The organism is Gilliamella sp. Pas-s27 (assembly GCF_009795865.1).
Lineage (GTDB): Bacteria > Pseudomonadota > Gammaproteobacteria > Enterobacterales > Orbaceae > Gilliamella.
Window position 1 is genome coordinate 57672 of the sequence record NZ_WTEW01000004.1, and the last position, 57671, is coordinate 115342.

The window sequence follows — 57671 nt, forward strand, 5'->3', positions numbered from 1 at the left end:
ATCGTTTTTAAAAGCGTTTGAACGAATTAAACAGATCCATATTTTACCTTTTCATAAATTTGGTGAACCTAAATATGCTCTTATTCATCAAAATTACAAAATGAAACATATCCCTATCCCAACTATGGAACAAGTTGAAGATATTAAACAACTCATTGAAAGTTATGGTTATATAGTTATAAAGGGAGGATGAAAATTTAGATTATCAACTACAGATGTAGTTTAGTTATTAATTATTATCAATAGGAGTTAACTATGGAATTATATTTAGACACTGCCGATATTGCGGCAATTAAACGATTAGCCCCGATATTGCCGATTAAAGGAGTAACAACAAATCCGAGTATTGTGGCAAAATCAGGGCGTTCCATTTTTACATTATTGGCAGAACTACAATATATTTTAGGGCCTGATAAGTTATTATTTGCACAGGTACTTTCAAGTTGTGCAAAAGAAATGATTAAAGAATCAGAGCAATTAAGAAAATCGGTACCAAATCTTATTACTAAAATCCCCGTTACAGCAGAAGGCTTAGTTGCGATTAAAGAACTAGCTCAGCAAGGAATTCCAACATTAGGCACGGCTGTTTATGGTGCAGGGCAAGGTTTTTTAGCTGCGCTTGCTGGGGCTAAATATATTGCACCTTATGTTAATCGTATTGATGCGCAAGGGGGTAATAGTAAAGATACCGTGCTCGAACTGCAAAAATTGTTAGATTTGCATTGCCCGCAGTCAATGGTGTTAGCCGCTAGCTTTAGAACACCACGACAGGCGTTAGACTGTATGCTTGCTGGGTGTAAGGCAATTACGTTACCTGTTGATGTTGCAGAACTTTTTATTTCAGATCCTGCAGTTGATGCAGCAATTGCTAAGTTTGATCAAGATTGGTGTGGCGTTTTTGGGGCGTTAGCGTTTTAAGTTTATTTATTGATGTTTGTTGAATCTTGTTCCATACTTTTGATGGTGGAACAAGTTATCTATTTTTTCGATTGTAAAAATAGCATTGTCCTAACATTTTTTGTTGTATGATGATTTTAACTATTAAAAATGTAAGGATTGACTGCTATGGATGAAAAAAAACAAAAAAATAAAATAAAGAAAAAAACCATTGTTAATTCATTATTAACAGTATTAAAGGTTGAAAAAATATCACCTAGTTTTATTCGTGTGCAGTTTAGTAGCGATAAATCATTTGATGTTAATCCATTATGGATTTGTCCACATTTAAAGCTACTCTTTCCTGATCCTTTAACTGGCAAAATTGCGTTCCCTAAGCTTGATGATAATAATAAAATTGCCGTTGATGATAAGTTACGTCAGCTAGTGCGTAGCTATAGTGTGCGTGAATTTGATAGTGTCACTAGTCAATTTTTTGTTGATTTTGCTATTCATGATACAGGATTGGCTTCGGTGTGGTCTCAAAAAGCTAAAGTTGGCGATCAGATTGGTTTGATTAGTATTGGTAGTAAGTTGCAGTTTACTAATGACTATTTGGTATTAATGGGGGATGTTTCGGCTGTGCCAGCGATTTGTTATACACTTGAACATCTTCCTAAAAGGCAAAAAGCATTTGCTTTTATTGAGGTTAATCATAAGAATGATATGGTGTCATTGTCCGATAATAAAAATATTGAGGTTCGTTGGTTTGTGAAAAATGCAGGTAATCCTTACCAATTAGTTGATGCGGTAATGAATGCCGATTTATTAGGGCACGATAAGCTGTTGTTTTGGGGGGGAATGGAGCGTTCGCTGGCACAATCTGTTCGTCAAGCGGTTAAGGATAAATATATTCATTTGTCGTTAGATGCTTTCCAGATTACTAGCTATTGGCGAGAAGGTTTTGCTGAAGGTGAATTTAAACATCGTGAATAATTGATTGTTATTATTTTATGAATATTCTGGCTCATTTGCATTTGGCTACATTAGCTGATAGTTCGTTAATTGGTAATACCGTAGCGGATTTTATTAAAGGCGATCCTTATGTCGTTTATAATTCTGATATTGCTGATGGCATTATGCTACATCGTAAAATCGATAGTTTGACCGATAATCTATTTGAAGTTAAGCAAGCCAAACTGCTATTTCGAAAATCACATCAACGTGTTGCTTCCATTACATTAGATATTGTGTGGGATCATTTTTTGTCAAAACATTGGGTAAGTTATGGACTACAGGGTAGTGTCGCTGAATTTAATCAAACAACAAAAGCACTTATCCAACCTTATGTTACAGCTTATTCTGTCGAGTATCAGCATTTTATGAATGCAATGTGGCAAGGGCAATGGCTTGAAAATTATGCTTCTATTGATTTTGTTGGTGATGTGTTAAGAGGCATGGCAAATAGGCGACCAAAATTATATTTGTTAAAAGAAACGATCGTTGATATTAAGCAACATTATGCACAATTAGAGTCGTTGTTTTTTTTGTTATATCCTAAAATCTGTTTGGCAGTAAAAGAGGGTATTTTTTAAATGAAGTTGGGCGCTATCGATTTAAATTATTTTTTATTCTAACTGTTCTTCAGTCTAAATGTTCTTAAGTTTAAATGCACTTAAGTCTAAATTCGATAGCGATTTAATTATATAGCCTATTAATTTGGTAGTATTAAGTTACCCTTGTCATTTTGAATAATTTCTTTGCTATTTGGTAATTGTTTTATCGGCTGTAGAGTTTTACTAGTTAGTGGGGGTGCATAACCACTTTTTCCTCCTCGGGCCTTGGCATGTACGACTTGGCTTACTGGTAATGTAGCTTCGTTGGTTAAGTTAGCCCATAACCATTCAATAGCATCTTCGCCATAATAGTCAATAGGTAATAATGTATTGTCAAATGGTGCTCTACCATCTAAGTAGCTTGCGTTTTCGACTTCAATGTATCTTAGTTGAGATTGTTTACCTTCAACCAAGCTATTTAATGCTACATAAGGGCGTGATGTGTAGTTTGGTAGCTGTTTAACATTGTTACGGCCATGTATAATAAAGGTTTTTATACCATGTAAGTTGCCTGATGCCATAACTTGCTTTATGCCTTGTTCAACCCGAGGTTCTTGTGACTTTTTATAGACACAAATTGATCCAGTAGTACCATAATCAACAGTGGTTTTTGATTGTGAACTTGAGTAAAATTCACGTCTTGGTGCATTGAGATCACCATTTTCAACCAAATCCAAAATTGTTGCATTATGTCCATTCCAAAGCGGTAAATGACCGTTTGTCATTCCCCATATCTGTTCAAACGATATTTCTTCTAATGGTGCTACTTTACCACTGTAGTAAATAGGCGTTTGTTGGGTACTTGCTACCGAAAAATCACACATGTTTTCAGTGACATCATATTTGCCATAAGCGCTAATGTATTGATATGGTAGGTCGATGGATTCGGTGTAGTAGAAATATGGTAGTTGAATATCCATATTTGGAGTCCAACCGTTTTTGTGTAATTTTTCTAAGGCTTCTTGTGGCGTTCCTTTGGTGAGTAATTTTGCTTTTTTTAGCGCATTACACCGTTCTTGTGAATAAAGAAAATAATTTGCATAAGGTATATAAGTATCATCTTTATTAGGTTTTATTGCTGGGATCGCACATGGTATATATAAGGCGCCGTAAGCACTGTAATTTGCAATGGATTTGGCTTCTAGTTTTTGTGAAGCATTATTGCCAATTTTGAGTGTGACCTGCGTTTTATCGATATTGGGTTGAATTTGTGGATTGACTGCCACAATACCATCAATTAGGTTTTGGTCATCTAATTCGCCTGCTTTTAGTGCCGCTCCACCACCGTCGCCGGCACCGTATACTAAAACAAGGGTATTATCTTTGTTGTAGATAATTTGTTGATTGGTTGAAAACATACTATTGAGTTCATAAAAGGCAAACTCAATAGATCTTAATACATGTTCCCCCCAGCGTGCTTCAGCATTTAGTTTTGAGTGCAATTGTTTTACTGCGTAGCGATGAGGGTATTTTTTGATGTATTGTTCTCTGTTTTTTATTGAAGGACCAAATAAAATATTACCATCTTTTACTTCGCCCCATACGGTAAAACCAAGCTTGTGTTTAATATCATAAATACCACTTACTCCTTTGTCGTTATATACCACTGCGCAATTATGGCGAAGTCCCCATAATCCTCGGATTTGTATATCTTTGGCATTGTATATTCCGTCTGAGTCAATAGCAGGAATAGCAACAATGCAAGGTTTGTTTTTATTAAAATCAAGTGGAATTTGTAATAACATGCCTACGCCGTCTTCCCTTTGTACGGCGGATATTTCAGTGCCTGCAATTTTGCCATCAAATAGAGGAGTTAATTCTTGTTTTTTAAAACCAAATAATGTTCCTTCACCAATTTTAGTGTCAATATAGCGGTTTAGCTTGGCTTGACGGCGTTCTTCAAAGTTTGGTTTGGTTGGGATTTCCACTTCTGGTGTAATAATGCTGGTAGATAATGGTGTAAAGCCAAGACCTGCAGTAGCAAGATCGTTTTCATCACCATCATAGTAAGCCAAAGTGCTACGAACTAACCACTTAGGTTTTGTGATAGCACTACCAATTTGAAAGTTATTATTGGTGTTTACATTAGCATTGGTTGTCAATGCTTGAGGTGAAGTTGTGATTGTGTCGTCATTTTTATTGGCGTCTGAATTAGTATTTGCTTTATTGTTAGTGTTTTTATTTTTGTTTGCATTGGTATTTTTTTTCGATGTAGTTGTCTTTGTGCTTTTGTCCGTTTTGGTTGATTTTGTTGGATTGCTTTGTGCGGTTAATGGCATGGAAAAAGCGACAAGAAGTATTAATGAGGTTAATGTTTTTATTGTTATCTGTTTCATTTTTAATTCCATTATAATGACGTCTAGCTATGTTATATTTTGCTAAAAACACGTTGATGACGGGTTAGTTTGTCACACCTATTATTCTGGTTTTAGTCTTTAATTTATGATTATATATTATATTTTAGTTATTCGTTATTGGGCAAATTTAGATTGCTAATTTCCCAGAAAGCAGCGATAACTTTTTCAGATAGTCGCCTTTTTTGCACACAAATACCAACATCAAAGGGTTCCATCAAGTTAGTAGACCATTCGGTTATGCGATCTTTTATCCGTTCTGGGCTGTTGTCCATCACGACTTTTGGTAATAAGGCGACGCCACAACCTAAAGCAACCATTGATACAATGGCTTCGTGTCCTGCAACTGTTGCATAGATTTTGGGATTGGTAATTTTTCTTTGTTTAAACCATAAATCGATGCGGTGGCGGCTTGGTCCATGTTCTGGCAATATAAAGGGAATATTATGCCAATCGGGTTGTTTTTGATGCAATTTATCGCTAAACGAGCTATTAAGTTTCGGGATTAGCAAGACCATTTCAATTTCACCAAATTTTAAAAACTCAATACCAGTTGGAAGTTGTTTAGGTTTGCCTGCAATAGCCAAATCGGCCATATTGGTTTGTATTTTTTTTACTGCGTCGGCAGCATCACCAGTTGATAGTTTAATTTCAACGAGTGGATAGAGACTTCTAAAACGATCCAATATTTCGGGTAAATGGCTATATGCGGCAGTGACTGAACAAAAAAGTGTTAGTTCGCCAACAATTTGTTGATTAGGTTGATCTAAATCGTGTTTTAGCTGTTGGTGCATATTTATTACTTGTTTAGCAAAACGTTTTACCTTTTCGCCTACTTGGGTGATTTGCACTTGTCTGTTGTCGCGAATAAATAGTGGATGTCCAAAGTGCTCTTCAAGTCGTTGGATCTGCCTAGATAAGGTTGATGGGCTAACATGCATTGCATTTGCGGTTACACCGAAGTGGCAGGTTTCGCATAAATGTAAGTACAGTTTTAAATCACGAATGTTCATAATAAATTCCGGTTTTATACTTAAATGCATGCTTTCCAGAAACTTTTTATAAGAAGCTAGTAAGCAGTAAATTTTGCATTACTGATTAGGCAGATATTATGCATAGATAAATAAATAAGGCAAATTACGTTGCGTATAACGTTAATGGCAAAACAGGCAGATACCTGCTAAAATGGGTGATTATTTTTGTGTGGGTTAAAATAGTTTTATGACAGAACAAGCTTATTTAGACGAGGTTAATGCACGTCGCACTTTTGCAATTATTTCTCACCCCGATGCGGGTAAAACAACTATTACCGAAAAGGTATTGTTATTTGGTCATGCAATCCAAACCGCAGGTACAGTTAAAGGGCGTGGTGCTAATGCTCAGCATGCTAAATCTGATTGGATGGAGATGGAAAAGCAACGTGGTATTTCAATTACTACCTCTGTGATGCAGTTTCCTTATAATGACTGCTTAGTTAATTTATTAGATACACCAGGGCATGAGGACTTTTCTGAAGATACTTATCGTACGTTAACAGCAGTTGATAGTTGTTTGATGGTGATCGATGCGGCTAAAGGGGTTGAAGATCGTACACGTAAATTAATGGAAGTGACACGATTACGTAATACGCCAATTTTGACGTTTATGAATAAGTTAGACCGTGATATTCGTGATCCAATGGAATTGCTTGATGAAGTCGAAAATGAACTCAATATAATGTGCGCACCAATTACTTGGCCAATTGGTTGTGGCAAATTATTTAAAGGTGTTTATCATTTAGCTAAAGACGAAACTTATCTTTATCAATCAGGTCAAGGTCATACTATTCAGGAAGTTCGTATTATTAAGGGGTTAACAAATCCCGATTTAGATTTAGCGGTCGGCGATGATCTAGCACAGCAACTACGTGAAGAACTTGAATTAGTACAAGGGGCATCTAATGAGTTTGATTTAGATGCCTTTTTATCGGGCGATTTAACCCCCGTCTTTTTTGGTACGGCATTGGGTAATTTTGGTGTTGATCATATGCTTGATGGTTTAACTGCTTGGGCTCCAACACCACAGCCTCGTCAAAGCGATAAGCGTGAAGTTGAATCATCAGAAGAAAAATTCAGTGGCTTTGTGTTTAAAATTCAAGCCAATATGGATCCAAAACATCGTGATCGTGTGGCATTTATGCGTATTGTGTCGGGGAAATATCAAAAAGGTATGAAGTTACGCCATGTGCGTGTTGCTAAAGATATTAATATCTCTGATGCTTTGACGTTTATGGCCGGTGATCGTGAACATGTTGAAGAGGCTTATGCTGGTGATATTATTGGTTTACATAACCATGGAACAATTCAAATTGGTGATACCTTTACTCAAGGTGAAGATCTTAAGTTTACGGGTATTCCTAACTTTGCTCCAGAATTGTTCCGTCGCATTCGTCTGAAAGATCCGCTTAAACAAAAGCAACTTTTGAAAGGACTTGTTCAGCTTTCAGAAGAGGGGGCTGTACAAGTGTTCCGTCCATTAGCAAATAATGACTTAATTGTGGGAGCTGTTGGGGTTTTACAATTTGATGTTGTGGTTGCTAGATTAAAATCTGAGTATAACGTTGAAGCCATCTATGAGCCGGTTAATGTGACAACAGCGCGTTGGGTTGAGTGCTCAGATGTGAAAAAACTGGAAGAGTTTAAACGTAAATGTGAACAGAATTTGGCATTGGATGGGGGTGATAACCTTTCTTATATTGCGCCAAGTATGGTTAATTTGAATTTGACCGAAGAGCGATATCCCGATGTTGAATTTAGGAAAACTCGTGAACATTAAATGTTCATTTTCTAATGATGAATTTATTAAGATACATTCGTGTTTTGGTAAAATCATTTTTGTATTTTTTTAAAACTGAGGTGAGCTAGCTGATATTATGGTTTATAAAAACAAAAAATTAGTTAATTTTATTTTTAGTGGAATTATTGGGTTACTGCTTATCACTTCTTCGTCTTTTGCCATCGAAAATAAGCTCACAAAGCCAGTTTTGATAGAAAAGGTGCAACAAAGCGAACGTGATAAGCGTCAATATGAAGTTATTGAGCTAGCAAATAAAATGCGAGTGTTACTTGTATCTGATCCTAAAGCCGTAAAATCACTGGCATCATTAGCATTACCTGTTGGTTCGTTGCAAGACCCAAAAGATCAGCAAGGGTTGGCTCATTATACTGAACATATGGTGTTAATGGGGTCAAAGAATTATCCCGAACCTGCTAGCTTTTCTCAGTTTTTAAGTCGTCATGCTGGTAGTTATAACGCAAGTACTGCCTCGCATCGAACTGCGTTTTATTTTGAGGTCGAAAATAGCGCTTTTGATAAAGCGCTTGATCATTTAGCCGATGCTATTAGCGAGCCAAATTTGGATCCTAAATTTGCCGATAAAGAACGTAATGCTGTTAATGCTGAAATGACAATGGCTAGATCGAATGATGGATTTCGTATTGGGCAAGTTGATTCGGAAACAATTAATCAAAGTCACCCTGCATCTCAATTTTCAGGCGGTAATTTAGAAACATTAAGTGATAAAGAAAATAGTAAATTGCAAGATGCTTTAGTGAATTTTCATAAAGATTACTATTCAGCCAATATTATGGTTGGCGTGATGTATAGCAATCAATCGATCAATAAATTGGCAAAACTAGCCGAAAATAGTTTTGGTAAAATCCCTAATAAAAATATTAATGCCCCAATAGTTGATAAGCCTGCTATAACGCCAAATGTGCTAAATAAACAGATTTCTATGGTACCAGCACAACCCAAAAAACTATTGTTTTTACAGTTTCCGATTGAAAATAATCTGGCTAAATTTGCCGATAAAACCGATGAGTATATCACTTATTTAATCAGTAACAGTAGCCATAATACGCTATCTGATCAGTTACAAAAGCAAGGTTTGATTGAAGGAATTAGTTCGTCTATCAATCCTATCCGTTATGGTAATAGTGGTATATTTAGTATTAATGTAAGTTTAACCGACGATGGACTTGCTCAAAAAGATAAAGTCATTGGCGCTATTTTTAATTATTTACAGTTAATTCAAAAGCAAGGAATTTCTGATGCTTATTATGAAGAGCTAAAAAAAGTTTTAGCGTTAGAATTTAAGTATCAAGATGTTGAGCGTGATATGTCTTATGTGGAATGGCTATCTGATCAGATGCTGTTATATCCAGTTCAAAATATACTAAATTCTGATTTTATTGCCACTAATTTTGATAAAACTGCGATCGCTTCACGTTTAAAAAGTTTGACTGCCAATAATGCTAGAATTTGGGTGATTTCGCCAAATCAAACGACTAATAAGATGGCTTATTTTGTTGATGCGCCTTATAAAATTGATAATATCTCTAGCGAGCAAAAGGCAAGTTGGTTAGCGCTAGGCAAAAATTTTACATTTAGTTTGCCAGAACTTAATCCTTATATACCTGATAATTTCACGATTTTGAAACAAAACGGTAATCAAACACAATCAACTAAATTTAGCAAACGAGGTAATCATTTCCATTTTGCTAGCCAATATTTCCATAATGAACCTAAAGCCGCTATTGTGGTTTCGTTACGCAATAACGAAGCTGTTAGTGACGCAAAAGCGGTGGTTGCTTTTAATCTACTTGATTATATTGTTAGTCGTAATTTAGAACAATTACGATTTCAGGCAGGCGTTGCGGGTATTTCGTTATCAACTGATAATGATAATGGTTTAATGATTTCAGCTAGCGGCTTTAGTCAGCATTTACCAAAAATGGTTACGGCTATACTTGATAACTATCGTAATGCTACCATTGATGAGCAAAGTTTAGCATTAGCTAAATCTTGGTATTTACAAGAATTGGATAAAGCTGAGCATGCTAAAAGTTATAGATTGGCGGTTAATCCTGTTAATGCATTGTCGGTATTACCACACTATTTTGAACGAGATGAAAAACGACAAATTACGGCAAACATGACTATTAATGATGTGTTAACTTACCGTGATAATTTATTAACTCACTCAGTACCTTATATGCTTAGTTTAGGTAATTTATCTAATGAGGATTCTTTAGATCTTTATCATTCTATTCAAACAACATTTGTGCATGATGTTGAGTTTATACCTGCTGATAATATTAAGATTAAAAAATCGTTAGATGCTAAAATTACGCAACATGCAAAAAGCACTGATAATGCTTTGATGATGAGCTATATTCCAACGGGGTATGATCGAATTAGCAGTCGTATGCTAAGTTATACACTATCCAAAATTATTTCGCCTTGGTTTTATGATCAGTTACGCACCAATGAGCAACTTGGCTATGCGGTATTTGCTAGTCCTGTTTCTGTGGGGGATTCAGTAGGAATGAGTTTTATCATTCAAAGTAATCAATACGATCCTGCTTATTTATTTAAGCGTTATCAAGAATTTTATCCAGTTATGTTAAGTAAGCTGAAAGCTTTGTCTAAAAAAGATATAGATCAATACAAAAATGCTGTGCTTGATGAATTGAAAATGCCGCCGCAAACATTGGATGAAGAGTTTGGTCGCTATATGGCAGATTACCGTAATTCGCGTTTTGCGTTTGATTCACAGCACAAAAAAATTGAACAATTGAAAAAAATCACTCAACAAGATTTAGTTGATTTTTATAACCGTTCAGTTATGGATAAAAAAGGTTTTGTATTTGCATCGCAAGTTCTTGGTAAGCGTGAAGATAATGCTAAACAACCAGAGGCAATTTCTGAGTTTACTGAATTTGAAAATGTATCGGCATTGCAAAATGAGTTATTAAAATAGGTGTTATTTAAGTTGTTGATGAAAATATAGGCTATACCTGAAACATTTTGCCAAAAATTGGCATTGCTATCACCTTGTGATACACTGCCAAAATCTTAATAATTTGAGTGTATTATGATTACAGGATCGATTGATTATTGTGCTATAGGCCAGCGTTTACGTGCATATCGAATTGCCGCTTCGTTGAAAGCTGAGGATGTTGCAGAAAGTCTTAAAATCTCAAGAGCTGCAGTATATCGGTTAGAAAAAGGTGAAATTGTTAAAATCGAAACTTTAGAACGACTGGCATCTTTACTTGGCACTTCTTTTGCGAGTTTGCTCGGTATTGATACTGAATATTATTCGAGTGGTGAAGGTTTTTTTGAACGTATGCGCCAGTTAGAAGAACAATCAACCCATATCTATTCTCACTTCGATCCCTTTTCATTTTTATTAACTTCCCCTGATTACTTAACTCATTTATCTATGATGTTAAATGAGTCAAACCAGTCAATTGAATCTCAGAAATACTCAGTGATTTTGTCGATTTTAAAAGAACGTAAAAAGCAGTTTTATCAATCTATTCCTAAAGTAATTAATTTGATTAGCTTGCGTAATATTGAACGGTTTTTGCATATTGGCTTAGTGGGTAATTTGACTATTTCACCCGGTAAGAAGTCCGAAAGAATGCTACTTGCTCGTAACGAAATTTATCATTTAATTGAGCTAATAGAACAACAGACTTTTGCTTCAACTATTGCAATTACACAAGAAGCTATTCCATCGATTACATTTCAAATTTTTTACCAAAACGATGACCCTATTTCGTTGGCGATGAGTCCATTTCGTTTAGGTGAATTGCCGAATGTGACAACAGGTATTGCTTCTATTACCTCATCGCAAGATGCTATTAAACGTTATCGTCATCTTTTTGATAAGTTATGGCAAAATAGCGCTAAAGATCATCACGCTATTGATTTGCTAAAAGCAACATTAGATAAATTTTAAATATTTATGAAATCTTAACGAGAGACATTATGTTATCCTTGACGTTACAACCAATAAAATCATTTAGTGGCACTATTAATTTGCCAGGTTCTAAAAGCGTGTCTAATCGTGCTTTATTGTTATCAGCTCTAAGTAAAGGCAATACACGTTTAACTAATTTACTGGATAGCGATGATGTGCGTTATATGCTTGATGCTCTAGCTGCATTAGGTGTGAAGTACCAGCTATCACATGATCGCACTATTTGTGATATTCAGGGTGTAGGGGGGATGTTGCAATCTGACCATGCATTAGAGCTATTTTTAGGTAATGCCGGTACAGCAATGCGTCCACTGACGGCAGCTTTATGTCTTGGTCATAATAATATTGTGCTAACTGGCGAGCCACGCATGAAAGAGCGCCCAATTGGTCATTTAGTCGATGCGTTGCGTCAAGGTGGAGCTAAAATTGATTATCTTGAAAATGAAGGCTACCCACCGTTACATCTTTATGGTGGCTTTGCAGGTGGTAAAATCCAAGTTGATGGTTCGGTATCAAGCCAATTTTTAACCGCACTATTAATGGCTGCACCGTTAGCAAAACAAGACACTGAAATTACTATTATTGGTGATCTTGTTTCTAAGCCTTATATCGATATTACAATCAAAATGATGGCAATGTTTGGTGTGACTATAGTTAATAATAATTATCAATCATTTGTTATCAAGGCAAATCAATATTATCAATCTCCTGGTGATTATTTGGTTGAGGGTGATGCGTCATCTGCGTCTTATTTTTTAGCTGCTGCTGCTATTAAAGGTGGTACAGTCCGTGTTACGGGAATTGGTAAAAAAAGTTTGCAAGGCGATACGCAGTTTGCTCATGTGCTTGAAAAAATGGGCGCTAAAATTACTTGGGCAGATGATTATATTGAATGTTCACGTGGTGAATTGCATGGTATTGATATGGATATGAACCATATCCCCGATGCTGCAATGACTATTGCTACGACAGCGTTGTTTGCTAAAGGTCCTACTACGATTCGTAATATTTATAATTGGCGAGTAAAAGAAACTGATCGCTTATATGCGATGGCAACTGAATTAAGAAAAGTTGGTGCAACAGTTGATGAAGGTCACGATTATATTACCATTGTGCCACCCAATAAATTAATTCATGCTGAAATTGAAACTTATAATGATCATCGTATTGCTATGTGTTTTTCATTAGTAGCGCTTTCAGATACGCCTGTGACAATATTAGATCCTAAATGCACAATGAAAACTTTCCCTGATTATTTTGAACAATTTAAACAATTAAGTGAACAATAAAATGAATAAAATAGTCCCCGTTGTTGCTGTTGATGGGCCAAGTGGTGTTGGTAAGGGTACGTTATGTCAGGCATTAGCCAATCATTTTAAATGGCATCTTTTAGATTCAGGTGCTATTTATCGCGTACTGGCATTATCCGCTCTTGAAAAAAATATTTCATTGGATGATGAAAACCAGTTAGCGAATTTAGCATTAAATTTACCTTTGACTTTTAACTGTGATGATATTGAAGTTAAAGTTTTATTAAGCGGTATTGATGTAACTAAACGTATCCGCACCGAAGAAACTGGTGGCGCTGCTTCAAAAGTAGCAGCACTCAATAAAGTTAGAGTTGCATTACTACAGCGTCAACGTGATTTTAGGCAAGCACCGGGACTTATTGCAGATGGTCGAGATATGGGCAGTGTGGTGTTTAGCGATGCGCCTGTTAAAATTTTTCTTGATGCAAGTGTACAATCTCGTGCCGAAAGACGAATGAAACAGTTGCAACATAAGCAAAATCATGTTAAATTCGCCGAAATTTTGCAGGAGATAACAGAGCGTGATAAGCGTGATCGTAATCGGGCTGTTGCGCCACTTAAACCTGCTGTTGATGCGTTAATAATTGATACTACATCGCTTTCTATTCAAGATGTCTTTGAACAATCTATTGCGTATATAAACAAAAAAATTGCGTTGTAAGTCAGTTTACAGCGTGAGTAAACCAAGCTCCATCACAAGGATGAGTGGAGTATCGTAAATAACCCCCACAAGACATGATGTAATGTGGACGTTAAATTAATTTTAAGTATATAAATATGACTGAATCTTTTGCTCAACTCTTTGAAGAGTCTTTAAATCAACTAGACACTCGTTCTGGTAATATGATCCGTGGTACTGTCGTTGCAATCGACAAAGATGTTGTTTTAGTTGATGCTGGTTTAAAATCTGAATCCGCAATTCCAGTAGAGCAGTTTAAAAATGCCCAAGGTGAACTAGAAGTTCAAGTTGGCGATATTGTTGATGTTGTGCTTGACTCAATTGAAGATGGCTTTGGCGAAACAATTTTATCTCGCGAAAAAGCTAAACGTCATGAAGCATGGATAATACTAGAAAAAGCAGTTGAAGATGCTGCAACAGTTTTAGGTGTTATCAATGGTAAAGTTAAAGGTGGCTTTACGGTTGATCTTAATGGCGTTCGTGCGTTCCTTCCTGGTTCGCTTGTTGATGTTCGTCCATTACGCGATACTTCTCATATCGAAAACAGAGAAATCGAATTAAAAGTAATTAAATTAGACCAAAAACGTAACAACGTTGTTGTATCACGTCGTGCGGTTATTGAATCTGAAAATAGTGCAGAAAGAGAACAACTTCTTGAAAATCTACAAGAAGGTTCAGAAGTTAAAGGTATTATTAAAAATCTTACTGATTACGGTGCGTTCGTTGATCTTGGTGGGGTTGATGGTTTACTTCACATCACAGATATGGCTTGGAAACGTGTTAAACATCCAAGCGAAGTGGTTGAAGTGGGTCAAGAATTACTTGTTAAAGTACTTAAGTTTGATAAAGACCGTTCACGTGTATCTCTTGGCTTAAAACAATTAGGCGAAGATCCATGGGTTTCAATTGCGAAACGTTACCCTGAAGGTACTAAAGTAACTGGTAAAGTAACTAACTTAACTGACTACGGTTGTTTTGTTGAAATCGAAACTGGTGTTGAAGGTTTAGTTCACGTTTCTGAAATGGATTGGACAAATAAAAACATTCACCCATCTAAAGTAGTTGGCTTAGGTGACGAAGTTGAAGTTATTGTTCTTGAAATTGATGAAGAACGTCGTCGTATTTCTCTTGGTCTTAAACAATGTAAACCAAACCCATGGTTACAATTTGCTGAATCACACAATAAAGGTGATAAAGTTAGCGGTAAGATCAAATCAATCACAGATTTCGGTATCTTTATTGGTTTAGATGGCGGTATTGATGGTTTAGTTCATCTTTCAGATATTTCTTGGAATATGCCTGGTGAAGAAGCGGTTAAAGCTTATAAGAAAGGTGACGATATTGAAGCAGTTGTGTTACAAGTTGATGCAGAACGTGAACGTATCTCTTTAGGTGTTAAACAACTAGAAGATGATCCATTTAGTAGCTTTGCGTCTAACTACAAAAAAGGCACTATCGTTAAAGGTACTGTAACAGCTGTTGACGCTAAAGGTGCAACTATCGAAATCGCTGAAGGTATTGAAGGCTACTTAAAAGCTCAAGATATTGCTCGTGAACGTATTGAAGATGCAACAACAGCATTAAAAGTTGGTGATGAAGTTGAAGCTAAGATTGTGAATATCGATCGTAAAACTCGCGCAATTTCATTATCAGTACGAGCAAAAGATGAAGCTGACGAAAAAGAAGCTCTTGCTGCTGTAAATAATACTGCAACTCAAGAAGATGCGTCATTTACTAATGCAATGGCTGAAGCATTCAAAGCCGCATCAAAAACTGAGTAAAGAATATTTATGTAAAGAGTAAAGAGGGCTTGCCCTCTTTTTCTTTTGTGGTATAAAATGAACAAATTACATACCGCATAAATAAATTAGGAGTGATCATGAATAGATCAGATTTAGTAGAACGAATTGTTAACTGGCGAACACATCTTCCTGTTCAACTGGTTGATGATTCAGTTAGAGATATCATCGAACAGATCGCTTTAGCTATGGAAAGTAACGATCGTGTAGAAATTCGAGGCTTTGGTAGTTTTAGTTTAAACTACCGTGCTCCACGTAAAGCTAGAAACCCAAGAACTGGTGGTAATGTTGAAGTTAAACATAAATATATCCCTCATTTCAAACCTGGTAAAGAGTTACGTGAAAGAGTAAATAAGGCAGTAAATGCATAGTCTTTAAATTCTATATTTAGCAAAAGGCCATTGAGTAAAATCAATGGCTTTTTATTTAGAATAACTTAGTGGGACAAAAACTTTAATACATATAAATGGTTGGGCGACTGAGCAAAAATGTTTAGCCAACTATAACAATTATTTTTCTTCATGATATAGGTGCTATATTTATAATAACGTGTTAACTTTTATATATTTGTTATAGCTGTTTGTTAAATTACACGTAAACAACATGGATAGTTTTTACAATTGATATTTATTCTAATCCTCTGCGTGCAATATATTCAAACCTATATTGGAATCCCCTTAAGTATTGAATACTATATTCAAATATTTCACCATTAACTAATTCACTAGTTGAACGTAGGCATAATATAGGATAATTTGTTTCGATATTTAAATGTTTAGCGACAATGCTAGTTGCTAAAACAGGCTTTAAGTCTTGTCTACTCAGAGATATTTGATAACCTTTTTGTTTTTCAATATAGTGATACTTTGATGTTTGCATTACTTTAATACTGAGATCATGAAATAGTGAAAGAGGCATATAACTTTGCTCTAAAATTTCAGGCTCATCGTCTATTGTTCTAATACGTATTATTGAGTATATCAATGTTCCAACTTCAATTTTTAGGTGCTTTGCAATAACGGGTTGTGCTTGTTCTAACTGAAAATGTATTACTTTTGTACTAGCAACTCTTCCTTGTGAGGTAATATTTTCTTCAAATCCTTTTAATTGGAAGGCATCGTGCTTAGCTGAATTACATTTAACATAGGTACCACTTCCTTTTATACGCACTAATAACCCTTGTTTTTCAAGTAGTTCAAGTGCTTTACGAACGGTGACGCGACTAACATTATATATTTCTTGTAAAGATTGTTCTGTAGGTAATACATCTTCAACATCTAATTCGCCAGAACGAATTTTTTTCTCAATAGTTTCAGCTATTTGTCGATAAAGTGGTTTACTCATAATCATATCCTACATATGAAATTTGTATTATATTAACATCCAATAATCAAAATATCATCAAATGAGCAATATTATTCTACGAATATAACTATTATTGTTAAATATCATTTAAATGACTATTTTCTGATACACATAAAAAATTTTTGTGATCTTTTTCACATTTGTATTTAATAAGTATTATTTAATTTAATACTTATTGATAACATATTGGTGTGTTTTTTATTCACAAATATAGTTGAGGAAATTGGTTATGAAAAAGATTAATTTAACAGTTGTTGGTGCAGGTAGTACTTATACATTAGGTATTATGAGAAGTCTTGTTACAGAAAAACAAAATTTTCCGTTAAAACGAGTTGTTTTTTATGATATTGATGCAGCCCGTCAGGAGCTAAATGCCAAAGCAACTGAAATTATGTTTAAAGAACTTTATCCTGAAATTGAAGAGTTCATCTATACAACAGATAGAAAAGTTGCTTTTGAAAACTCTGATTTCTTTTTTATGCAAATTCGTACGGGTGGTTTAAAAATGCGTGAGCGTGATGAACAAATTCCCTTATCTCACCAATGTGTAGGTCAAGAAACATGTGGTGCAGGTGGAATGGCTTACGGTTTACGTTCCATAGGCGATATGATCGATCTTGTTCATGAAATTCGTTCATATAAAAAAGATGCTTGGATCTTAAACTATACTAACCCAGCTGCGATTGTTGCAGATGCCTTAAACCGAGAATTTCCTAATGATAATCGAATTTTAAATATTTGTGATATGCCTGCAGCAATCATGGTGAGCTACGCCAAATTGCTTGGTTGTGAAATTTGGGATTTTGTACCGGAATACTTTGGTTTAAATCATTATGGTTGGTTTACTAAAATTAAAAATAAACAAGGCGAGGATTTAACTCAACGTATTAAAGATATTATTTTAAAAGAGGGTATTAAAGCGGTTGACTCAATTATTGCTAATGATCCTTCTTGGCAAGCAACGTTTAAAAATATGGAAACGATGTTAAGAGATAACCCTGAATTTTTGCCAAATACTTATTTACAATACTATTTATATCCAGAAAAAATGGTGAGTAAAGAAGATATTAATAATACGCGTGCGCGACAAGTTATCAATGGGCGTGAAAAACAAGTATTTGAAATGTGTAAACGTATTATTGAAAAAAATTCTATTGTTGGTGAACAGCTTCATGATGATATTCATGGTCGTTATATGATTCGTGTTGCTGCATCACTAGCTTATAACAAAGGCGATATCTATCTTGTGATTGTTCCAAACAAAGGCATTATTAGTAACATACAAGATGATGCAATGGTTGAAGTGCCTTGTATGTTAACTTCTGATGGCCCTAAAGCATTTGCTATTGGTAAGATTCCGACATTCCAAAAAGCGATGATAGAAATCCAATTAGGTTATGAAAAATTAGTCGTTGATGCCTGGTATGAAGGTTCTAAACAAAAATTAATCAATGCCTTAACGTTAAATAGAACTGTTGTTAACGTTCCAAAAGCAAAAGTAATTGTTGAAGAAATCTTAAACGAAAATAAAGACTATTTACCTCAGTTTTTTAAATAATTATTTTGTTTAAAACGAATAATGCTAGCGTTTGAGTAAATGCAAACGTTTAGTGTTATTCACAAACATGTACAGAAATATTTAAGAATAACAAAATCATTATATTAATAAAAGGTTAATGTTATGAGAAATACAATTCAACGCTTTGGAGCAGCAATGTTTGTTCCTGTATTACTCTTTCCCGTTGCTGGTATCTTATTGGGATTGACTGTCGTTTTACTTAATCCTAATTTGTTTCCGTTTGCTGTAGAAGGATCCACTTATGTTAAAATTGTCAGTGTATTTCAAAAAGCATCCCTAGTTTTGTTTCAAAATATGCCAATGTTGTTTGCTTTAGGTTTGCCAATTGCATTAGCAAAAAAGGCATCAGGCCGAGCTGTATTAGCCGCTTTTATCTCTTATTTAACATTTAACTATTTTATAGCAGGAATACTTGATATCTGGAGTGAACAGTTAGGTATAAACTATCAAGTAGGGCAAACAGGATTAATTGAAATTAGTGGGGTATTAACATTAGATACTTCTATTGTTGGTTCAATTATGACAGCAGCTTTTACTGTTTGGATTCATAACCGTTATTTTGATTTACGTTTACCTGAATGGGCAAATGTATTTACAGGCACTCCATTAATCGTTATTATCTGTTTTCCTTTAATGTTGGTACTAGCTGTATTGACGGTATTGGTTTGGCCTCCTATTCAAAATGGTATTCAAAGTCTGCAAATTTTCATTTTAAATTCTGGTGCATTCGGTGTATGGCTATTTACTTTTTTAGAGCGCATTTTAATTCCTACAGGATTACATCATTTTGTTTATGGTCCAATCTATTTTGGTCCAATTGTTACCGATGGCGGTACAGTCAATTATTGGATTTCTCATATTTCTGAATTTGCTAACAGCACAAAATCATTAACTGAATTATTTCCTCAGGGTGGTTTTATGTTAATTGGTATGGGGAAGGTATTTGGTTGCTCAGGTATTTCAATGGCTATTTATGCAACAGCAAAACCGGAAAATAAAAAAATGGTATTGGGACTATTAATTGGTGCAACAGTTACCGCAGTTCTGACTGGGATAACAGAGCCCATTGAATTTACATTCCTTTTTATTGCACCTATGTTATTTGTTGTTCATGCTTTTTTAGCAGCGTCAATGGCTGCAATTATGTATATGCTTGGTGTATCAGGAAATTTTTACTCAGGTATTATAGATTTTATTTTCCAAAACTGGTTACCTCTTGGGGAAAATCATTGGATGGCGTATGTTATTCAAGTTACTGTTGGTTTAACTTTTACAGCAATTTACTTTTTTGTGTTTAAATTCTTAATCCTTAAATTCAATCTTATGACTCCTGGCCGTTCAGATACTAATATTAAACTATTTACTAAATCAGATTACAAAAATAGTAAAAAGAATAAATCGCCAAATCAATCTGATACTGAATTTGAAACTAACGATTTGATAATTCAACAAGCAATTGCCTTTATTGAAGGATTAGGTGGTAAAGAAAATATTAGACAATTAACTAACTGTGCAACTCGTTTACGTATTGAAGTAAGTAATCCAGAATTAGTTCAGGAAGTGGCTTATTTTCAAAGTTATGGAGCAATAAATGTTGTATACAAGGGACAATCATTACAAATTATTGTTGGCTTAACTGTGCCTCAAGTTAGAGAAGAAATGAGTATACTATTGAAATAAATAATGCTGATAACTTTTATTAATAAGTAAACCATAAACCATTAATTGACGTGTTTAATCGATTATAAAATATAGATTATTGGTTATTTTTGATTAAACACGCAAATTGTAGGAATTTCCCGCTTTATTTACAGTAATTTGAGAAACTACTGTAATGAATATACATAAAAAATAGAATTAACGCCTCATCACAGACAAGAAATATGGTGTTTGTATCATATAGCCGACTTCTATACGTTTTTTTGTGAGGTTCAGATCTCCGTACTTTCTTATTTATCCAAAATTTAAAATGCTATGAATAGTTTTAATAAATTTTTTCTAGATTAATAATAAAATTGGAAGCTAGATCTAAAATTTCAAACACAATTCTTTTTTTACGATATCAAGTGATAAGCTGATTATTTATATAAAATAAATATGACAACTTTTAATGCGACAATCTTATTCTCTTGATTTATTAGCTACCATGTTTTCATTGGGTTGCTTAACACTACTGTTTTTACCACATTTATTGTCTGATCTTCAGTGGTATTTTATTGCTATTATTCTGCTTGTTTTGGTATTGTTTGTTCTGGTTAAATTTTGCTGGTATTTATCTATTATTATCGTATTTGGCTTAGGTTTTTTATGGTCTGTTGCTTATTCTAAGCAATATTTAACCAATATTTCACCTTATATTGATAAAACGTTAGTTGTTAAAGCAAAAGTTGTAGACATTAATACCCGTCAAAAAACAACTGCAATATCTCCTTATTATTTGTCATTTTCTATTTTTTCTATTTCAGGTTTTACACTTTCTAATAATATTCCCATTTCGGTTTATTGGGATAATACTATAGCACCAAAATCAGGGCAAACTTGGCAATTAACATTAAAGACAAAAGTTATGCATAGCTATCTTAATGAGGGGGGATTTGATAGCCAGCGCTTTTCAATAGCAAACCGAAGTTTATTATCAGCAAAATTAGTTGATGCAAAATTGTTAGACGACAAATCTAATTTAAAACAATTAATTGTTGATTTGGCACTTCCTTACATCGATTTATTTGACTATCGAGACATCTTGCTTGCTCTTACTTTTGGTGATCGTTCTCAGCTAGATGAATCTCATCGTATGGTAATGATGCAAACCGGGATTGCTCATTTAATGGCAATATCGGGTATGCATATTTTAGTCGTTTTTGGTCTTAGTCGTCTTTTGGTTAAGATTGTTCTGTTTTTTATTCCAAAGCGTTTCATCCATTTTTTTGTGCCTATTGTAATAGGTTGGTTATCTGCATTTTTTTACGCTTGGTTGACAGGATTTAATCCCCCCACTTTGCGAGCTATATTGGCCTTATCTATCTGGATTTATTTGTGTTATAAAAAAAATCAAATTAGTGCATGGCAAAAGGTTAACCGAATTATTGCATTACTATTGTTATTTGATCCATTGATGATTTTGTCTGAAAGTTTTTGGTTATCTTGTTATGCCGTAATTAGCTTAATTTTTTTATTTGAATGGTTACCAATACCTCAAGAAATAAAATATAAAAAGCGTTGGTATATGGTTAGATTATTACATTTGCAATTGGGTTTAACTATGTTATTGCTTCCTATTCAATGTTTTGTTTTTCAGGGAGTTAGTGGCGTTTCTATTTTAACGAATTTAATTGCGATTCCTATTATTTCGTTATGTACTTTTCCTGCTGTTTTATTTGCGTTGATATTTAGCCTTATGGACTGTTTTTATATCGCATTATGGTGTTGGTCAATTGCTGATAAATCATTAGAGTGGTTATTTTTTAGTTTAAATTGGTTCAATTTTCTATGGCTTAAAATTCCTGCAAATTTTTATTTGTTAAGTTTTGTTGGTTGGCTTACTGTCATTATCATACGCACAGGATCTTGGCGCCGTTTTAGCGTTACTTTAGCTGTTATTTTTATGTTATTAATTACGCCTATTTTTAAACAGCCACATTATCGCTGGCGGTTAGATATGCTAGATGTTGGCCATGGATTGGCGATTGTTATTCATGATGGAAAGTCAGCAATTTTGTATGATACTGGCGCAAAATGGGAAAAAAGTTCAGCGGTAGAAAGAATCATCATTCCTTTTTTACAATGGCATAATTTGAATGTACAAGGCATTATTATTAGCCATCAACACAATGATCATGTTGGTGGTTTGGATATGTTACAATATGTTTATCCTAAAGCATGGTTAATGAGCTCTTCTTCTAGTTTTAATAATGACTATCAATGCTTAGCTGGCAATCATTTTATTTGGAACGAACTAACGTTTAGTGTGTTATGGCCTAATAAATTAGTTGATTATGCTCAAAATGAAGACTCTTGTGTAGTGCAAATTAGTGATGGGCGGTTTTCTGTATTATTAACGGGTGATTTAGAGCGTAATCAAGAGTATCAATTAGTGACTAAATACCAAAACCAGCTAACTTCGACTATTTTACAAGCGCCACATCATGGTAGTAATACTTCATCAAGTTATCCATTTTTAAATCATGTTAAACCAGTAAAGTTATTAGTTTCTACTTCTCGGTATAATCCTTGGAAACTACCTTCCTCTAAAGTAATAAGGAAGTATCAAGATTTACAACTAGATAGCTATGTTACGGCTAAAACAGGGCAAATAAGTCTATTTTTTGATAAACAAACTTGGCAGCTAAAAACTATGCGAGGTGAAATTAAACCTAGATGGTATCATGATTGGTTTGGTAGTTTTCCAATTTATGAGTAAAATAAGCTAACTTTGGTTATAAGTTGCTATTTTTATAATTGTGATATCAACATTAAGATATACGCAATTTTACTAAATTTAATCGAGTGATGTTAAAGTTATGATTGAAAAACTATGGTATGGTAAAAATCGTTTATTTTGGTTACTCATACCATTTTCTTTATTATATGGTTTGATTGCTTTTGTTCGTCGCTCTTTATATCAAGTTGGAATTTTAAAAGCTTGGCGTTCACCCGTGCCTATCATTATTATTGGCAATTTATCTGTTGGTGGTAATGGTAAAACGCCATTAGTTGTTGGTTTAATTGAATCACTAAAACAAAAAGGGTTACAAGTTGGCGTTGTTTCTCGTGGCTATGGCGGTAATGCTGACAGTTATCCTCTTATTTTAGATAAAACAACAACAACCGAACAAGCCGGTGATGAGCCTGTGCTGATTTATCAACGTACTAATGTGCCTGTTGCGGTATCTCCGCATCGTTCTGAAGCTGTTCAAGCGCTATTAAAGCGATATCAATTAGATGTTATTTTGACTGATGATGGTTTGCAACATTATGCATTATCGCGTGATATTGAGGTGGTAGTTGTTGATGGAAAACGTTTATTTGGTAATGGATGGTGGATGCCAGCGGGGCCAATGCGAGAGCGAGAAAGTCGATTAAAATCGGTTGATTTGATTATTATAAATGGTGATAGTGTAAATGACCTAGCTCAACAGTACCCGAATAAAGCCTATACCATGCAATTAGCACCGCGATATGCAGTAAATTTGCTTACTCAAGAAAGAAAACCATTATCTTCATTACAAAGTATTTGCGCTATTGCAGGCATTAGTAATCCCAACCGTTTTTTTGATATGTTGATTAAAATGCAAACGAATGTGATTAAAACCGTTCCTTTTGCTGATCATCAAAAATTTACGTTGTCATTGTTAAACGATATTGCAAATTGTGACCAAACTCTTTTAATGACTGAAAAAGATGCGGTTAAGTGCAGACAATTTGCTCAACCAAATTGGTGGTATCTTCCTGTTGATGCGGTAATACCCGTGCAAGCAATTGAGCAGATCTGTTCTTTATTAGATAAAATAAATTCCCAAAGAGAGTAAAATATGAAAGAAATCCTTTTGAGTGCACTTGCTTGTCCAAAATGCCATGGGCAACTACAGTACGATGCTAGCAATCAGCAACTAATTTGTTCAGCTGATAACTTAGTTTATACAGTAAAAGATAATATTCCTGTTTTGCTTGAATGTGAAGCAAAGCCACTTAATAAACCAGTATCTATTCCAGAATAAAAAGATAGGATATTAGTTATGAATTTTTCGGTTATTATTCCTGCTAGATATGGTTCAAGCCGTTTACCAGCTAAGCCACTAGCGGACATTCATGGAAAACCTATGATTGTGCGTGTAATGGAGCAAGCTCAAAAATCCTTAGCCAATCGAGTGATCATTGCAACCGATCATCAGCAAGTTTTTGATGTGGTCAAAACGCATGGCGGAGAAGTCATTCTTACAAGTGATAAGCATAATTCAGGCACTGAAAGGTTGGCAGAAGTTATTAATGCTTATCAATTTGCAGATGATGAAATTATTGTCAATGTACAGGGCGATGAACCCTTAATTCCGCCTGTTATTATTAACCAAGTGGCTGAAAATTTAGTGCAATATAAAACAGGAATGGCAACGTTGGCCGTACCAATTGACTCTGTTGAAGAGGCATTTAATACTGGTACGGTTAAGGTTGTGACTGATAAAGATGGTTATGCGCTTTATTTTTCTCGTGCTACGATTCCTTGGGAACGAGATCGATTTGCAAAATCGACCAATCTATTAAAACAGTCCTGCATTGGTGATTTTTATCTTCGTCATATTGGTATTTATGCCTATCGTGCTGGTTTTATTCGTCAGTATATTAATTGGGCACCATCTTTACTTGAGCAAATTGAAATGCTTGAACAACTTAGAGTGCTTTGGTATGGCGAAAAGATCCATGTTGCCGTGGCAAAACAATTTCCAGCGATTGGTGTTGATACTTTGGAAGATTTAGAAAAAGTCAGAGCGTTATTTAAGGAGTAAGCAATGGCAAACTTTACTGGATTTACGCAAGAGGGACTTAATTTTTTACAAGATGCTTGGATAAATAACAGCAAACCATGGTTTGAAGAACATCGTGCTATTTATGATAACGATTTAGTTAAACCATTTAGGCTTTTAGTTGAACAATTAGCACCAGAAATGCTTAAAATTGACGAGTGGTTTGAAACTCGCCCCGCTATTGGTAAAACGATTTCACGTATACATCGAGATACCCGTTTTTCAAATGATAAATCACTTTATCGTAGCCGATTATGGTTGACATTTAAAAGACCTAATAGAGATTGGAAAGAAGCACCTGCTTATTTTTTTGAAATTAGCCCAAGCAGCTATCAATATGGACTTGGCTATTATTGTTCATCAAAACAAACGATGGATATTTTTCGAGATGAAATTCTTAACGATACTAAGAAGTTTTTATCCATGACACGTTGTGTCAAAAAACCATTTGAACTTGTTGGAGAAAGTTATAAACGTCCTTTAATCAAAGAGCAGGATGAAAAAATTGCAACATGGTATAACAGAAAAAATCTTGCAGTTATGGTCACAAGTAATCATATTGAAGATGTGTTAAATAGTGACTTACCCCAAAAATTAGTTAAAGGGTTTAAACAGTTAGTTCCGCTTTATGATTATTTAATGCGAGTAGAAATGATAAAAAACATACCAACTCTTTAGCTTTTTTAAATTAGTTTTAATATTAAATATTAGGAAAATTCAATATAAGCTCTTTAATACCATTAATTATAAACTGTGTTCCAACGCAAACTAATAAAAATCCCATAATTCTTGAAGTGGCTTCAATGCCACTTTTTCCCATAAAACGCATTATACTGCCTGCACTGCGCATACAAAACCAAAGAATAATACATAATAATAAAGGCACTAAAATGGAAGCGGTATATACAACCCAATTTGAAACATCGTAACCGCCACTTTTTACTGTTGATGACATACTAATTATCATTGCTATGGTTCCTGGTCCTGCAGTACTTGGCATAGCGAGTGGTACAAAAGCAATATTATTTGAAATTTCTTTCTTTTTGGCATCGGCTTCAAGGGTTTTATGTGATGGCTGTTGTGGAAACAACATTCTAAAACCAATAATCCCCACAATCATACCACCAGCGATGCGTAATCCGGGGATTGATATGCCAAATGTACTCATTACTAATTGTCCGCAATAAAATGACACAACCATAATCATGAAAACGTAAATGCAGGTTAACTTTGACTGGTAATTACGCTCTTCATTGGTCATATCACCAGATAGACCCAATAAAAGTACTACAGTGGTTAAAGGATTCGTTAGGGGGATAAACAAAATTAAACCAAAGCCGACAGTTTGTATAAGTTCCAACATAAATTTATTTAATTCTATTAAAAATTACAGATAAGTATAATTGAAATAAATAGAAAATGACATATGGGCATAAATTAACTCCTAATATTGTGTAATAAATAAGTGGTAATTTTAGAATTATAATTGTAAATATCCTCTAAAATAGCACAGCAAAAAAGTAGAAAATTTTCCATAATAAAAATAAAAGAGGATTAAAACATGAAAAAGAGGACAGAGCATACAAATTGTATCGACAAATTTATAAAAAATTAACCAATTACACAAGTATAGATAGTTTTCAACACTTAACAAATCAGTAACGTTGTAGATGTAATAATTTAATAACCGCAAGTTTAATCACTCAAAAATCGTTCAGGAAAGTTATTGATTTTATTGAAGTTTTTATTTTTCTGTTTTTTCAGGAAAACATATCTTACTCGTTTGCTTCTGATGCCTAATTAGACAAAGCTTATCATTACGGTCTATAAAGCAAGCTGCCGTCACCTTCCTAGATTGATAAAAATTGATACTCTTATCTTTTTTCTGGCAAATGTGTTTTTCCTGCTATCTAATTAATCAATATAAATTAGTTATATTAATCAAAGGTATTTTAGTTAACCAAAACAAAGACGAGCGCGGAGAGGGATTTGAGCTACGCACTGATGATTGGGGAGCGATTGCCGCCAATAGAGGCTTATACATCACCACCCAAACTGAGCCTAAAGCGCAAGGTAAACAGCTTGATATGCAAGCGGCCATCACCCAACTTGAAAATGCCTTATCGATTGCCAAAGCGCTCCAAAATGCCGCTACCCAGTCTGAAGCACACCGCGCCGATACTGACAGCCAAGAGCAGCTTAAAGCCAACTTAACGCAGCTAACCCAAAGTGGCCTACTGGCCTATGCCCAAGAAGGGATGGCCTTAACCAGTCCTGAAAACATCCAACTGTCTACCGCTAACAGCCTCAGCTTAACCAGTGAACACCAAACCGATATCAACGCCTTAAAAAACGTCACCCTCTCATCGGGCGAGGCGCTGGGGTTATTCGCCCAAAAATCGGGGATGAAACTGTTTGCCAACCAAGGCGATATCGACCTGCAAGCCCAAAACGCCAATCTTAATATGGCGGCCAAACAAGATATCAAAGTGGATAGTGTGGATGGCAAAGTCACCCTTACTGCAACAGACAACATCACGCTTATCTGCGGTGGCTCTTATATCAAAATCAGCAGCGAAGGTATCGAACTGGGTACACAGGATAATATCTATCTTAAGTGTAATGTATTGCAGAAGATGGGGACGGCAAATATGGACATCAAATCAAAATTACCCCCTATTTGTTCTGGAGTTCAAGAAAACTCAACCAATGAACATGCTATTTTTGTGGAAAGAAAATAATGCAAAATTTAATACCTGATAACCAAATTATTCAAACAATTATTCAGCATCTAATGCAGTTTGGTAGATTACATTTACTTGTTGATCCCAAAATCAATGATGAATTCTTTTTAAAAAATTGTTTTGATTTTGAGTCAATTGTCCCAGTTCGCGATAGGCAAGATACCGTATCGACAGATTATGAATGCTTACAGCTTTGCACAATATCCAAACAATCAATAATAGCCGAAAGTACGCAATCGAAGCCAACATCGATTTTAGAAGATATTATTCAAAACTTAAATGATAAAAAATCTGCAGAAATTGCGATCTTATTTTCACTATATCCAATTAATTATATTCAAAAACAAATTAGTAATGCCATGTTTATGCGCTATGATGGAAGCTATTATTTTTTTCGTTTTTATGATCCCAAAGTTTTAAATCATTTAGTTAGAATTTTTGAACAGCAGCAATTAGATGGCTTATTCGGTGTAATTGAGTATTGGTATTATTGGCATGATAACTATATTGAACTACATCATAAACCAGAAATAATCTTATCTGATATTAACTATCAAATAAGCTCTCGCCAATGGCAACAACTAAATATTGCACAGACATATAATTATTACGAATACATTACGACAAATCAGCAAAATAACACATTAACCACAGAGCAGAAAAAAATATTAAATCAGCTGTTAGAATGGGTGTATATGGCAAGTTACACGCAACCTGATAAACACATGCTTGATTATATGGTTAGCTATATCATGGCTCAACCACCATTATTTTTTCAATCAATAGATAAAGATCTATGTGCTAACCTTATTAATAATAAGGATATCAACAAAATTAAAAAATATTTTAATGAATGGCAAGAAGGAATAAAACATGGCATCGCTTGATAATTTGCTAGGGCTATTGAAGACAAATGAACAAAACCTCGGTAAACGCTGTCCTAGTTGTCAAGACAAAGAGGGTAATTTATTTGTGCTACCAACTCGTTTGTCTACAGCTGGTTATCTATCGCGCAACGATATACCACCATTACCAAATTTTGTGCAAAAAAAAGTTAAAGATATACCATTAACACATTCTAAGTATTGTTTACAAACGCTTAGGCAAGGTTATTTATACGTTTTAGAACATCGTAACACGGGCAAAAAATGGCGTGTATTTACTTCTAGCCCTGAGGGGTGTTTGATTGAACATAAAGATATTGAAAATGTAAGCAATACTCCCCCTACCTATACCTGTAATATTGCAATTGATGGGGCCGATGCATCGTATATTAGTTTTAAAGAGAGTGAAAATATCATCAAGCTTTATTTTATATTTGCACCCAATAAAATCAGTGCAAAGCTATTAGCGCAGTATGAAGATCAAGATCTCTATTTACTTGACGGCATAACGCCCGATGAAATTCGCAACGGAGTTAAATCAATATTACCAGATGAATTTTCACCCAATATTTTAGAGTTTTCGACAGCAGAAAAGCTAGCAACCCAAGAGAAATTTTTAAATAACACGCCTTTTTGGGGTAATCAATCAGGTGAGCGATATCAAGCATATCAAAAAAAACAGAATGTAGAATTTGTTTACTCCAAGCGTACAAATTTTAATGATGCATCCATAGGTAAGAATTTTTATCGTTATTTATCGATATACAAAAAGCTGAAGAAATGCCAAGGTGCAGCCATTGTCGTCAACGATGCTATCGGCATCACTCAAAGCTTAAATAACCGCCGTAATCAAGCATTACAACAAAATATGAAACCTTGGATGGAAACTAAAGATAATGAAGGTATTCCTAACGAACACCGCTTACTCATTTATAGACAGCTCTATGGACTTAAAGATTCATTCCGCCAAATGCGCATACAACAAATGATAAAAAAGCAAAATGAATATTATGATTACTTAAGAATATATGGCTCAGATCCAGAACTATCTGATGAAATGAAAGAAATTCTAAATAGAAATATTGATAAAGATCAAGAACGGTATGAAAAAAACATTGATAATATCTATACCCAAGAAGCCTCGGAAGATGAATTTGAAAAAAAATATTGGAACCGATTATCGCAAGAAAAGCTCGATACCTTTAAAAAAAATTTTGATGAAAAAAGTCAATTAGCCGAACAAAAGGCAGAAAATCATAGTCAAGATTATATAAAGTGGTTAAAGTCTGAACATTTGCTACTAGCGCTAGATTTTTATGACTCTAACGAAAAACTCGATGGCATTCAGTTTACTCTGCAAGTCAGTGCATGTCTCTGTGGTGCAAGCGGTTCGCCTTCTGTAAGAAAACTATTTGATAAATGGTGGAGTGCCTCCAAAATTACCCGTGAAAATTTATGTTGGCGTGCCTATAGTTTTAATATCACTAGCATAATTGATACGATTAATGAGTATCTGGATTTACAAGAAAAAATCATCATTACTGATGGTCCTATTACAAATACTGAGCACCTATCAACGGTTGATACTGCTGTTGATTTACTTAATAAAATTACAAACCATATTAATCAAACGGGTCCCATAATTGATGACTTGGCGAAACGTGGCTTGCCTATTGCATTATTATCAATTTCATTTGCCGATTTAGTACGACATTTTTTAAAGGTTACTTCAACACAGGCTGAACAACGAGTTCTTAACTTTTTTGGTAATATGATTTTGTCTAGAATTAATAAAGAGGCGCGAAAGCTGTATGGTTTACGCATTAATATTTGTGGAAAAAGCTTTACCGCTGACCCAGCAAAAGGTGCTGGACAAATAACCCGTAGAGCGGGAGAGCATTTTCAAAATGCCGATCTGGTTAATACCCGAATTGCAATGATCGTTTTCGGATTTAGTGCCTATGACACAATCCGAAAAATTACACAAGGCAAATGGACAAATTGGCGAGAGCGTGCCGAACTTATCGCATCAGGGATGACAACCATGGCTGCAATATTCCAAATAGGGACTAGTGTTGTTGAATGTTGTATCGGTAGAGATCCAAAATCGATGACGACAATTGTAACGCGTAATGCCTTTGGTCGGATATTTTTATGGGGTGCAACCTTATCGGCAATGGCAGGAGGAATGTCCGTATACTTTGATTTTATAGATGGTAAAAAAGCAAGTGAAAAAAATAACGATATAATAACAATAGCTTATTATGCTAGAGCAATGGCAACCTTTGCGCTTAGTATATCACAATTTTTAGCGGCATTAGGTTCTTTAGTTCCATGGCTAGAAAGAATTGTAAATCAAAGTATTAAGCGAACTATTTGGGTAGCTATGGCTGAATGGGGATTATTTTTAGGACGGATAGCATTGCAACGAGGGGTAGCTATAGTAATTGGCGTGGTAAGTTTTTTTGCAACCTTATTTACTATCGTAGTGTGTGTCGTTATGATAATTTTTGACGATAATGCATTACAAAAATGGTTAGATCGTTGCTGCTTTAGTAAAGATCCCAAACGTGATCAATTTGATGACTTAACTGAAGAGTTAAACGAGTTTTACCAAGCAGTTCAGGGGACATTTTAATGTATATTGGTGAATTTATATTGTGGTTAGGTAGTGCAATTAAACCTGAAATCCGTAAAAAATTGAAAAAAGATTATTCTGATAACTCAATGAAATTAAGCGAAGTCGCCAAAGATTATACTAAAGAGTCGGTCAGTCATAATCCACGCCCGATAGGGCCTTATTATGCCTACAACGATCGCTATTTAGAGATACGAGGAGGTATGCTTGAAAATTTTCGGGGAATTATTACTTGGATTAGTTTTGCTATATTTTTTATTCCTTATTCTAGTGGAGATTTGGGATTAAATATTTTACTCAAATTATATCATCATGAGCGTGGTAATATTGCCTCGGGTATATTTGCAATAATATTTTTTTTAATTATATTTTTAGTTTCCACTTACTTATGCATCCGCTACTTCCGTTATGTCTGTCGCTTAGAGTTATTTACCCTCCGTCATATTCGGGTACGGTTTAATCGAGTAACACGGCAAGTGTATGTACAACGCCCTAGATATTGTGGTGGTACTGCAGTATTTAAATGGGAACATATTATGCCCGCTAATTTTGGCGAGACTGGCTCGGATATGGGCGGTACTAATGTGGTTAACTTGTTTACTTTTCACCCTTATAAAACTGGCTTTCCAGTTGCACAGTCCGTGGGCGTAGGCAAAAACACTTATGATCCTCAAGATTATAAAGACGAGTGGGAATTTATCCGCCGTTATATGGAAGACGGTCCTAAAAACCTACCTAAACCACGCCTAAGCACCCACTTACCCATGCCTTTTCACGGTGTTGAGGGGCATATTCGCCCCATGATCCATCTGGCAAAAAATAACCCCAGTGTGATCATGATTTTAATGTTAATCCCCGTCTTTTTAATCTTATTGCCATTTTATACGGTGGGTTACTTTATTTCGGAATGCCTATGCTGGCAACCTCGTTGGCCAAAAGTGATCAGGCAAGCGGGTAAACCGGGTAAACCTCTACCAAAAGAAACCACCCTATCAGATTACCCACCCGATGTACAAAAGGCGATTTTAGATAACAGCCAAGAGTGGGGCGTGATTGATGACGAAACGGGTGAACTTATTGACTATGGTCAATTTAAAAGACCCAAGAAAAAAGCCAGCCGAAAAAGAAAAACAAAAATAGCAAAACAAGCTGAAAAGCCTATAAAAGAGAACTCAGGGGATTAATTAGTAAGGTTAGATCAAAGCTGCTTGAGTAAAGATCCCAAACGTGATCAATTTGATGACTTAACCGAGGAGCTAAGTGAGTTTAATCAAGCAGTACAGGGGACATTTTAATGTATATTGGTGAATATTTATTTTGGTTCAGTAGTGCAATTAAAACCGCAACGCGTAAAAAATTGAAAATGGGCTATTTTAGTGGTGATATGAAGTTAAGCGAAGTCGCCAAAGATTATTCCAAAGAGTCAGTCAGTCATAATCCACGCCCGATTGGACCTTATTATGCTTATAACGATCGCTATTTAGAGATAAGAGGGGGGATGTTTGAAAATTTTCGGGGGATTATTACTTGGATTAGTTTGGCTATATTTTTTGTTTCTTTTTCATGTTGTAATGCTGGTTTTCAAATTGCTTTACAATTATATAAAGATGGAGGAGTAAATATTGTTTCTGGAATATTTGCAATAATATTTTTGTCAATTATTTTTTTACTCTTTTCTTACTTATTTATCCGATACTTCCGTTATGTCTGTCGCTTAGAGTTATTTACCCTCCGTCATATTCGGGTACGGTTTAATCGGGTAACACGGCAAGTGTATGTACAACGTCCTAGATATTGTGGTGGTACTGCGGTATTTAAATGGGAACATATTATGCCCGCTAATTTTGGCGAGACAGGCTTGGATATGGGCGGTACCAACTTAGTTAATGTGTTCTCCTTTCACCCTTATAAAACTGGCTTTCCAGTTGCACAGTCCGTAGGCGTAGGCAAAAACACTTATGATCCTCAAGATTATAAAGACGAGTGGGAATTTATCCGCCGTTATATGGAAGACGGTCCCCAAAATCTGCCCAAACCACGCCTAAGCACCCATTTACCCATACCTTTTCACGGTGTTGAGGGGCATATTCGCCCTATGATTCATCTGGCAAAAAATAATCCTAGTGTGATCATCATTTTAATGTTAATTCCTGTCTTTTTAATCTTATTGCCATTTTATACGGTGGGTTACTTTATTTCGGAATGCCTATGCTGGCAACCACGTTGGTCCAAAGTGATTAGGCAAGCAGGGCAACCCGGTAAACCGTTACCAAAAGAAACCACCCTATCAGATTACCCACCCGATGTACAAAAGGCGATTTTAGATAGTAGCCAAGAGTGGGGCGTGATTGATGACGAAACGGGTGAACTTATTGACTATGGTCAATTTAAAAGACCCAAGAAAAAAGCCAGCCGAAAAAGAAAAACAAAAATAGCAAAACAAGCTGAAAAGCCAATAAAAGAGAGTTCAGATGATTAATTGGTAAGATTAGCTCAAGGCTGCTTGAGTAAAGATTCTAAACGTGATCAATTTGATGACTTAACCGAGGAGCTAAGTGAGTTTAATCAAGCAGTACAGGGGACATTTTAATGTATATTGGTGAATATTTATTTTGGTTCAGTAGTGCAATTAAAACCGCAACGCGTAAAAAATTGAAAATGGGCTATTTTAGTGGTGATATGAAGTTAAGCGAAGTCGCCAAAGATTATACCAAAGAGTCAGTCAGTAATAACCCACGCCCGATTGGGCCTTATTATGCCTATAACGATCGCTATTTAGAGATAAGAGGGGGAATGTTTGAAAATTTTCGGGGGATTATTACTTGGATTAGTTTTGCTATATTTTTTATTATAGCATCAGGAGGTTATTTCGCACTTAAAGTGGCTTTAAAATTATACAATAATGAATGGGATAATTATAAAATTGGTTCTGGAATATTTGCAATGGTATTTTTTGCAATCATTTTTTTAGTCTCTACTTATTTATGCATCCGCTACTTCCGTTATATCTGTCGCTTGGAGTTATTCACGCTTCGCCATATTCGGGTACGGTTTAATCGGGTAACACGGCAAGTGTATGTACAACGCCCTAAATATTGTGGCGGTACTGCAGTGTTTAAATGGGAACATATTATGCCCGCTAATTTTGGCGAGACAGGCTCGGATATGGGCGGTACCAACTTAGTTAATGTGTTCTCCTTTCACCCTTATAAAACTGGCTTTCCAGTTGCACAGTCCGTAGGCGTAGGCAAAAACACTTATGATCCTCAAGATTATAAAGACGAGTGGGAATTTATCCGCCGTTATATGGAAGACGGTCCCCAAAATCTGCCCAAACCACGCCTAAGCACCCATTTACCGATGCCCTTTCATGGTATTGAAGGGCATATGAGCCCTATGATTCATCTGGTAAAAAATAACCCTAGTGTGATCATCATTTTAATGTTAATTCCTGTCTTTTTAATCTTATTGCCATTTTATACGGTGGGTTACTTTATTTCGGAATGCCTATGCTGGCAACCTCGTTGGCCAAAAGTGATCAGGCAAGCTGGTAAACTGGGTAAACCGCTACCAAAAGAAACGACCCTATCAGATTACCCACCCGATGTACAAAAGGCGATTTTAGATAGTAGCCAAGAGTGGGGCGTGATTGATGATGAAACAGGCGAACTTATTGACTATGGTCAATTTAAAAGACCCAAGAAAAAAGCCAGCCGAAAAAGAAAAACAAAAATAGCAAAACAAGCTGAAAAGCCAATAAAAGAGAGTTCAGAAGATTAATTGGTAAGATTAGATCAAGACTGCTTGAGTAAAGATTCTAAACGTGATCATTTTGATGACTTAACTAAAGAGTTAAACGAGTTTTACCAAGCAATTCAGGGGACATTTTAATGTATATTGGTGAATTTATATTGTGGTTAGGTAGTGCAATTAAACCTGAAATCCGTAAAAAATTGAAAAAGATTATTCTGATAACTCAATGAAATTAAGCGAAGTCGCCAAAGATTATACTAAAGAGTCGGTCAGTAATAATCCACGCCCTATTGGGCCTTATTATGCCTATAACGATCGCTATTTAGAGATACGAGGGGGGATGTTTGAAAATTTTCGGGGGATTATTACTTGGATTAGTTTGGCTATATTTTGGATCGGCTACACTAATTCATACAACTTGTTTAAGGGATAAGGTAAACTTTTGGTGTCGACATGCAACATTTCACTAGGATAGGTTTTGTTATAACGTTTAGCTTGAGGTCCTAATTTATCTTCAATTGGCTTTTCGACTTTAATTAAGCTTTCTTTAGCTCGTTATAAATGGTCGGGTGATTGACTATAAAGCGTTTTGACACATCAATGACAGTTATTTTTTCTTTATGGTATAAGCTCCATATCTCTTGTTTGTGATAAGTCGTTAGTTTTATTTTTTATGCATATTCATTACAGTAGATTCTCAAATTCTGTAAACAACGCGAGGAATTCATATAGATAAATAGGTATCTATAAAAGCTAATAAAATTATTTAACTTAATGATATAAAATAACTTAACAATTGTTATATTAAATTATATTTTTTTCTAAAACTTTTTGTTTTCATTACAAATTAATGAAAAAGGATATAATAAAATTAATTTTTTTAACAAATTTGTTATCTAATTTGCTAGAATAGCAAGCAAATAGACTTATTTTAATTTTTACAAATTGGAGTGGATATGGTTGTTGCTGTTAATAAACGTTCTGTAATGACATTATTTTGTGATACAACAGATATTTACGGGCATCAGATCCGTTTTGTTCTAGCAGAAAAAGGGGTAACTGCCGAAATCGAGTTTGTAACGGCAGATAATTTACCACAGGAATTATTGGATCTTAATCCTTATGCTTCAATTCCAACATTAATTGACCGCGATCTTACGTTATACGAACCTCACATTGCTTTAGAGTATCTTGATGAACGTTTCCCTCATCCACCATTAATGCCTGTTTATCCAATTGTTCGCGCTAATTCACGATTAACAATGTATCGTATTAAAAAAGAATGGTATAGCGCTTACGAAACAATTATTGCCGATCCTAATAGCGATGCTGCTAAAATAGCACGGAAGAATCTTATTGATGATCTTGTTTCAATTTCGGTTATGTTTAAAGAAAAAAACTATTTTATGAGTGATGATTTCACATTATGTGATTGTTATTTTGCTCCATTGCTTTGGCGCTTACCATTACTTGGTATTGAATTACCCAAAGTAGCTGAAAAGAATTACCTAGCTTATATGGCACGAATTTTTGAACGTCCAGCTTTTGTTAATTCATTAACTGAAGAAGAAAAAAGAATAAGATCATAATCAATTAAATTTATTTTTTTATAATAACCTTAAACAAGGTAACCTTAATGGAATTTGAACAAATGTCTCCACGTCGCCCTTATATATTTAGGGCTTTTTATGATTGGATTTTAGATAATGAATTGACACCTTATATTGTGGTTAATACATCAGTACATGGTGTATTAGTGCCACAAGAATTTATCCAAAACAATCAGATAGTATTAAATATTGCGCCACAGTCAGTTGGACAATATTTAGCAACTAATGAGCAAATTGAGTTTAATGCTCGCTTTTCAGGTGTCCCTCAACACATTGTAGTTCCAATGGCGGCCATCGAAGCAATTTATGCTCGTGAAAATGGTGTAGGAATGGGATTTGAAGATGAACCTCAATATAAATCAAATCAAAAAACACCATTACAACAAGAAACAGTTACTAAAAAAGCAAATCCATTCCGTGTTGTTAAATAGCTATTTTTTATTATTTAATAAGATGCTTTTTAATTAACTAATCTAAACTATAAATATTACTATTGCCCGCAAATAAGCGGGCAATAATAGCGTTACTTTATAAACAAAATTATAAATATATTTTTTATCAAATTTAGTTTGATAAAAGAGAATAACAAGTAACAAATATTGTCTTGAAATATAAAGAATAAATCATTTTAAATTAATATGTTATGTATTGATTTATCTTTTAAAAAATTATTCATAATTTTTTTTTAATTTGTATCTAAAAAAACAGACAAATTAGTTGCTTTTTTATTAACTTAGCTCGTTGTTGTAGTGAACATATATAGTGTTAATTATATTGCTTGAACATTATTTTAATAGCAATGACGGTAGTGGTTTAAGCGTCATACACTTCCAGATGCCAGCCAATACGGTTGAAGGATGGGTAATATTAAATAAAAAAGGTTTTGATGGGCTAAAACTGGTCACAAAACCAAGAAATTTTTCTCCAAATCAAATAGGATCACAATAGCTACTTGCCCACAAACGATGGAAAAGCTGAAAGAGTGATACGAACATTAATGAAGATGTGACATAATCAACAAGTATTTAGCAATTCAAAAGAAAGAAAACAAAAACAAAAACCCAAACGCTTTATTAATTTTTATAATATCGTTAACTCCCGTAAAGCGATTTCGGGAAAAGTATCTTATGAGTTTTTAGAGGATTATTTAAATCATGAAGTGTAAACAACTCGGCATTTTCCTACATATAATGATTAATAACTAATTCTAAATATTGCTATTTATTGGCTTTGTTATTATTATTCCATGCATAAGATTTTAGAGGGTTAATTAATGAAAGTTATTGTTACAGGAGGAGCTGGTTTTATTGGTTCTGCTGTTGTGAGACATATTATTGAACAGACTAATGATGAAGTATTGGTTATTGATAAATTAACTTATGCTGGGAATTTGGAATCATTAGATAGCGTATCAGAGAATAAACGATATCATTTCAAACAAATCGATATTTGTGATAGAAAGGAACTTAATGTTGTTATGGCTGGCTTTTGCCCTGATGTTATTATGCACTTAGCTGCCGAAAGCCATGTTGACCGTTCTATTGATAATCCTTCTACATTTATAGAAACCAATATAATAGGTACTTATACTTTATTAGAAGCATCTTTAGCCTATTGGAAAACATTAGATGCAACCAAACAATCTATATTTCGTTTTCATCATATTTCAACTGATGAAGTGTATGGTGATCTGCATGGAACAAGTGACTTATTTACTGAAAAAACACCGTATTCTCCAAGTAGTCCTTATTCAGCCTCCAAAGCCTCTAGCGATCATTTAGTCCGTGCGTGGCATAGAACCTTTGGTTTACCTACAATTATTACTAACTGTTCAAATAATTATGGTCCATACCATTTTCCAGAAAAACTAATCCCATTAATGATACTTAATGCTCTTGAAGGTAAGCCGTTGCCCGTATATGGTAATGGCCAGCAAATTAGAGACTGGTTATATGTCGAAGATCATGCAAGAGCACTTTATCTTGTTGCTACTAAAGCAAAAGTAGGTGAGACTTATAATATTGGTGGGCACAATGAACAAAAAAATATTGATGTTGTAAATATTATTTGTGAATTACTTGAAGAACTCATTCCAAATAAGCCTGATGGTGTTAAGTGTTATAAAGATTTGATTACTTATGTTACTGATCGACCAGGTCATGATCAGCGTTATGCTATTGATGCATCAAAGATCTATCAAGATTTGGGTTGGAAACCACAAGAAACATTCCAAACTGGAATGCGTAAAACAGTAGAATGGTATCTACAAAACAAACAATGGTGTGATCATATTAAAGATGGCTCATATGCAAGATCCCGACAAGGAATTATTTAATATAGGTAAATTTATGAAAGGTATTGTATTAGCTGGTGGGTCAGGAACCCGTCTTTATCCCATAACTCGAGGTATTTCGAAACAGTTATTGCCTGTTTATGATAAGCCTATGATTTATTATCCTTTGTCTGTACTTATGCTTGCCGGTATTCGCGATGTTTTGATTATTACCACTCCTGATGATTTACCCATGTTCCAACGATTATTAGGTAATGGCTCACGATTTGGTATAAAGATCAGTTATGCAAAACAACCTAAACCGGAAGGATTAGCCCAAGCTTTTTTAATCGGTGAGGAGTTTATTCAAAAACAACGCTGTTCTTTAGTGTTAGGTGATAATTTATTTTTTGGTGAAAGCTTTGGCAAAAAATTAGCAAGAGTTGTAGCTCAAAAAGAAGGTGCAACAATTTTTGGTTATCAGGTGCTGGATCCTGAAAGATTTGGTGTAGTTGATTTTGACGAAAATTTTAAAGTATTATCCATTGAGGAAAAACCAGCCAAGCCAAAGTCCAACTGGGCAGTAACTGGTCTTTATTTTTATGATGAAAATGTAGTTGAAATGGCAAAACAAGTCAAACCATCTCGTCGCGGAGAATTGGAAATTACGACTCTTAATCAGATGTATTTGGATGCAGGACTGTTAAATGTTGAAATTCTAGGACGTGGTTTTGCTTGGCTTGATACAGGTACACATGACAGTTTGCTTGAAGCATCATCGTTTGTTCAAGTGATAGAAAAAAGACAAGGACTCAAAGTTGCCTGCCTTGAAGAGATTGCTTATCGTAATGGTTGGCTGAGCGCTGAACAGGTGAAGGAAGAAGCCATTAGTTCAGGTAAAACATTATATGGGCAATATTTAGCAAGATTGATAGAACAATAGAATAGGTGGGCAAATGGAAGTTATTTCAACGAATATTGCAGATGTAAAAATTATAAGACCGAAAGTGTTTGGTGATGAACGGGGCTTTTTTCTTGAAACTTTTGAACAAAAACGATACCAAGAAATGCTAGGTATAGAACTTAATTTTGTTCAAGATAACCATTCCCGTTCACAAAAAGATGTGTTAAGAGGATTACATTTTCAAAAGGAAAATCCTCAAGGTAAACTAGTTCGAGTTGTTAGAGGTGAAGTTTTTGATGTGGCTGTCGATATTCGTAAAGATTCCCCAACTTATGGAGAGTGGGTTGGCGTTACCTTAACTGAAGATAATAAAACACAGTTGTGGATACCTCCTGGACTTGCTCACGGTTTTGCTGTACTGTCAGATATTGCCGACTTTGAATATAAATGTACTAACTATTATGATCCTAAGTCAGAAGGGTGTCTATTGTGGAACGATCCAACAGTAAATATCAGTTGGCCGATTTCAAATCCATTATTATCGACAAAAGATAAGTTAGGTAAAATATTACAGGAGTTATAGTTAATTGATGAAAGTTTTATTAACTGGCGCTAATGGCCAGTTAGGGAAATGTTTTAAAGATATTTACCCTACAGATTGGCAATTACTTATTACTAGCAGTCAACAACTAGATATAACTGATAAATTAGCTGTCGATAATTTTATTGCCGAGCATAGACCTGATGTTATTGTAAATGCTGCAGCATATACAGCAGTAGATAAGGCCGAAGATGAATATGAATTAGCTTATAGAGTTAATGCTCTCGGTCCTAAGAATTTAGCAATTGCTGCCCAAAAATATCATGCAAAGCTAGTTCATGTTTCGACTGATTATGTTTTTGATGGTACAAAAAGTTCCCCTTATTTAGAGGGTGATTTAACCAATCCGATTAATGTCTATGGTGAGACTAAACGAGCAGGTGAATTGTTTGTCTTAGATAATTATTCTTCTACGATTGTAATTAGAACTTCCTGGGTGTTTAGTGAGTATGGCAATAATTTTGTCAAAACTATGCTTAAGTTAGCAGGCGAGAAATCAGAACTGTCGGTTATAGATGATCAGATTGGTAATCCAACTTATGCTGGAGATATTGCAAAAGTAATTATTCAGCTTATAGAAATAAATGCTGATGGCGGAATTTATCATTATTGTGGTGATGAATCTACATCATGGTTTTTATTTGCTAAAAATATTTTTGATATAGCATTAGATCAAAATTTATTATTTCAGATTCCTGTTGTTTCCCCAATTAATTCTCAATCTTTTCCCTCTAAAGCTAAAAGACCGTTATATTCTGCGATGAGTATGGATAAAATTAAAAAATACCATTTATCAGGTTCAAATTGGAAAGAAAAATTAATTTCTTGTATTTCTAAGATTAAATCTATTTAGGCTATTCAATGACTATTTATTTTGCTGAATGGAATGCTGATTATGAAAAGCATATGGTTAATGTCTTAAAATCTGAATATGATGTTGTTCTTTTTAATAAATTAATGAAACATTTTAGAGATATTAATCTTATATTGGATAGAAAGAAACTACCTAGACAATGGTTTATCAAACTCCACCAATTCATAAAGTTAAGGTCATTAGAATCTGATGATATTTTATTGTGTAGCGGTTTTGCTATTTCTGGATTCATTGACTTAGTCAAAAATCTTCAATGTCATAAAGTTTTAGTGTTGCGTGATACTATTGAAGTATTAAATCATAGCATGAAAAACAAAAAAAAATGGTTATGTCAACATGAAGATTATGTGGATAAAATAACCCCATTTTTTGACAAGATTTATAGCTTTGATTTTGATGATTGTCGAAAGTACAATTTTACATATTTAAATCAATTTTTACCATTTACTTTTTCAGAGATGAAAGAATTGAGGGTAAATTCTAACCATTTTTGTAATACTATAAAAACTTGCTTTTTTATAGGAGAATATTGGGAAAATAGAGTCAAAGTTATTAATAGAATTGCCCCTATATTAAACCGAAATGGTTATCAAACAGATTTTAATTTAATCAATTATAAATCAACACAAACAACTCATTCACTAGAACAATCTTGTCATTATAAATTAGGGGAAAAGATTAGCTATTTCGAAAATATAGAAAAGGTAAAGCAAAGTGATATTATTTTAGAAATAGGACAGATTGGTCAAACAGGTGTGACATTAAGAGCGATAGAAGCTATTTTATTTAATAAAAAATTAATTACGACTAATAAATCTATAAAAAAATATGATTTTTATTCGCCAGAGCAAATTTTTGTTCTTGATGATGAAAATTATAAAAATATTGAAGTTTTTTTGAAATCTAAGTTTACACCTGTTACGTTAGATATTTTGCATCAATATAGTCCAGATGCAATGTTAAACACAATTACTAATAATTTTTTATAAAAATTATGTTATTAGTGTTTTATTTTTTTTATACAATATATTATATAACAAATAAAACCAGATAATAATTTTCTCTGATGCAGTTTATGCTTTGCACAATATCTCATTTGTGTCGCTGTCATGGCCGATAGAAGAGGTGTTGATTTCCATAGAGATGCTGATTTAGCATCAATAAAGTATTGTGAGCATTTATAATCTCTAGCCCATTTGTGCCATGGTTTGGTTGGTCCAATGTAATGTATTAGTATTGTTTCATCTGAAATGGGTGAGTAACAGTTAATGTTTGATTTATATTTTAATTCGTAATTAATGCTGACTTGTTGATTATATTTTCTATCAAGATACTTAACTTTTTCTAGCAATATAATATTTAATACATCTTGATCCAAATGCGTGAGTTTCCCTGAACGATTTGAATCGGAAAGTAACTCTAATGCTTTGTTATTTACATTAAATTCTTGCCATTTTTTCAGATTAATTAGCAAAAATCCTGCATTGAAGTAACCTGACGATAATTTATGCTCATCAAGTCGAATAGCACATTTGTTCCACCATATTGGATCTTTTTCTGTCACTACATAGGCGATATTATTATCAAAATTTAACGTACATAATTCTTTTAATGAACCTTTGCATATGATATCGGCATCTAGATAAAGAATTTTATCTATTTTTCCATAAAAATAATCTGCCACAATAAATCTAAAATAGGTCGCAATTGTCCAATTTTTAGTAGTTGGTAAGCATGATAATCCATTGTCATCAACTAAATAAATTGTTATGGTTGTCCTATAGTTATCGGTAAGTTGCTCTAGTTTTTTTTCAAGATCATTGTTAATGTAATTTGTGAATATATGAAAACTGAAACATAAACTAGGGTTAGTTAATAAAATGGAAGTAATAGAAGTGGCACAACCTAAAAAAAAGTTTTTATCAATGCCATATGCGATGTCTAGTTGATTAACGTTATTGTTATTTCTAGCTCCAAATATTATCATTTTTTTTATGATTCTGTTTGCATCGAAATACATAGTCAATTTCCTATCACATCGTTTTAAATTAATTATTATCTAATAACTGATTACTTAACCAAGTATTTAATATTGTAAGAATCATTTAAGAAACTTACTTAATATTACTTCATTATATAGATAAAACAAATTTTTTCTAGTTGAAAAGAGTTGTAATAAAATTTCAAATTAATAGACTATGTATAGTATAATCACTCTTCTGATTAATTTTTTTACTTTATTATGTCTAATAAATATAGCTCATTGAATACCATTAAACAATTGTGGCCGTTTATTAATCCACATAGAAAAGCGTTAATTGTTGCAATTATTGCACTTTTGATCAATGCTGCAACTGACGCAACACTAATCTCGTTAACAAAACCCCTATTAGATAACGGGTTAATGGATAAAAATTATGAGTTATTAATTCTTTTTTCGATTGGTATTATAGGGTTAATTGCATTACGAGGATTATCTAACTATTGTTCTACTTATTGTCTTTCTTGGTTATCTGGTAAGGTTGTAACCAAATTTAGACAGTTGATTTTTAATCACTTAGTTAAAAGTCCCACCAGTTTTCTTGATAAGAATCCTATTGGTGAGCTTGTCACTGTAATCACTTATAATACTCAATTATTATCAAAAGCTTCATCTGATGCTCTTATTATTTTAGTAAGGGAAATTGCTTATGCTATCGGTTTATGTATCGTTATGTTTTATGGTAATTGGAAATTAGCTTTAGTTTTAATTATTGTTGTACCGTTAGTTATTTTTATAGCCCAATTTATTGCAAAAAAATTTCGAAATACACTTGTTTCTATGCAAAAAGGGATAGGTAATATTACAACTGCTGCGGATGAAATGTTGAAAGGGCATAAAGAAATTTTAATTTTTAATGCTCAAAAATATGAAAAAGAAAATTTTTATTCAATCAATAAGATTTTTAGGAAAAGCATTTTAAAAATTGTACTTGTATCAGGTTTATCAACACCGATCATTCAATTAGTTGCTACATTGGCTTTAGGATTAATTTTATTTCTTGTTGCAAGTCAAACTTTAGATATTACACCGGGATCATTTACTGTTGTTTTTTCTGCTATGGTTGCGGTAATGCGCCCTTTGAGGGAGTTAACTAGTGTTCATTTGGAATTACAAAAAGGCGCTGTTGCTTGCGAATCACTATTCGGGCTTTTAAATTTACCACTTGAAGAAGACAATGGAAAAATTGAGTTAATTAGAGCAAAAGGTGATATTGAGTTTTGTCAGGTCACTTATACTTATCCAACAAGGACATCACCATCTTTAACTAATATTAGTTTTAAAATTAAAGAAGGCGAAACGGTTGCTTTAGTAGGACGTTCAGGTGCAGGTAAATCAACGATAGCAAGCCTCATCCCTAGATTTTATGATATACAAAAAGGCGAGATACTACTAGATAGTATTAATATTAACGATTATACACTTGCTTCATTGCGTAAGCAAATAGGCTATGTTTCGCAAAAAGTTCATTTATTTAATGGCACGATAGCTGAAAATATAACTTATGGTGCTAAAAATCAATATACTCAAGAGGATGTTATTAATGCCGCTAAACAAGCTAATGCAATGGAGTTTATCGAAAAATTAGAACATGGGTTGGATACTGAGATTGGTGATAATGGTGTTTTATTATCAGGTGGACAACGACAAAGAATCGCTATAGCAAGAGTACTTTTACGCGATAACCCTATCTTAATTTTTGATGAAGCCACCTCGGCATTGGATAATGAATCTGAACGATTTGTTCAGCAGGCTATAGAGCATTTACAGAAAAATCGAACCTCAATTATTATTGCACATAGATTGTCAACAATTGAAAAAGCTGATCGTATACTAGTTATTGATGATGGTTCGGTAATAGAGGAAGGTTCTCACAGTTCATTATTACTTCAAAATGGCATTTATGCCAAGATGTATCAAATGCAATTTAATTCTTAAAGCAAAAAATATTATGAAAAAAAATAATAATCAATCAATAAACAACGATATTGATCGAGACATATCCACATGGAAGACGTTTTCTAAGTTATGGCCTTATATTGCTAAACATAAGTTTATTCTGTTTTTATCAATAATTTTGCTTATTTTTAGTGCGTTTGCCGATACTTCTCTTATTGCGTTGTTACAGCCTTTACTTGATAAAGGATTTGTTGAAAATGATCAGCATTTTTTGATGATGGCGCCTTTTTATATCTTTGGGCTAGTGTTGCTTCGTGGTATTGCAAATTATGGATATGCTTTCTTTTTATCTTTGATTTCTACTAAAATTGTACTTAATATTCGTCAGCGCCTTTTTAATCATTTTGTTAATGCACCAGTCAGTTTTTATGATCAAAACTCTACAGGAAGGTTGTTGTCTCGTATTACTTATGATACTGATCAAGTTGCCTCATCATCATCAGATGCTTTGATAACAATAGTACGTGAATCAGCGTTTATTTGTGGTTTATTTTATACTATGTTTAGCAATAGTTGGCAGTTGTCTTTATCGTTGATTATCATTACGCCAATTGTTATTGGGTTAATTACTTTTATTTCTGTGAAATTTAGACGTTTAGCCAAAAATATGCAAAATTCAATGGGCAGTGTCACAATGTCTGTTGAACAGATGTTAAAAGGTCATCGGGAAATTATCCTTTTTGGAGCTCAAGATGAAGAGTCAAAAAACTTTGATAAAGTAAATAATAAATTTCGTCGAGATGGTATGAGATTAGTTTCTATTTCAGGATTATCAACACCAATTGTTCAACTTATTATTTCGTTTGCTATCGCTTTTGTCTTGTTAATGGCAAGTAATCCTGATTTAAGCATTAGCCCAGGACAATTTACAGTCGTTTTTTCTTCACTAGTAGCGTTAATGCAACCAATAAAAAGCTTAACCAGTGTTAATGCAGATTTTCAAAAAGGTATGGCGGCTTGTCAAACGTTATTTGCTATTTTTGAACAACCAATTGAGAAGGATAATGGAAAAATCAATATTGAGCGGGTTAAAGGCAATATTGAATTTAAACATGTGACTTTTACCTATGAAAATAGACAAGAGCCAGCACTACAAGATATTAGTTTTTTAGTAGAGCCATGTAAAACGGTTGCTTTAGTTGGACGATCTGGTTCAGGAAAAACAACTATCGCAAGTTTGCTCACTCGTTTTTACGATATAAGTGAAGGTAAAATTTTAATCGATAATAATAATATTCAAGATTTAACTTTATATAGTTTACGTAATCAAATTGGATTAGTTTCACAAAACGTGCATTTATTTAATGATACTGTTGCAAATAATATTGCTTACGGAAAAGTAGGCGAATATTCTCAAGAAGAAATTGAAGAAGCTGCTAAAAAAGCGTATGCATATGATTTTATTATAGGACTTGAAAATGGATTTAATACAATAGTGGGAGAAAGTGGTGTGCTATTATCTGGTGGTCAACGGCAACGTATTGCAATCGCAAGAGCTTTATTACGAGATACGCCAATTTTAATACTTGATGAGGCCACTTCAGCTTTAGATACCGAATCAGAGCAAGCAATTCAAAAAGCCCTGGACGATCTTCAGAAAGGGAGGACATCAATAGTGATCGCACATCGACTATCAACTATTGAAAATGCAGATAAAATATTGGTAATTGATAATGGTAAAATTATTGAACAAGGCAACCATCAAACGTTGTTATCAATGGATGGTTTATATGCAAAATTATACCAAGGAAACTTTGTGATTTAATATAGATGATTTTTGCATTATAGGATATTGAAAGGAATGGCAAATAAATTACTAGAATGTATTAAATACTTAAATAGGCAACGAAATTTAAAGATAAAACCTTTTAAATTGGCTATTAAATTAGCATTAATAAATCGAAAAAAAAAACAACGATCGACTTTTATTCTTGAACAATATCGTTCTGTAGCCATTCTGATGAATGATCAAGGAATTGGTGATGCAATAGTCACTTCCTATTTAATTCATTATCTCAGAGAAAATAATTTTAAAGTATATGTAGTAGTAGAAAAGAGAATTGCCTTTCTTTTTGATAAATTTATTTTGGTGGATGGTGTTTTGTCCTACGATAGGAATAAAGGTGTAAAACAGATAGAAGAACAATTACAGAATATAAAGATTGACGTTGTAATAGATCTTGTCGATAAAGGCCCAAATAGTGTAAGGCGTGCTCAAATAATTCAAGCTATTAATCCATTACATACGATTGGTTTTAATCAAGAAAAATATAAATTATATGATACATCAATTTTCTATCAAGAATACAAATCACATATTTCAACACGAAGCCAAAAAATACTTGAATTAATGAGTATTGAATCAGCTCCCATAAAGTACTTTGTTAATATTCCAACAGAAGCCGAATTTTCAGCGAGAGATTTTATAAATCCTTTTCTTACTTCAAAAAAAAATATCATTATTTTCAACCCATATGGTTCAAATCAGGCGAGAAGTTTTTCTAATTCCCAAATTGATATCATTTTATCGTTTTTGTCTCAATATGATAATTGCATAACAATTATTATTGGCGAACCAAGTACAATTTCTCATATTAAAACTAAAAAAAATATTGTTATTAACCCATTAGGTTCTTTTTTTCAAAGTGTAGCTTTGGTGAAGTTTTCAAATTTAGTGATTTCTGTTGATACTTCAATTGTACATATTGCTTCTATTTATGATAAAAAAATGCTTTGTGTTTATAACAATAGGATGATTGATAATGTATTTATTAATAATTTTGTCTGGGCGCCAAATTATCCTAATGCAAAACAAATATTTACTAATGATAATTTAGGTACAGGGCTTGGTGATCCCATAGCGAATCTTGATATTAGTATCATGCTCGAACAATTAAAATTAGAAATAGAAAAATTATAAAAAATTGATCAAAAGAATGAGAATAACTTTGATGGATTTCAAGCAAAAATTGCGGCAGTTAAATTGGAAACGTAATTTTATTACTAAAAAAATTAAATATATTTTATATATAAAAGTTTTGTTTATTTTTACTATTTTTTTGAAAAAGAAAAAAACACTATTTAATACTAGTAAGATAAAGAAAGTACTTGTTATTAGAAATGATTGTATTGGGGATATGATAGTTACAACACCATTTATCCGATATTTGGCTGATAAAGGATATGAAGTTTATATATCTTCTCGAAAAAGTAGCTTAGAAATTTTAGATAACAATCCACATATAACGGGTTGTTTTTTGTATAATGATAAAAGTTTGGGCAAGTTAATTAACTCACTAAAAATGGTTAGAAAATATGAGTTTGACTTGGCAATTGATGCACGATTTCACAGGCGATTAGATATAAAACATTTGTTTTTTTGTTGTTTTGTGAGAAGTACACATTTACTTAGTTACAATAAAAGCAATATAAAATCATTCAATATTTCTTTGCCTTATTATCAGCCAGAAGATCATGTTACAAATCAACTTAAATATTATTTAACATACCTTAATATTAAACATAGTTCGTTTAATTACGAAATTTTTATTGATTCTGTTAAAGAAAAAAATGTGGACATATTTATTACTCATAATATTAAACCCCAAAATAAATTTGTCGTAATAAACCCCTATGGTAGTTCAAACTATCGTTGTTTATCTGTGCATCAGATTAAAATGTTGTGTGATTTATTAAAAAACTGCCATCAAGATTATAAAATAATATTAATTGGTCAAGGTAAAAAATTTGATAAATTAGTTATACCAGATTGTGTTAAATTTCAGTCTCCTACAATTTCTGATGTCATTCCTTTAATAAAAAAAGCAGATTTAGTTATTAGTGTTGATACATCAATAGTACATATTGCTTCAGCTTTTTCAACTAAGTGTATTTCAATTTATATGGAGCCACCGCCTCCTAACTCAAATAGTTTGAAATCTGTTTACAGTCGAGAATTGAGTAATTATAAATATTTACAGCAAGATTTATTTTTAGATAAAAAATATATAAAAAAATACACCCCGAATCTTAACTTGCAAGTAAATAGTCATATTTGGTCACCCAACGATATAAATGGAAAACAAATTGTTTTTTATGTTAATAGTATGGAAAAGATTGACCCTGATAATTTAATAGGGGCAATTAGTAAATATATCTAAGTGATTTAGATCTAATTTTTAAATTTATTGATTAAATAAAGCAAATAATACTTTAAGGCAGTGACGAATTTTTTCTCTTTTATGTTGTTTTTGGCATAAATACGATAATCATTAATACGCATTTTATGCTTATAACTTTTAAGCGGGTTATTTGCCCATGGCGTAAAATGCTTATAAAAACAATAAATATTTTGCGCAAGCCCAGTGTGTTCTTGATACCACATTTTTCGTGCACCAGTAAAATGTACAATGTATGGTAACGTGCTTTTATTATAAAAGAATGTTTCTTTTTGTTTATCATTCATCCAAGTAAATAAATAATTCCAATTCGGATCGATAAATAATACCTGATGCTGTAAAACTATATTTAATGCATCTTGATCTGGATAAATTAATTCTTTTTGTTCTAATGATAATAATATTTTATTCGTTTTATTTTCGGTATCAAACTTCATCCAGTTATCAACATTTATATATAAGAACCCAGAGTTAAAATAACAATCAGAAGTTAGTTCTAGTCTTTCTTGGTTTTTTAACATATTTTGTTCATCTAGTGAGTCCGGTGTTACTGCACAAATAACTGAATCTATATTAGTATTTAAAATTGGAGATATATCAGCAAAACATAACACATCCGCATCTAAATAAATAAATTTATCGACAATGCCATGTAATAGTCTTGGAACGGATAATCGGATATACATCGATCGATTAATATGTTGTACTTTGTTATTTTTTGTATCTGAGTACTTATTTAATTCATCGGCAGGAATTGAATAGAGCGTAATTGATGAGCTAATTTGTTGTAATTTTTCTTGTTCTTCTATAGTTACATCATATAAAAAAACATGAAAATGAATATCATTATGCATATTATTAAGTATGATAGAGGTAATTGAAACACCTACATGTTCAAGATAATTTGAATCTGTGCAATATGCAATATTAATACTCTTATCCATTTCTAATGCTCTTTAAAACTTAACGCTGTTATTTAGTCATTACTAACAGGATATGTCAATATAAAATTGATTATTACTTCATTGTTTAATTTAACGTATGTTACAATATTACAAATTTTTAATCATGGTTTTAAAAAAGTATACGATGAAAGAAAACCTTTTTATCAGTAAAATTACAACATTATTTAATAATACCATAGAATCCTTACAGTCTACACATATCGCTTTTTGCTTTGATGATAATTATGCAATGCCAGCAGGTATTGCTATGTCTTCAGTCATTTTAAATAATCCAGATAAAAACTTAGTTTTTCATTTATTTGCTAATAACGTATCGAATGAGAAAATCATAAGGTTTAATCAACTAAGTAAAGAAAATGTGACTATAATTTGTTATGAAATTAGTGATGATTTTTCTATTAATCCTGATACTTTAGTGCTGCATGTTTCGGCATCAACGTGTTTACGATTTGTTGTTCCACAAATTTTAAATAAAGTGACTTCTAGGGTTTTATATCTGGATTGTGATGTTTTATGTACTAGTAATCTTAATGAATTAATTAACACTGATTTAACGAATAAATATTCTGCGGTCGTCCCTGATGTTGATAAAACACAAGAAAAACAATGTACCGCTTGTAATATTCCATTAGGTGAATATTTTAATGCAGGTATGATTTATATTAATACGGATATGTGGGTGCAAAACAATCTTACAGACAAAGCATTTGCAATGATTAATAGTGGTCAAATATATAAGTTTGCTGATCAGGATGTATTAAACATTTTAATGCAAGGAAAAACCGTATTTTTACCTCGTTGTTTTAATAACTTAACTTCATTGACAGTTGGTGGGCAAGAAGACAATCTTATCAGTAAAGATACCGTTATTATTCATTATGTAACGGGTAATAAACCTTGGTACCAGCTTTATATAACACCTCTTTATCAAAGTTATATCGCTTCCTCGCCGTGGGCAAAAGATAAATTATTACTTGCCAATGAAAATGCTCCTTCAACGACAAGGCGATATGCTAAACTTCTTGCAAGCCAACATAAATATTTTTCTGCTTGTAAGTATTATTTATTGTATTTGAAACATAAAGCGTTCAAAAAGCATTAAGGATTAGTTGTGTGATTGATGTTGATAAGTTTATTCATAAACGAAATAAATTATTATTGTGTAATTCATTAAATAATACACCTGTATTACATATTTTATTATGTTTTGATAATAATTATGCGCTATCGGCAGGTGTCGACGTTATCTCTGTTATTGAAAATAACAAAAACCAGCAGATTCATTTTCATCTTTTTACACATAATATTTCAAAAGAGAATAGAAAAAAATTTGCAGATATTAAATCAGGTGATGTTTCTATCACCGAATATGTCATTAATGATCAGTTTAAAATAGACTCCAGAAATACTGAACAGTTTCCAATTTCAGCTTGTGTTCGATTAATTGCGCCGATAATTTTAAAAGATGTTACTGAAAGGTTGCTTTATATTGATAGTGATACACTCTGTATTCAAAATTTAGCATTTATTTATAATACTAATTTAGATTCAGCAGTCGTTGCCGCTGTTGCTGATGCCCCCTATATGCAAGAGTCCCAATGTGCTAAATATCACGTAATGTTTGGTACGTATTTCAATTCAGGAGTTATGTTAATTAATATTCCACTTTGGTGTCAGGAAGATATTACAACTAAAACGCTAACGCTATTAAATAGTGGTGAAAAATATCAATATCCAGATCAAGACGTATTAAATATTGCAATAGGTGAAAAAAGAATCATATTAGCAAAAAAATATAATAATCTACTAGCGTTATCAATAAATGGTAATGAAGATTCGAAAGTTCCAGACGATACAGTATTAATTCATTATATTACTAAAAATAAACCTTGGCATCAGCCTTATCGTTCAAGATTATTCGATTTTTATTTGCAAAAATCGCCATGGAAAAATGATGAACTGCCTTTATATAGTTGTAAAAAAACATCTTCAATACGAGCCTATTCTCGATTAATGTTTAAACAGAAAAAATATTTATCGGGAATTAAGCATTATTTAATTTATTTGAAAACCAAACTGGCAAAATAAATTTATTATTGATTATTTAGCTTTTTAAGCGTTGAACACTATCTATTTTTAATGGGTAATGTTCAAAATAAAAAACAACCGTATTCGTCTTAAAATATACCTATATATCTTTTTCTCTTTGTTACTGGTATAGTACGGCAATTATTTGCATTGTTAATTATTCAATTCAGCAATAATAAATTCACCTCATTTTGGAAATGAGTCATTATATTTTCATAACGTTTTATTTTTCTTAGAATATATTTTCTTAATTTTATTGGTGTGTTGAACTTAGCTTTTTATTGGGTATATTTAAGTGATTGATGATTTTGCAGAGGATGGTTTACTTGCTAAGGCTATAGAGGGGTTTGTGGCAAGAGAGCCACAACGCAATATGGCAAGTAAAGTCTCTGAATCAATAAAAAAACAGCATTCTCTTGTGGTTGAAGCAGGAACAGGGACGGGTAAAACTTTTGCTTATTTAGTACCCGCACTGCGTAGTGATAAAAAAGTAATACTTTCAACTGGCTCTAAAAATTTACAGGAACAGTTATTCAGCAAAGACTTACCAATAATAAAAAAAGCATTAAATTACACAGGCAAAATAGCTCTACTTAAAGGTCGAGCTAATTATCTTTGTTTAGAAAGAATGTATCATCAATATGCAGCAGCAGGTGACCTTGATAAGCAGTTACGCGCTGATTTAGCGCGTGTTAAAAATTGGTCGATTAAAACCAAAGACGGGGATATTAGCAAATGCACAACTGTCACAGAAGATAATTCTATTTGGCCAATATTAACAAGCACAAATGATAATTGTTTAGGAAGTGATTGTGAACATTATAGTGATTGTTATGTTGTCAAAGCGCGCAAACGAGCTTTAAATGCAGATATTGTTGTGGTTAACCATCATTTGTTTTTAGCTGATGTCGTGGTAAAAGATACCGGTTTTGGTGAACTAATTCCTAAAGCAGATGTTATGATTTTTGACGAGGCTCATCAATTACCCGATCTTGCTTGTCACTATTTTGGAGAACAGCTAACCAGCCGTCAACTTTTTGATCTAGCAAAAGAAATTAATTTAGCTTATCGTACCGAAGTCAAAGATATGTCTCAGCTACAGCAATGTGCTGATAAACTACAAAAGTGTACGCAAGACTTGCGAATTGTTATTAGTCAACAGCCACCAAAAGGTAATTTACGGTTTTTATTTAACCAAGAAGCGGTTAAAAAAGAGATTTCTTATCTTGTCGATGCACTAGATTTTTGTCACGAAGTTTTGTTATTAGCCGTTGGACGTTCGACAACGTTAGACAACTGTCTTGAACGCATTAAGCAATATACTATGCTTTTAAAGCGATTACAGCAAACCAATATAACAGGTTTTAGTTACTGGTATGAAAGTAGCTATAACTCCTTTATCTTTGCTTTAACACCGCTGTCTGTGGCTGATAAATTTACAGAATTACTTACTGAACGTAAAGGTAGTTGGATTTTTACGTCTGCAACGTTATCGGTTGATAATCAATTAGATTATTTTACTAAACGTTTAGGGCTAACTAATGCTGATTCGCTAATATTAGAAAGCCCATTTGATTATATTAATCAGACGATTTTGTGTGTTCCACGTTATATTCCATCACCAAACGAACAAGGTAACGCTGAAAAATTAGCCAATATTTTATTGCCCGTTATTGAAGCTAATAATGGACGTTGTTTCTTTTTGTGTACCTCATACGCAATGATGAATGCACTGGCTAAACAGTTTCGAGAATTAACCAAATTACCCGTACTCGTGCAAGGCGAAACCAGTAAAGTTAAATTGCTTGAACAGTTTATTCATACTGGCAATGCGTTACTTATTGCTACCAGCAGCTTTTGGGAAGGGATTGATGTTAGAGGTGATACACTCTCATGTGTTATTATAGATAAATTGCCGTTTACCTCGCCTGATGATCCGTTAATTAAAGCTCGTATGGAAGATTGTCAAATGCAGGGAGGGGATGCATTTAATGATGTACAATTGCCGGAAGCTGTTATCACCTTAAAACAAGGTGTAGGGCGATTAATTCGTCATCACAATGATCGTGGTGCAGTTATTATTTGTGATAATCGTTTAGTAATGCGACCCTATGGTGCAACATTTATTAATAGCTTACCGTCGTCACCAAGAACACGGGATATAAAGAAAGTTATAAGCTTTTTAACAACTAAAAGCTAAATGATAATAGATAAAATATTTTGGAAAAAACATGAGTACTATTTTAGCCATTGATACCTCAACAGAAGCTTGTTCGGCAGCTTTACTCTACCGTAACGAAATCACTCACGATTTTATTGTATCGGCACGTGATCATACGAAACAAATATTACCGATGGTTGACAGACTTCTTAAACAATCAGACTGTTCACTTACGCAAGTTGATGCAATCGCTTTTGGACAAGGTCCGGGTAGTTTTACAGGGGTTAGAATTGGTATTGGCGTGGCTCAAGGCTTAGCATTAGGTATTGATAAACCCATGATAGGTGTATCAACATTAATGACTTTGGCGCAGGGTGTTTATCGAACAACACAAGCAACAAATGTTATTGCCGCAATTGATGCTAGAATGAATGAGGTTTATTTAGGTCAATATCATTATGTTAACGAACAATGGCAAGCGGTTATTGCTGAGTGTGTTATTAGACCTGAAAAAGTAATCGAAACGGTGAAGCATATTAGTCAAGATGATTATTGTGCAGGTACGGGTTGGCAAACTTATCCTGATATGATTAATGGAGTAAAACAAAGCGACATCTTATTACCTCATGCCCAAGATCTTGTTGTTCTTGCTAAGAATAAATGGCAAAAGAATGAACTTGTGAATGTTGAAGATGTTGAGCCAACTTATTTACGTAATGAAGTGACTTGGAAAAAGTTACCAGGAAGATAAAATAAAAAAGCCACTTAAAGGTGGCTTTTAGCAAAAAATTGCGTGTTATTTATTCTTTAAAAAGTCCTAAATGCGCTTTTGCATAGGCTTCAAAATCAGTACAGCCACCGATTGGCTTTTCATCAATAAAGATTTGTGGTACTGTCTCAACAGGTTTACCAACGCTTTTAGAAAGATCTTCTTTAGTAATACCTTCAGCATTTATATCCACATAACGATAAGAAAAATCATCACGCTCTTGAGATAGTTTTTCGGCTAACTCTTTAGCTCGAACACAATAAGGACAACCTTGACGTCCAAAAATTACAGTATACATTTGTTACCTCGAATAAGTTGTTTTTAATATGTCATTACTATACGTTACTTTTAATTAAAAAAAAGTTGTTAAATATAGTTAATTTAATAGGGTGTACCTATTAATTATAGGGTTAGAAGAAATTTGGGTGCTATTTATGACGGCTTTAATATACTTATCTTTTTTATAATATAACGTTAATACATTAAAATAATTCCGTGTATTGAAATTCATCATTATACCATTAGCTATGCTTAACAAAAATTTACAAAAAAATAAGCAAAAGAAAATATTTTTTTCTTATAATACCTTTAATTAAGTTTTGTTTATACAGTACAGTGTAATTTTTCATATTTCATAAAACTAACTAATTATATAATATAAATAAATCGATAAAAATGAGTATAAGGAATGATAAAAATATGGTCTTAAATCTGGCATCGGGCAATTGTTGTTTTCATTTTATGTTTCAGTCAAACTTTTCATCTTTAGTTTTATTTTCTCATTTTAGACACATCTATTACAATTCAAACCTAACAGATAAAATCACGGTACTTATTGTTCATTTAAAGTGGAACTTAATTAAATTGATATTATTTTTATTATTGCAGTTGGTAATAGTGAATTCAGCTTATGCAATACTTTCCGCAACATCGGCCCATTTTATTGTCGGTAATGCACCTAAAGTCGTCGCATTAAACAGTGCAGATAAACAAGGCTTTAGAGTGGGTGGTACTTTTTATAGCGAAGCGGGTGGAAATATAAAAGCCGATGAAATTAAAGAATTTAATGGGAATTTAAGGTTTAATGATTTCGAGATTGTAGCATACACTTCACAAAACTTGGATAGAATTAATAATTATAGCGATATAGATGGCGATGATGCAGATGGAAATATCCCTTTTTTAATAGAACAAACGACATATGAATGGTATGACAATTCTGGTATAAGAATAAATAAAACCGAAACCAGTGATCCATTTAATAATATTATCGGTTGTGGCAGTGGTTATGCTATGCCTTTAAGGCTTATTATTAAAACTGATGTCAAAGCGCACTCGGCGTATGGTATTCCAGATGAAGGTGAGTCAATAACATTATCCAAAAGTTACCAAATAGCAGCAATGTCTGAATTGTGTTATGCTAAACCGAATGGAATTATTGCTCGCCCTAAAGAACAATGGATTGGTTATAATAGTGATAGAGGATCAGAAAGTTGGAATGATGAAAATCATACAAAGCCACATCCTATTCATGGAGGTGGTTTTACTGATGATTATGTACCAAATTATGGTTTTAAAGCTAATCCGACAATTTCATCAAATAAGTTTCCTACTACAGGTTTTCCAGGAGCTAAATTTCAATTAGTAATGACAGGGGCTCAAACTGATTATCTTTATCGAATAATTAGTAACCCAGGTAGTGGTGTGTCAATTGATGATAATGGTATTGTATTATTAAGGAATAAACCTACAGGAAATGTTACTATACGGGCGATCCTAAAAAGGGATACAGCGGTTTATCATGATTACACGTTTAACCCAACATTAGTTTGGTTAATTCCTCAGGGTAACAATTATATGGGTTGGGAAGCTGCAAAGCAACGATGTGGAGGAGTACAGAATCTTCCTTCTTTATCAATGTTTACCAATTCTCCACAAAATAGTATTGCTCCTAATACAGGTTGGCAGGGAATGCCTAATACATTTACTCGAGCAATTGGAGGAGGAGTATTTGCTGAATGGGGATATAGTGATATTAAAAGTTATCCTAATTCTCAATGGGGAGATTTTGCAAATGCAATGGATGGAAAAGCATTTTACTGGTCATCAAATATACATACTAAGAATTATTATATGTTTGTTGGCGATGCTAGGGCAGGAAATGTAAATACTTACGATATGAAATATCAGCATTTGGTTGCATGTAAAGGATAAATAATTAATGATTAAATTGCATAAAAAAACTGAAATCATTAGTGCTTTAAGGTAAGGGTAGAATATAAAAAGTGATATGGGACATATTAGGATGTAATTTTAAATAGTT

At 33.4% G+C, this 57671-nt stretch carries 48 protein-coding genes (1 of these 48 only partly in view); 41 read left to right on the forward strand and 7 right to left on the reverse strand.

The features are described 5' to 3' along the window. The 4 genes from GQ589_RS02750 to GQ589_RS02765 form a co-directional block, all read left to right on the forward strand. Window positions 1–193, forward strand: partial view of a [formate-C-acetyltransferase]-activating enzyme gene (locus GQ589_RS02750; protein ID WP_370519409.1) — the 3' portion only. It extends 689 nt beyond the left edge of the window; 193 of the gene's 882 nt are visible here — the last part of the coding sequence; its start codon lies beyond the left edge, outside the window; it ends in the stop codon at window positions 191–193. Window positions 194–255: 62 nt separating this feature from the next. Continuing rightward, on the forward strand, window positions 256–918 hold the full coding sequence (gene fsa, locus GQ589_RS02755) for a fructose-6-phosphate aldolase (RefSeq protein WP_160424473.1): 663 nt from the start codon (window positions 256–258) through the stop codon (window positions 916–918). Window positions 919–1065: 147 nt separating this feature from the next. Continuing rightward, a complete protein-coding gene (locus tag GQ589_RS02760; protein ID WP_160411288.1) occupies window positions 1066–1872 on the forward strand; it encodes a siderophore-interacting protein in 807 nt (268 codons plus the stop codon). Between the two features lie 17 nt (window positions 1873–1889). Beyond that, complete coding sequence (locus GQ589_RS02765; RefSeq protein ID WP_160424475.1) at window positions 1890–2471, forward strand: ACP phosphodiesterase; 582 nt, start codon at window positions 1890–1892, stop codon at window positions 2469–2471. 119 nt (window positions 2472–2590) lie between these two features. Here the strand turns inward: GQ589_RS02765 and GQ589_RS02770 are convergent, their stop codons facing one another. Then, window positions 2591–4828 (reverse strand): 3-hydroxybutyrate oligomer hydrolase family protein, encoded by a 2238-nt coding sequence (locus GQ589_RS02770; RefSeq protein ID WP_160424477.1) that lies wholly within the window; start codon window positions 4826–4828, stop codon window positions 2591–2593. Between the two features lie 128 nt (window positions 4829–4956). Continuing rightward, complete coding sequence (ilvY, locus tag GQ589_RS02775; RefSeq protein ID WP_160424480.1) at window positions 4957–5859, reverse strand: HTH-type transcriptional activator IlvY; 903 nt, start codon at window positions 5857–5859, stop codon at window positions 4957–4959. 208 nt (window positions 5860–6067) lie between these two features. Here ilvY and prfC point away from each other — a divergent pair, with 208 nt between their 5' ends. The 7 genes from prfC to ihfB all read left to right on the forward strand — a co-directional run bounded on the left by prfC (window position 6068) and on the right by ihfB (window position 15816). Continuing rightward, on the forward strand, window positions 6068–7660 hold the full coding sequence (gene prfC / locus GQ589_RS02780) for a peptide chain release factor 3 (RefSeq protein WP_160401184.1): 1593 nt from the start codon (window positions 6068–6070) through the stop codon (window positions 7658–7660). A 97-nt stretch (window positions 7661–7757) separates the two neighbouring features. Then, the gene (gene ptrA / locus GQ589_RS02785) at window positions 7758–10649 is read left to right on the forward strand and encodes a pitrilysin (RefSeq protein WP_160411284.1); all 2892 of its coding nucleotides are present in this window, start codon (window positions 7758–7760) and stop codon (window positions 10647–10649) included. Between the two features lie 114 nt (window positions 10650–10763). Continuing rightward, window positions 10764–11636 (forward strand): helix-turn-helix transcriptional regulator, encoded by an 873-nt coding sequence (locus GQ589_RS02790; protein ID WP_160411283.1) that lies wholly within the window; start codon window positions 10764–10766, stop codon window positions 11634–11636. Between the two features lie 26 nt (window positions 11637–11662). Further along, the gene (gene aroA / locus GQ589_RS02795) at window positions 11663–12946 is read left to right on the forward strand and encodes a 3-phosphoshikimate 1-carboxyvinyltransferase (RefSeq protein WP_370519410.1); all 1284 of its coding nucleotides are present in this window, start codon (window positions 11663–11665) and stop codon (window positions 12944–12946) included. A gap of 1 nt (window position 12947) precedes the next feature. Next, complete coding sequence (gene cmk / locus GQ589_RS02800; protein WP_160411281.1) at window positions 12948–13628, forward strand: (d)CMP kinase; 681 nt, start codon at window positions 12948–12950, stop codon at window positions 13626–13628. Window positions 13629–13744: 116 nt separating this feature from the next. Then, window positions 13745–15427 carry a 30S ribosomal protein S1 gene (rpsA, locus tag GQ589_RS02805; RefSeq protein WP_160411280.1) on the forward strand — a complete coding sequence of 561 codons (1683 nt, stop codon included), beginning with the start codon at window positions 13745–13747 and terminating at the stop codon, window positions 15425–15427. A gap of 98 nt (window positions 15428–15525) precedes the next feature. Next, on the forward strand, window positions 15526–15816 hold the full coding sequence (gene ihfB / locus GQ589_RS02810; protein ID WP_160401190.1) for an integration host factor subunit beta: 291 nt from the start codon (window positions 15526–15528) through the stop codon (window positions 15814–15816). A 256-nt stretch (window positions 15817–16072) separates the two neighbouring features. On the opposite strand, the gene GQ589_RS02815 is transcribed toward ihfB, so the two are convergent. Next, a complete protein-coding gene (locus GQ589_RS02815) occupies window positions 16073–16789 on the reverse strand; it encodes a GntR family transcriptional regulator (protein WP_160411279.1) in 717 nt (238 codons plus the stop codon). A 250-nt stretch (window positions 16790–17039) separates the two neighbouring features. Here GQ589_RS02815 and GQ589_RS02820 point away from each other — a divergent pair, with 250 nt between their 5' ends. The 7 genes from GQ589_RS02820 to GQ589_RS02850 all read left to right on the forward strand — a co-directional run bounded on the left by GQ589_RS02820 (window position 17040) and on the right by GQ589_RS02850 (window position 25585). Continuing rightward, entirely contained in the window at window positions 17040–18368 is a 1329-nt protein-coding gene (locus GQ589_RS02820; protein ID WP_160424482.1) for a 6-phospho-alpha-glucosidase, read from the forward strand. A 123-nt stretch (window positions 18369–18491) separates the two neighbouring features. Next, a complete protein-coding gene (locus GQ589_RS02825) occupies window positions 18492–20069 on the forward strand; it encodes an alpha-glucoside-specific PTS transporter subunit IIBC (protein ID WP_160411277.1) in 1578 nt (525 codons plus the stop codon). 430 nt (window positions 20070–20499) lie between these two features. Further along, entirely contained in the window at window positions 20500–22809 is a 2310-nt protein-coding gene (locus GQ589_RS02830) for a DNA internalization-related competence protein ComEC/Rec2 (RefSeq protein WP_160424485.1), read from the forward strand. Between the two features lie 100 nt (window positions 22810–22909). Beyond that, window positions 22910–23917, forward strand: coding sequence for a tetraacyldisaccharide 4'-kinase (gene lpxK / locus GQ589_RS02835; protein WP_160411275.1), 1008 nt, complete (start codon window positions 22910–22912; stop codon window positions 23915–23917). A gap of 3 nt (window positions 23918–23920) precedes the next feature. Beyond that, window positions 23921–24106, forward strand: a complete 186-nt coding sequence (locus GQ589_RS02840; RefSeq protein WP_160401193.1) for a Trm112 family protein — start codon at window positions 23921–23923, stop codon at window positions 24104–24106. 18 nt (window positions 24107–24124) lie between these two features. Beyond that, window positions 24125–24889: a 3-deoxy-manno-octulosonate cytidylyltransferase gene (kdsB, locus tag GQ589_RS02845; RefSeq protein ID WP_160424486.1), complete on the forward strand. Its 765-nt coding sequence runs from the start codon at window positions 24125–24127 to the stop codon at window positions 24887–24889. Between the two features lie 3 nt (window positions 24890–24892). Beyond that, window positions 24893–25585: a DUF2461 domain-containing protein gene (locus GQ589_RS02850; protein WP_160401195.1), complete on the forward strand. Its 693-nt coding sequence runs from the start codon at window positions 24893–24895 to the stop codon at window positions 25583–25585. A 22-nt stretch (window positions 25586–25607) separates the two neighbouring features. Here the strand turns inward: GQ589_RS02850 and GQ589_RS02855 are convergent, their stop codons facing one another. Continuing rightward, complete coding sequence (locus tag GQ589_RS02855) at window positions 25608–26270, reverse strand: MarC family NAAT transporter (protein ID WP_160401196.1); 663 nt, start codon at window positions 26268–26270, stop codon at window positions 25608–25610. 529 nt (window positions 26271–26799) lie between these two features. Between GQ589_RS02855 and GQ589_RS02860 the strand changes: the two genes are divergently transcribed. The 14 genes from GQ589_RS02860 to GQ589_RS02925 all read left to right on the forward strand — a co-directional run bounded on the left by GQ589_RS02860 (window position 26800) and on the right by GQ589_RS02925 (window position 42176). Beyond that, window positions 26800–27648 carry a type VI secretion system Vgr family protein gene (locus tag GQ589_RS02860; RefSeq protein WP_160424489.1) on the forward strand — a complete coding sequence of 283 codons (849 nt, stop codon included), beginning with the start codon at window positions 26800–26802 and terminating at the stop codon, window positions 27646–27648. Beyond that, the gene (locus GQ589_RS02865) at window positions 27648–28538 is read left to right on the forward strand and encodes a DUF4123 domain-containing protein (protein WP_160412555.1); all 891 of its coding nucleotides are present in this window, start codon (window positions 27648–27650) and stop codon (window positions 28536–28538) included. The genes GQ589_RS02860 and GQ589_RS02865 overlap by 1 nt, the downstream gene beginning before the upstream one ends. Next, window positions 28525–31173, forward strand: coding sequence for a T6SS effector BTH_I2691 family protein (locus tag GQ589_RS02870; protein WP_160424491.1), 2649 nt, complete (start codon window positions 28525–28527; stop codon window positions 31171–31173). Before GQ589_RS02865 ends, GQ589_RS02870 begins: the two co-directional genes overlap by 14 nt. Further along, on the forward strand, window positions 31173–32357 hold the full coding sequence (locus tag GQ589_RS02875; protein ID WP_160424493.1) for a DUF6708 domain-containing protein: 1185 nt from the start codon (window positions 31173–31175) through the stop codon (window positions 32355–32357). The genes GQ589_RS02870 and GQ589_RS02875 overlap by 1 nt, the downstream gene beginning before the upstream one ends. A gap of 110 nt (window positions 32358–32467) precedes the next feature. Next, entirely contained in the window at window positions 32468–33652 is a 1185-nt protein-coding gene (locus tag GQ589_RS02880; protein WP_160424495.1) for a DUF6708 domain-containing protein, read from the forward strand. Window positions 33653–33762: 110 nt separating this feature from the next. Beyond that, a complete protein-coding gene (locus GQ589_RS02885) occupies window positions 33763–34953 on the forward strand; it encodes a DUF6708 domain-containing protein (RefSeq protein WP_160424497.1) in 1191 nt (396 codons plus the stop codon). Window positions 34954–35152: 199 nt separating this feature from the next. Then, window positions 35153–35359, forward strand: coding sequence for a hypothetical protein (locus GQ589_RS02890; RefSeq protein WP_160424499.1), 207 nt, complete (start codon window positions 35153–35155; stop codon window positions 35357–35359). Window positions 35360–35882: 523 nt separating this feature from the next. Then, entirely contained in the window at window positions 35883–36515 is a 633-nt protein-coding gene (locus GQ589_RS02895; protein ID WP_160412545.1) for a glutathione S-transferase N-terminal domain-containing protein, read from the forward strand. Window positions 36516–36562: 47 nt separating this feature from the next. Further along, window positions 36563–36967, forward strand: coding sequence for a ClpXP protease specificity-enhancing factor (locus GQ589_RS02900; protein ID WP_160424502.1), 405 nt, complete (start codon window positions 36563–36565; stop codon window positions 36965–36967). Window positions 36968–37809: 842 nt separating this feature from the next. Then, window positions 37810–38871, forward strand: coding sequence for a dTDP-glucose 4,6-dehydratase (rfbB, locus tag GQ589_RS02905; protein WP_160412541.1), 1062 nt, complete (start codon window positions 37810–37812; stop codon window positions 38869–38871). Window positions 38872–38884: 13 nt separating this feature from the next. Continuing rightward, on the forward strand, window positions 38885–39751 hold the full coding sequence (gene rfbA / locus GQ589_RS02910; RefSeq protein ID WP_160412561.1) for a glucose-1-phosphate thymidylyltransferase RfbA: 867 nt from the start codon (window positions 38885–38887) through the stop codon (window positions 39749–39751). 13 nt (window positions 39752–39764) lie between these two features. Then, window positions 39765–40295, forward strand: coding sequence for a dTDP-4-dehydrorhamnose 3,5-epimerase (rfbC, locus tag GQ589_RS02915; protein WP_160424504.1), 531 nt, complete (start codon window positions 39765–39767; stop codon window positions 40293–40295). A 7-nt stretch (window positions 40296–40302) separates the two neighbouring features. Next, complete coding sequence (gene rfbD / locus GQ589_RS02920; RefSeq protein ID WP_160412537.1) at window positions 40303–41166, forward strand: dTDP-4-dehydrorhamnose reductase; 864 nt, start codon at window positions 40303–40305, stop codon at window positions 41164–41166. Between the two features lie 8 nt (window positions 41167–41174). After that, window positions 41175–42176: a hypothetical protein gene (locus GQ589_RS02925; RefSeq protein WP_160412535.1), complete on the forward strand. Its 1002-nt coding sequence runs from the start codon at window positions 41175–41177 to the stop codon at window positions 42174–42176. Window positions 42177–42187: 11 nt separating this feature from the next. Here the strand turns inward: GQ589_RS02925 and GQ589_RS02930 are convergent, their stop codons facing one another. Then, entirely contained in the window at window positions 42188–43207 is a 1020-nt protein-coding gene (locus GQ589_RS02930; protein WP_160412533.1) for a glycosyltransferase, read from the reverse strand. 222 nt (window positions 43208–43429) lie between these two features. Between GQ589_RS02930 and msbA (GQ589_RS02935) the strand changes: the two genes are divergently transcribed. The 4 genes from msbA (GQ589_RS02935) to GQ589_RS02950 are packed head-to-tail and all read left to right on the forward strand — an operon-like array spanning window position 43430 to window position 49347. Next, window positions 43430–45166 carry a lipid A export permease/ATP-binding protein MsbA gene (msbA, locus tag GQ589_RS02935; protein ID WP_160412530.1) on the forward strand — a complete coding sequence of 579 codons (1737 nt, stop codon included), beginning with the start codon at window positions 43430–43432 and terminating at the stop codon, window positions 45164–45166. A 13-nt stretch (window positions 45167–45179) separates the two neighbouring features. After that, the gene (gene msbA / locus GQ589_RS02940; RefSeq protein ID WP_202115008.1) at window positions 45180–46952 is read left to right on the forward strand and encodes a lipid A ABC transporter ATP-binding protein/permease MsbA; all 1773 of its coding nucleotides are present in this window, start codon (window positions 45180–45182) and stop codon (window positions 46950–46952) included. Window positions 46953–46988: 36 nt separating this feature from the next. Further along, window positions 46989–48107, forward strand: coding sequence for a glycosyltransferase family 9 protein (locus GQ589_RS02945; protein WP_160412528.1), 1119 nt, complete (start codon window positions 46989–46991; stop codon window positions 48105–48107). Between the two features lie 31 nt (window positions 48108–48138). Further along, window positions 48139–49347: a glycosyltransferase family 9 protein gene (locus GQ589_RS02950; RefSeq protein ID WP_237399171.1), complete on the forward strand. Its 1209-nt coding sequence runs from the start codon at window positions 48139–48141 to the stop codon at window positions 49345–49347. 11 nt (window positions 49348–49358) lie between these two features. Here the strand turns inward: GQ589_RS02950 and GQ589_RS02955 are convergent, their stop codons facing one another. Further along, the gene (locus GQ589_RS02955) at window positions 49359–50309 is read right to left on the reverse strand and encodes a glycosyltransferase family 8 protein (RefSeq protein ID WP_160424508.1); all 951 of its coding nucleotides are present in this window, start codon (window positions 50307–50309) and stop codon (window positions 49359–49361) included. Window positions 50310–50454: 145 nt separating this feature from the next. Between GQ589_RS02955 and GQ589_RS02960 the strand changes: the two genes are divergently transcribed. From GQ589_RS02960 to tsaB, 4 genes are all read left to right on the forward strand, one after another. Next, window positions 50455–51432 carry a glycosyltransferase family 8 protein gene (locus GQ589_RS02960; protein ID WP_160400046.1) on the forward strand — a complete coding sequence of 326 codons (978 nt, stop codon included), beginning with the start codon at window positions 50455–50457 and terminating at the stop codon, window positions 51430–51432. An 11-nt stretch (window positions 51433–51443) separates the two neighbouring features. Further along, entirely contained in the window at window positions 51444–52418 is a 975-nt protein-coding gene (locus GQ589_RS02965; protein ID WP_160412520.1) for a glycosyltransferase, read from the forward strand. 295 nt (window positions 52419–52713) lie between these two features. Then, complete coding sequence (locus GQ589_RS12505) at window positions 52714–54618, forward strand: ATP-dependent DNA helicase (protein ID WP_160412519.1); 1905 nt, start codon at window positions 52714–52716, stop codon at window positions 54616–54618. Window positions 54619–54649: 31 nt separating this feature from the next. Next, window positions 54650–55330: a tRNA (adenosine(37)-N6)-threonylcarbamoyltransferase complex dimerization subunit type 1 TsaB gene (gene tsaB, locus GQ589_RS02975; protein ID WP_160424510.1), complete on the forward strand. Its 681-nt coding sequence runs from the start codon at window positions 54650–54652 to the stop codon at window positions 55328–55330. 49 nt (window positions 55331–55379) lie between these two features. Here tsaB and GQ589_RS02980 read toward each other — a convergent pair whose 3' ends face one another. After that, window positions 55380–55646 carry a GrxA family glutaredoxin gene (locus tag GQ589_RS02980; protein ID WP_091119919.1) on the reverse strand — a complete coding sequence of 89 codons (267 nt, stop codon included), beginning with the start codon at window positions 55644–55646 and terminating at the stop codon, window positions 55380–55382. A gap of 401 nt (window positions 55647–56047) precedes the next feature. Between GQ589_RS02980 and GQ589_RS02985 the strand changes: the two genes are divergently transcribed. Continuing rightward, complete coding sequence (locus GQ589_RS02985) at window positions 56048–57562, forward strand: hypothetical protein (RefSeq protein ID WP_237399172.1); 1515 nt, start codon at window positions 56048–56050, stop codon at window positions 57560–57562. The last annotated feature ends 109 nt before the right edge of the window (window positions 57563–57671 follow it).

What these genes read in the sequence shown, in the direction of transcription:
- fsa (WP_160424473.1), top strand. Translation starts at nt 256, where the DNA reads ATGGAATTATATTTAGACACTGCCGATATTGCGGCAATTAAACGATTA.
- GQ589_RS02760 (WP_160411288.1), top strand. Translation starts at nt 1,066, where the DNA reads ATGGATGAAAAAAAACAAAAAAATAAAATAAAGAAAAAAACCATTGTT.
- GQ589_RS02765 (WP_160424475.1), top strand. Translation starts at nt 1,890, where the DNA reads ATGAATATTCTGGCTCATTTGCATTTGGCTACATTAGCTGATAGTTCG.
- GQ589_RS02770 (WP_160424477.1), bottom strand. Translation starts at nt 4,828, where the DNA reads ATGAAACAGATAACAATAAAAACATTAACCTCATTAATACTTCTTGTC.
- ilvY (WP_160424480.1), bottom strand. Translation starts at nt 5,859, where the DNA reads ATGAACATTCGTGATTTAAAACTGTACTTACATTTATGCGAAACCTGC.
- prfC (WP_160401184.1), top strand. Translation starts at nt 6,068, where the DNA reads ATGACAGAACAAGCTTATTTAGACGAGGTTAATGCACGTCGCACTTTT.
- ptrA (WP_160411284.1), top strand. Translation starts at nt 7,758, where the DNA reads ATGGTTTATAAAAACAAAAAATTAGTTAATTTTATTTTTAGTGGAATT.
- GQ589_RS02790 (WP_160411283.1), top strand. Translation starts at nt 10,764, where the DNA reads ATGATTACAGGATCGATTGATTATTGTGCTATAGGCCAGCGTTTACGT.
- cmk (WP_160411281.1), top strand. Translation starts at nt 12,948, where the DNA reads ATGAATAAAATAGTCCCCGTTGTTGCTGTTGATGGGCCAAGTGGTGTT.
- rpsA (WP_160411280.1), top strand. Translation starts at nt 13,745, where the DNA reads ATGACTGAATCTTTTGCTCAACTCTTTGAAGAGTCTTTAAATCAACTA.
- ihfB (WP_160401190.1), top strand. Translation starts at nt 15,526, where the DNA reads ATGAATAGATCAGATTTAGTAGAACGAATTGTTAACTGGCGAACACAT.
- GQ589_RS02815 (WP_160411279.1), bottom strand. Translation starts at nt 16,789, where the DNA reads ATGAGTAAACCACTTTATCGACAAATAGCTGAAACTATTGAGAAAAAA.
- GQ589_RS02820 (WP_160424482.1), top strand. Translation starts at nt 17,040, where the DNA reads ATGAAAAAGATTAATTTAACAGTTGTTGGTGCAGGTAGTACTTATACA.
- GQ589_RS02825 (WP_160411277.1), top strand. Translation starts at nt 18,492, where the DNA reads ATGAGAAATACAATTCAACGCTTTGGAGCAGCAATGTTTGTTCCTGTA.
- GQ589_RS02830 (WP_160424485.1), top strand. Translation starts at nt 20,500, where the DNA reads ATGCGACAATCTTATTCTCTTGATTTATTAGCTACCATGTTTTCATTG.
- lpxK (WP_160411275.1), top strand. Translation starts at nt 22,910, where the DNA reads ATGATTGAAAAACTATGGTATGGTAAAAATCGTTTATTTTGGTTACTC.
- GQ589_RS02840 (WP_160401193.1), top strand. Translation starts at nt 23,921, where the DNA reads ATGAAAGAAATCCTTTTGAGTGCACTTGCTTGTCCAAAATGCCATGGG.
- kdsB (WP_160424486.1), top strand. Translation starts at nt 24,125, where the DNA reads ATGAATTTTTCGGTTATTATTCCTGCTAGATATGGTTCAAGCCGTTTA.
- GQ589_RS02850 (WP_160401195.1), top strand. Translation starts at nt 24,893, where the DNA reads ATGGCAAACTTTACTGGATTTACGCAAGAGGGACTTAATTTTTTACAA.
- GQ589_RS02855 (WP_160401196.1), bottom strand. Translation starts at nt 26,270, where the DNA reads ATGTTGGAACTTATACAAACTGTCGGCTTTGGTTTAATTTTGTTTATC.
- GQ589_RS02860 (WP_160424489.1), top strand. Translation starts at nt 26,800, where the DNA reads ATGTGTTTTTCCTGCTATCTAATTAATCAATATAAATTAGTTATATTA.
- GQ589_RS02865 (WP_160412555.1), top strand. Translation starts at nt 27,648, where the DNA reads ATGCAAAATTTAATACCTGATAACCAAATTATTCAAACAATTATTCAG.
- GQ589_RS02870 (WP_160424491.1), top strand. Translation starts at nt 28,525, where the DNA reads ATGGCATCGCTTGATAATTTGCTAGGGCTATTGAAGACAAATGAACAA.
- GQ589_RS02875 (WP_160424493.1), top strand. Translation starts at nt 31,173, where the DNA reads ATGTATATTGGTGAATTTATATTGTGGTTAGGTAGTGCAATTAAACCT.
- GQ589_RS02880 (WP_160424495.1), top strand. Translation starts at nt 32,468, where the DNA reads ATGTATATTGGTGAATATTTATTTTGGTTCAGTAGTGCAATTAAAACC.
- GQ589_RS02885 (WP_160424497.1), top strand. Translation starts at nt 33,763, where the DNA reads ATGTATATTGGTGAATATTTATTTTGGTTCAGTAGTGCAATTAAAACC.
- GQ589_RS02890 (WP_160424499.1), top strand. Translation starts at nt 35,153, where the DNA reads ATGAAATTAAGCGAAGTCGCCAAAGATTATACTAAAGAGTCGGTCAGT.
- GQ589_RS02895 (WP_160412545.1), top strand. Translation starts at nt 35,883, where the DNA reads ATGGTTGTTGCTGTTAATAAACGTTCTGTAATGACATTATTTTGTGAT.
- GQ589_RS02900 (WP_160424502.1), top strand. Translation starts at nt 36,563, where the DNA reads ATGGAATTTGAACAAATGTCTCCACGTCGCCCTTATATATTTAGGGCT.
- rfbB (WP_160412541.1), top strand. Translation starts at nt 37,810, where the DNA reads ATGAAAGTTATTGTTACAGGAGGAGCTGGTTTTATTGGTTCTGCTGTT.
- rfbA (WP_160412561.1), top strand. Translation starts at nt 38,885, where the DNA reads ATGAAAGGTATTGTATTAGCTGGTGGGTCAGGAACCCGTCTTTATCCC.
- rfbC (WP_160424504.1), top strand. Translation starts at nt 39,765, where the DNA reads ATGGAAGTTATTTCAACGAATATTGCAGATGTAAAAATTATAAGACCG.
- rfbD (WP_160412537.1), top strand. Translation starts at nt 40,303, where the DNA reads ATGAAAGTTTTATTAACTGGCGCTAATGGCCAGTTAGGGAAATGTTTT.
- GQ589_RS02925 (WP_160412535.1), top strand. Translation starts at nt 41,175, where the DNA reads ATGACTATTTATTTTGCTGAATGGAATGCTGATTATGAAAAGCATATG.
- GQ589_RS02930 (WP_160412533.1), bottom strand. Translation starts at nt 43,207, where the DNA reads ATGTATTTCGATGCAAACAGAATCATAAAAAAAATGATAATATTTGGA.
- msbA (WP_160412530.1), top strand. Translation starts at nt 43,430, where the DNA reads ATGTCTAATAAATATAGCTCATTGAATACCATTAAACAATTGTGGCCG.
- msbA (WP_202115008.1), top strand. Translation starts at nt 45,180, where the DNA reads ATGAAAAAAAATAATAATCAATCAATAAACAACGATATTGATCGAGAC.
- GQ589_RS02945 (WP_160412528.1), top strand. Translation starts at nt 46,989, where the DNA reads ATGGCAAATAAATTACTAGAATGTATTAAATACTTAAATAGGCAACGA.
- GQ589_RS02950 (WP_237399171.1), top strand. Translation starts at nt 48,139, where the DNA reads ATGGATTTCAAGCAAAAATTGCGGCAGTTAAATTGGAAACGTAATTTT.
- GQ589_RS02955 (WP_160424508.1), bottom strand. Translation starts at nt 50,309, where the DNA reads ATGGATAAGAGTATTAATATTGCATATTGCACAGATTCAAATTATCTT.
- GQ589_RS02960 (WP_160400046.1), top strand. Translation starts at nt 50,455, where the DNA reads ATGAAAGAAAACCTTTTTATCAGTAAAATTACAACATTATTTAATAAT.
- tsaB (WP_160424510.1), top strand. Translation starts at nt 54,650, where the DNA reads ATGAGTACTATTTTAGCCATTGATACCTCAACAGAAGCTTGTTCGGCA.
- GQ589_RS02980 (WP_091119919.1), bottom strand. Translation starts at nt 55,646, where the DNA reads ATGTATACTGTAATTTTTGGACGTCAAGGTTGTCCTTATTGTGTTCGA.
- GQ589_RS02985 (WP_237399172.1), top strand. Translation starts at nt 56,048, where the DNA reads ATGGTCTTAAATCTGGCATCGGGCAATTGTTGTTTTCATTTTATGTTT.